The organism is uncultured Aquimarina sp. (genome assembly GCF_947500065.1).
Lineage (GTDB): Bacteria > Bacteroidota > Bacteroidia > Flavobacteriales > Flavobacteriaceae > Aquimarina.
In genome coordinates this window covers 1-57,671 of the sequence record NZ_CANMQT010000018.1, presented here as the reverse complement: position 1 = coordinate 57,671, position 57,671 = coordinate 1, and the positions used below count along the sequence as shown (strand labels likewise).

Here is a 57,671-nt window from a genome sequence, read left to right as displayed (position 1 = left end):
TTTTTAAGTAAATATTTGCAAGATTTAATTCTAGTATACGTTTATAATATATATTTAAATCTTCAGAGTTTTCATAAATATGTTTTATTCTCTTAAGTGCTCTTGCAGGTTTATTAAATCCTTCTAAATATACTAGGGCAATATTGTTATTTACATCTATAGCTAATTCTGGATACCCTTGTAATTCTTTAATAAATAAGTCAGCAATTTTGTAATTTTTAAGAGCTTCTTTGTAATCTTTAGTAGAAAAATAAATTTTCCCCAGAAGATTATAGGATACCCCTTTTAAATAGTACTCTTGCTGTTGAGAACTAAATTTTTCGGAAACATCAATGATGGTTTCAAGTATCATAACACCATTTGCTCTTCCTATAGAGTTTAAATGGTTTTCAGTATGATTAATTGCGCTCTCCAATTCTGAAAATGACATTTCTTCATATTGATTAGCGTAGAGGGAAGAATAGAATAAGTTAAGGCATAGGAAACATATAAAATACTTCGTGATTTTAGTACTTTTCATTATTCAATACAGATTTGGGGTAATCAAATATAATAAAAAAAAAGCAATTAATGGTTTAAATGTATTTGATATACGGTTAAAGTGTATTTTTTGTTATTTTTAATATTTAATAAGTAGTATTAATCTTACTTTTTGTTGTTTGATATGTTACTTTAGTAATGTAATTGATGATGCTCTGTATTTATTAATTTCGAATTGCTAACAATAGTTTTTCGAAGTATAGGTACTTTTGTTAATTATGAAAATACAAACACCGATTGAAGAAAGATGGAATTGGTTAACTCATGGATTTGGTTTCTTACTTTCCGTTTCTGGCTTGTTTTTTTTGTTATTTAATGACACACATAAAACTTCTTACAGCACTTTTTCAATAATAGTGTATGCTGCTTCATTAATAGTACTGTATTTTGCTTCTTCAGCGTACCATTATACAAATAATAGCACTCTTAAGAAACGATATAGGGTTATGGATCATATTAGTATTTATATACTAATAGCTGGAACATATACGCCAGTTACTTTAATTTGTTTGTTGGATAGTAAAGGATGGCTTCTTTTTATTCTGGTTTGGTCTTTTGCAGCCTTTGGATTCATCCTCAAATTGTTTTTTACAGGAAGATTCGAAATTCTTTCAGTGATTTTATACTTAGTAATGGGATGGTTAATTATGTTAGATATTACTGCATTAACTGATGCAGTAGGTTCTGGTGGAATAATGTATCTTATGTTAGGCGGATTGGCCTATACTTTTGGAATAATATTCTATGCTTTTAATAAGTTGAATTTTAATCATGTAATCTGGCATCTATTTGTGTTAGCAGGTAGTGTGTTTCATTTTATTTTTGTGCTAAAGTATATTGTATGACCTAAAGTATTACCCCAATTTTAACTATCAATAAAATCTTTGTATTCTAAAAAGAATTCCTCGAGTTTAGACATCTTCTCTTGTAAGAATTGCATAGTGTCTTCCCAGGTGTTATTATTATGTACGCTTACATTTGGAAGTTCTACATAAAGACGAGAAATAACTTTGCCGTTTTCTAATTCATAAAATTCATTAAAAATAATGTCATTTAAGTATTCCGTACTAATTATATTTTTTAAGCTTAAGAACTTATCGTAGTAATAGGCTCGTATTATTTCGTCAGAAGGTTCTATATCGATAGATACCTGTGCAAGTTTTGTAGTAAAAGTAAACTTTAATGTTACGTCTTTGATTTTTGTATTATATAAAAGCCATTTACGAGGGTAAACCGAACCAAATGTTGTCCAGAATTCTTGTCTTATTTTTTTTGACTCTTCTTTACTAAACATATCATATAAAATATGCACTAGCTGTTGCAGCTAGAATAACCATTAATTTGGTGATATTAAATTTATGACCTTCATTACTTTCAAATAGGATAGTGGTAGAAACATGAAGAAATATACCAATAACAAGTGCTGTGATTTCTTTGTGATATTCTTGGACAGCTTCAAAATGTTCAGAGATAAATGTTCCCAAAGGAGTCATTAAAGCAAAAAGAATAAGAAATAATATGATGATGGGCTTTTTTATTTCTGTTTTAAATAAAAAGGTAGTTAATATCATTGCTACCGGAATTTTATGAATAATGATCCCACTAAGAATACCTTCTGTATTATGAATAGGAAAACCTTCCAAGATAGCATGAATTCCTAAGCTTATGAAAAGTAATTTTGGAACCTGGGTGGTTTCTTTATGAATGTGTATATGACCATGTTCTGCTCCTTTCGAAAAATATTCTAATACTTTTTGGAGTAAAATTCCAATCATAATCCAAACACCTGTTTGCTTAGCATATTGATGATCTTCAAACACTTCTGGTAACAGATTAAAAATAGTAATAGCTAATAGAAAAGCACCACTAAAAGCCAAAAGTAGTTTTAAGTTTTTTTGATTATTAGGTTTGAATATATATACTATTAACGAACCTATAAAAACGGCGGATATGGATAAGATATAGTTATACACTATTTAAAAATAAGAATAAGTCTTGGAGAAACTGTTTTATGGAATTTTTTAAGTTGGTAGTCACCAAAGATATCTAGTAAATCGACTTCGGCTTCTTCAAAATAATTTTGAAAATCTTTTAATGTTAAAGCTTTTACCCTTTCTGTAAACAAAAAGTCTTCATTATTATCTTTGAATTTTATTTCTTTATAGATATAACCTTTTTCAACGTATCTCTTTATATGAAAAGTGATTCCTGAAACTTCTTTTATTTCTTCAGGAACTAGATTATCTATAACATAATCTACATTCATAAAGTCAATAACACCGAAACCTTTTTCGTTCAAATCAGATTTTATGGCTTTTATTGTGCTTAAGTTGCATTCTTCTTTTTCGAAATAACCAAAGCTCGTAAAAAGATTAAAAACAGCAGAGAATTTCTCCATATATGGTTTAGACATATCATGTACTCGAAATCTCAACGTTTCATTCTCGAATTGCGAAGCATGTTCAATACTGTTTTTGGAAAGATCAACTCCCGTAACATCAAAACCTAATTGATTTAGATAAACGCTGTGTCTTCCTTTTCCGCAAGCAAGGTCTAGTATTTTTTCTTTTGGTTCTAAACTTAAATAATTACTTAAGTTGTCCATGAACTGTTGTGCCTCTTCGTGACCTCTATCTTTATATAATATATGATAATATGGTGTATCAAACCATGATGCATACCACATTGTAGAATCTTTTAGCATAGGGCGCAAAATTAATGTATTTTTGCGGTTTAATAATAGCGAATAAGAAGATAGTGAGTAATTCATTTAAAATGGTGGCCAAAACCTTTTTTGGTTTTGAAGAAATATTAGCAAAAGAACTTAGAAACCTAGGGGCTCAAAAGGTTCAGATAGGTAATCGAATGGTTAGTTTTTATGGTGATATAGGTTTTATGTATAAAGCAAACCTTTGCTTAAGAACAGCTTTAAAAATATTGAAGCCTATTTCTTCTAAAAAAATACGTAATGAAAAGGATTTATATGGTTTTATTCAATCTATTCGTTGGGATGAATATCTAAATACTGAGGATACTTTTGCGATATACGCAACAGTAAATTCTACGATATTCACACACTCTCAATTTATTTCTTTAAAATCTAAAGATGCTATTGTAGATAAGTTCAGAAATGAAACAGGAAAAAGACCTAATGTTGATACGGATTATCCGGATTTGACTATTAATATTCATATCCAAGAAGATCTTTGTACAGTATCTTTGGATAGTTCAGGAGGATCATTACATCATAGAGGATATCGTAGCGCAACAAATATTGCTCCAATAAATGAAGTCTTAGCTGCTGGTCTATTATTATTATCTGGATGGGATGGACAATGTGATTTTCTGGATCCGATGTGTGGTAGTGGAACTTTTGCTATCGAAGCGGCCATGATTGCATGTAATATTCCGGCTAATCTAAACCGAAAAGAATTTGCTTTTGAAAAGTGGTTGGATTGGGATATGGATTTATTTGAAAAAATTGAAGAAGCTAGTTTGAAGAAAACGCGTGATTTTCATCTTTCAATTATTGGTTTTGATAAGGCTCCATCTGCAGTTAGAAAGGCAAAACAAAATGTAGAAAATGCAAATCTCACAGATTTTGTTACAATCAAAGATGATAATTTCTTTGAAAGCGTTAAAGACGATGATAAAAAACTTCATATGGTTTTTAATCCTCCATATGGAGAACGTTTAGAGTTAGATGAAGAAAAGTTTTATGCGCAAATTGGAGATACGCTTAAACAGAGTTATCCAAATACAAATGCTTGGTTTATCACTTCTAATCTCGAAGCTTTAAAATTTGTTGGCTTAAGACCCTCTCGTAAAATAAAAGTTTTTAACGGGAAACTAGAATGTCGTTTAGCTAAATACGAAATGTATGCTGGTAGTAAAAAGGCTAAGTTTCAGGATAAATCTTAATATAAAATATTTAAAACAACGGATTACCTCTTCCTTTTTATAAAAGGAATCAGATAACTGATCGTATAGGTGTATCCAACACCAAACTGGCTAAAATCGTTTGTTCTTCCGTATCCTGGAATAAATAAGTTTTCAAATCCGTCAAATCCGTCGTCAAATCCTCCAGGGTCTTTTTCATTAACAATCCCTCTTAAAGATACACTGGCTCCCAAATAAAGATTGTTTAGTATTTCTACTTTGATTCCTAGAGTAAACTCTACCCAACCGGCAGTTAAATCTTTAGCCTCTCTTTTTTCAGTAATGGGTTCATTAGGAAAAAAATCTGTACCTGTAAAGATTCTATAGCTATTTAATGTTTGGTCAAAAGTAGAGAAACCATATCTAAGACCAGCATAGATGTTGTTTTGCATTCCATACCAGTTTTTATAAGTGTTGTAATCAAAACCAATTCGAATATAGCTTCCAGATCCTTCGACTTCAATATTTTCTTCATCTCGTAAGAGAGATTCATTCCCTATTTCTGCGGCTAGATAGTAGTTTTTGTAAACTCTATAGTCTCCATTAATCTCAAAACCAGAATAGTCGTCATTTACGGCAGTTCTAACTAATCGAGCAATATCTAGACCAACCCTTAATCCATATTTTTCGGCTGGAGGTAAAGTGTCTCTGGCTGAAATATTGGTTTCTTGCCCTAAAATAGTACCTGAAATCAGGAGGCTAATGAAAAATAAGTACGTGTGCAGCTGTTTCATCGGTTACGTTATCTTCTTCTATAGTTATTCTTTTAATCCAATTCCCATCATCTTCTTCTTGAGTAAGTGTGCTAGTCAATCCATTGTAAATAACTTTGAAACCACATGCGCTACTTACGTATTCTTCAACAGGAGTGTACTGAAAACTTACTGTATCTCTATTTACTACACTAGGATCTTCATTTGTTGCATTAATAATGAATTCAAAATCTGTAATCTGAGAACCTGTCCTTAAAGGAATCATTATCGAATCTTTTGAAACAACATCAGGTACAAAATCGGTTATTAATGGATCTGTAGATCGCACTTCGAGATCTACAGGTTGTTTAATGTCAGATACGGTAACATCGTCAATAAATTTAATAATCAAGAATGGTGTTGTTGGAGTATCTTCTGCACAGATATCATCTCGTTCACAACTGGAACCTAGATATACCGCTATGGAGCAACAAAACAGAAGAGTTAAAGCTTTAAATAACTTCATGTATTATCTTTTTTCTAATAAAACCACGTTTTCTACGTGATGTGTTTGTGGGAACATATCTACGGGTTGTACTTTGGTAACCTTATATATACTATCTAATAACGACAAATCCCTAGCTTGTGTTGCACTATTGCAACTTACATATACAATCTTGTCTGGAGAGATATTTAATAATTGGCCTACAACATCTTTATGCATTCCGTCTCTAGGAGGATCGGTAATCACAACTTCTGGCTGTCCATGTTTAGTGATAAAATCCGTTGTAAATACTTTTTTCATATCACCAACATAGAATTCTACATTATCAATGTTGTTGTGTTTCGCATTTGCTTTGGCATCTTCTATGGCTTCAGGCACAGCTTCTACACCGATTACTTTTTTAGCTTTCTTTGCAACGAATTGAGCTATTGTTCCCGTACCTGTATATAAATCATATACAAGTTCATTGCCAGTAAGTCCAGCAAAGTCTCTGGTTATCTTATATAGTTCATAGGCTTGCTTAGAATTAGTTTGGTAAAAAGATTTTGCGTTAATCTTAAAACGCAATCCTTCCATTTCTTCTTCTATATGATCTTTTCCGTGATAACATACTACTTCTTGGTCATAAATAGTATCGTTTCCTTTAGTGTTTATTACATATTGTAATGAAGTGATTTCAGGAAATTCTGATGCTATATAATCCAACAATAAAGTTCTTTTTTCTACATCTTCATGAAAAAACTGAACCAGTACCATAATTTCGCCCGTAGAGACTATTCTTAACATTAAAGTTCGGAGAAAACCATTTTGATTTCTGGCATTATAGAAGGATAAGTTGTTTTCTGTAGCGAATGTTTTTACTTTATTTCTAATAGCATTACTAGGATCTTCCTGTAAATGGCACTTGTCAATATCTAATATTTTATCCCACATACCAGGAATATGAAATCCTAATGCATTACGGTTTTCAATCTGAGTATCACTCTGAATCTCTTGTAATGTAAGCCATCTACTATCGCTAAAGGAAAACTCCATCTTGTTTCTGTAGAAAAATTGATCTTCAGAACCCAGAATTGGAGTAACCGTTGGTAATTCAATTTTACCTAAACGTGTTAAGTTATTTACTATTTCTTGTTCTTTATATCCTAGTTGATGCTCATACCCCATAAATTGCCACTTACATCCACCGCAAGTGCCAAAATGTTTACAAGCTGGATCTACTCGTTTGTCTGATTTTTTATGAAAAGTTGTAGCAGAACCCTCATAAAAAGCTTTTCGTTTCTTAGTCGTTTGTATATCAACTACATCTCCGGGAACTGCATTATTGACAAATATAATTTTTCCGTCAGGTGCCTTAGCAATACTTTTTCCTTTCGCACCAGCATCTACTATTTCAATATTCTCAAAAATCTGCTTTTTATTCTTTCTAGCCATAGCGCAAAAATAAGAATAGAAAGCATATACTTATTAATTATTCAAAATATCTTGTGAAAAGAAATAAAAAAATGAACCTAATTTTAATTTCTACGTCTATATTATAAAGGTCGTTATGATAAACACCAATAAAACATTTGATTCTTTGTTGGTAATGCAATACCAATCCGGAAGCAAGAAAGCTGCAGCAATTCTTGTGAAACGATGGCATGCTAAATTATGTAAACATGCCTATTGGTATACTGGTGATAGAGAAATTTCTAAAGATATAGTTCAAGATAGTTGGAGTACCATATTAGGAAAGATATCTGAGTTGAAGGATACCAATAGTTTTGGAAGTTGGGCATTGACTATTGTAACCAGAAATGCTATTAATTATTTAAGGAAGCAAAAAAAAGAATTGGAACATCTTAATAGCTATAAAATAAGCGCTACCACTTCTGATAAAGAAAGTAATTATGAGAATCCAGATGCCATACTGTTGTTGAAAAAAACAATAAAAAAGTTGCCTTATAATCAACAACTGGTGCTTAACCTTTTTTATATAGAAGAGTATAGTATTAAAGAAATAAGTGAAATTATACAGATTTCTGCGGGAACTGTTAAGTCTCGGCTATTTAATGCTAGAGAGAAATTAAAATTAATTCTAAAAAATAGAAATTATGAAAAATGATATGAATGATATTGATAAATTAATTAAAGAAACATTAACTCAAGAAGAAGCTAAGTTTTATGACGACTTGGATGAACAAAACCTATTGGAAATGGTAGGAGGGCTTTTCAAAACTAGAAATAGTTGGGTTATTATTATGATGTTTGTTGTAAACCTATTAGTATTTGGACTTTTTATATATTGTCTAATTCAGTTTTTAAGTACTGATGATACTAATGAGTTAATAAAATGGAGTGCTGCTGGATTTTTCTGTATTATGATAACAGGAATGCTAAAGCTGTTCTCCTGGATGCAAATGGATAAGAATGCACTGCTAAGAGAAATTAAAAGATTAGAATTACAAATTTCATCATTAGCAGGAAAAGTAGGATAAACAATTGTAGCATTTGCACTTTCCGAATTATTGAAATTTAATAAAAGGGCCCTATTATTTTGAATAATTAAAAATAGAATGTATTCTAGACTCTAAAATTAAATAATCAATAAAGATTTAGTAATTTTGCAATTCTCTTAGGGATGATTTCTCTCCCACGCTGAATTTTCGAGTCTTTTCGAAAGGATAAAGGTACAGAAGGAATGGTTATTTTATCAATTTAAATTATTAAAAATGGCTGTTTTAGAAAAATTAACTTCTCAACAAGCAATCGATTTAGAGAACAAGTATGGAGCTCATAACTATCACCCTTTACCAGTAGTTCTGAATAAAGGAGAAGGTGTATATGTATGGGATGTAGAAGGAAAGAAATATTATGATTTCCTAAGTGCATATTCTGCGGTTAATCAAGGACATTGTCATCCTAAAATTGTAGGTGCAATGATGGAGCAAGCACAGACATTAACGCTTACTTCTCGTGCATTTTATAATGATAAGTTAGGAGCATATGAAAAATTTGCTTCGGAGTATTTTGGTTTTGACAAGTTACTACCAATGAATACTGGTGCAGAAGCTGTAGAAACTGCATTGAAGCTTTGTAGAAAATGGGCATATGAGAAAAAAGGTACGCCAGAAAATGAAGCACAGATTATAGTGTGTGAAAATAATTTTCACGGGAGAACGACTACTATTATTTCTTTTTCCAATGATCCTGTAGCTCGTAAGAATTTTGGACCATACACCGCTGGATTTATAAAAATCGAATACGATAATCTAAAAGCATTAGAAGAGGCTTTAGAAAATAATAAGAATGTAGCAGGGTTTTTAGTAGAACCAATACAAGGTGAAGCTGGAGTATATGTGCCTGCTGGAGATTATTTGTCAAAAGCTAAGGCATTATGTGAAAAACACGGAGTATTATTCATTGCTGATGAAGTTCAAACCGGAATCGCAAGAACGGGTAGGTTACTGGCTACGTGTGGTAATTGTTCTTGTAGTGACAAGAATTGTTCTGGTACACCAGATGTTAAACCAGATGTATTGATTTTAGGTAAAGCCTTAAGTGGAGGAGCTTATCCTGTTTCTGGTGTATTAGCAGATGATCATATCATGGAAGTTATTAAACCAGGTAACCACGGAAGTACTTTTGGAGGAAATCCAGTTGCGGCAGCTGTGGCAGTGGCAGCTTTAGAGGTTGTAAGAGATGAGAAACTAGCAGAAAATGCAGATGAACTAGGGCAATTATTTAGATCAGAACTTGATAAATATATTAAGACATCTAACATTGTTAATTTGGTTCGTGGTAAAGGATTGCTAAATGCAATTGTAATCAATGATGATGAAGATAGTGAAACCGCCTGGAATATATGTGTTGCACTAAAAGAAAATGGATTATTAGCGAAACCAACACATGGTAATATCATTCGTTTTGCACCACCATTAGTAATGACCAGAGAACAATTATTAGAGTGTGTTTCGATTATAACTAAGACTCTTAAGGAATTTGAAGTGTAATTTTCTATTCCTTTTTAAATAGTAAATGTCATTGATGAAATATTTTGTCAATGACATTTTTTTTATTCTTATGGAGCTAAATAGCAAAAAGGAGTGCTATTTATATTACGTAAAATCCAATATGAAATTATTATAATTAGAATAGCATAAGTTAGATACTTGTTGTATGTCCAATCTTTTACGTTTTTATTAAAGATTTTTTTTGCGATATAGTAGTAGCTTTTTAATCCTAAAACTATAGCAAGTATTACAAGTAATATATTATGCTGTAATGCCTGAAATATGTGACCATTTAATAAATCATGGATAGCTCGTTGACTCCCACAGCCAGGACAATGATATCCTGTAAGCGAATGAAAAATACAACTAGGAAAAAATCCTCCACCTGTATTTAATTCTGGATCATTAAGATAATAGTATCGTAACAAAAAAAATACGGGTACAATTGCTAGAAAATACCCATATTTTAAATATGTATATTTTGTTTTTTTAGAAATTTCCATTAGCATTAAATATGCTAAATAAGGCTACTCCCCATATTAAGAAAACAACTACCCAAACGGCAATTCCTCCAATAATTCCTATAAGTCCCCATAATTTGGCATTTTTCGATGCTGTAACAGCTCCTTCATAATCTCCGGCATCGTATTTTGTGTTTACCTGAGTTGAGTAGATAATGCTTACGATCCCAGTAACTATACAGCATAAAATTGTAGAAATAATAGCTAAAGCTAAGTAGTTGTTGGGTTTTGGTTGATTAACTTCCATATGTTTAAAATGGTTTTATTAAAATAAATACATACTACCTTTTAGGAAAAAGGTAGTATGTAAAAGTTAAATTTTTATTGAATTTAGTATTGACCCATTTGTTCCTGAATCATTTCCATATAACCATCATAGCCTATAGTTGCGAACATGATTACAACAAATATCAGATAAATGGCACTAAGAATTACACCAATTAATGCTAGTATTTTTCCGGTTTTCACATTATTATACCCGTCATATAGTTCAGGGCTTTCTGTGTATAATGCTGCAGCCTTTTTGGCAAGAACCAAGGCCACTATACCGAAGATAAGACCTAGTACTCCATAACAGCAACATCCTAGAATAGATAAAATACCAAATACTAAAATTAGGGTGGAGTTAGGTAACGTTTGTTTTTCCATAAAATAGTTGATTAGTTAAAAATGAATTTCATTTTGATTAGATAGCTTACAACTATTGTAAGCACAGTTATGATTGTTAAACTCACTTTGATAAGTGAATCATATTTAAATTTAATAAAAAAATTAAACCCCAAGAAAAAAAGAAGGGTAAGCAAAGGATATATTGCTGGATACATTTGGAAAGCTGCTACAAATTCTCCTTTAAGTAGGAGTGCAATTGATCTTTGTAAACCACATCCTAAACAATCTACACCAAATAGCTTTTTATTTAGACAGGGAAACATGTACTTTTCCAAACGTTTTTTTTTAATTACGCCCCACAATATACGGAAATTGCTTATTCCAAAAATTAATGTGTAGAAAAAATCTATAATTTGATACTTTTGCATAATGAATAAAACAAAGTTGAAAAAAATAATTAGTTTTCTTTTGATTGCTACAGGAGCTATTTTATTAATTTCCGAAATAGGATCCGCTACAAAGAATTATTATATGCAGAGTGGTGGGATAGTTCTTTTGATGACCGGATTATTTTTGGTAAATACTTCGTTGTCATCTAGATTTACAGAAAGTAATGAAGATACTCATGAAAATTATCAGGAAGAAGAATAGAGGAATATGATTAAAATAGGAGATATAGTTTCTGTGTTAGACGAACCAATTACGGGTAATGTTATTTCTATTAAAGGAAATGAGGTCACTATAGAATCTAATGATGGATTTGATATAACATTTTTAGCTCATGAATTGGTTAAAGAAGAATCTGATAGTTTAATTGTTCCATCCTATGAAGAAGTGGAACAAAATCTTCAGGAAAAAGAAGTTTTTAAAAAGAAACCTAAAAGACCGACGCCAAAGCCTAAAGAGAGGAGTATACCTCCGATGGAAGTGGATCTTCATATCCATAAATTAATAAAATCCACGAAAGGAATGTCAAACCATGAAATAGTTACTTTCCAATTGGATACAGCAAAAAGACAATTAGATTTTGCGATTAATAAACGGATTCCTAGTGTAGTGTTTATTCATGGAGTAGGGCAAGGTGTTCTTAAGGAAGAACTACGTTACCTGTTTGGTAGATACGATAATGTTCGTGTCTCTGATGCAGATTATAAAAAATATGGTCTTGGAGCTATGGAAATTTATATTATCCAAAACCCTAAAAACTGATTCTTTAATTAGGGATCGTAATATTATCCGAACCTAGTCGTAGTGACTCTTTTCTTAGCGCAATACCATTTCCTTCTAAGGTGATGTCTTTTAGGATAATAGTTCTAGAGTAAATAGTCGCTGTTGGATCAGAGTCATCAGTTACAGCATAGCTGATTTCTGCAGTCCCATTAGAACTAACTAATTCTTGGGTAACACTGACATTACTGACAGGAATACTGTTACAAAAATATTCATCTCCATTAATTACAGTATTGAATTCTCTATAAAGAAACTGATTATTGGAAGTGTTTAAGGTGATTACTGTAGGTTCGTCCAGAGAGATATCGGCAACCACCACTGGGTTAATTTCAAAATTGTTATCAGTGAAATTAACAGATAATGATCTATTAATGTCTTGATCAATTACAAAAAAGACAAAAGTATTATCGTTTTCGTTAGCACAGTTTTGGAGATCTCCATTAAAATTATCTACATCAATCTCTATAACATCACCTTCACTACAACTCATTATGGATAGAATGAGGAATAAAAAACCGAGTTTATGTATTTTTATCATATTAATCTTCATTTTTTTCAGTAGTTATAGAAATAGTTTCATCTCTAAAGCCAAAAGAAAATTGATTACTATCAAATTGATCATTCTCTTCGTTTAGAACAAGATTATCAATTGTTAATGTCGTTCTAAAAACAGTAATTACAGTGTTGTCTAATATAGAAGGGTTTTCCATATTTATGTTAGCGGCATCATCTGCCTCGTCAGTGTCTAGGTAATTAGGGATGCCATCACCATCCTCGTCATCATCTAAGGGGTTATTATTGTTATTGGTGTCTTCTTCTTTGGTTAGAATTCCATCTCCATCGTCATCGTCATCCAGATAATTTGGGATACCATCATTATCAGAATCATCATCTCTAGGACTTCCATTTCCATCAACATCTTCATCTAAAGTAGCAATATTATCTCCATCATCATCAGGATCAATATAATTAGGAGTACCATCTTCATCGGTGTCTAAAAAACTATCATCATTTGGATCATCATTTGGTAACTCTACGCTAGTTAAAACATTGTCGTTATCATCATCCTGATCTTTAAAACTTGGGATAAAATCATCATCATGATTGTATCCATCTTCGATTCCTGGATCATCTCCAACTGCATCTGTATTTCCAATAGCAGGGTTAGCCATATCATCATCCAGATAATTTGGAACTCCATCACCATCAGGGTCTGCCTCTGGGTCAATTGCGTTTGGAGATTCTTCAGTAGATTCTAGTCCGTCATTATCATCCTCACTAACTATTTGATTTATGATAGTAGCCTGACCACTTACGCTTAAAAGTTCATCTGTTACTGTGATATTGGCATCAGGAATATTACTACAGTAGTAATCGGCAGTAATAGAATTGTTAAATTGTCTATAGATTAAGCTATTATCAGAATCTTCTAGGTCAATAATTATATCACTTTCTGTAGGAGTTGTAGAAGAATATCTGGCATCAATAAAGTTATAAGAAATGGCTTCATTTACGGATGTATTTATTTTAAAGAAAACAAACTCATTAGTATTTGCTCCTTCACATAATTGAAGATCAACATCTTCAAATTCAAAACTAGTAACGATAATATCACCATCATCACAAGAAGCTACCACCAAAAAAATAAAAATATATAAAAGCTTTTTCACTGTCTGTATTTTGAAAATTAATAAAAATCATAGTTCTTCCATAAGAAACTGTAAATAGTTATTTTCATAACGTTTAAAAGAGTTCCTTATTAATAAGGACGAATGAAATTGATACATGTTCATCCTAATATGATTTTTTTGTACGTTTCGACAAAAATAAAGGAATTGAAAGATTATAACGTGTGGTGAGGAAAATAATTTTATTTGAATTAGATTTGTGAATGTAAAATGGAGATATGACAAAAAGCATAGTTCATTTTTGAATTAATTATAATTTCTCACTGATCAATAACTAATTTTTTACACTTAATGCAAAAGGTTTATTTCGATAGCGCGGCAACTACACAATTGCGACCAGAAGTGATTGATAAAATGACTACTGTATTAAAAGAGGATTATGGAAATCCTTCTTCTTCTCACGGATTTGGTAGATCTGCAAAAAATCATATCGAGCAGGCTCGAAAAAATATAGCAAAGTATCTTGGGGTAAAAGCTTCAGAGATTATTTTCACATCTGGTGGAACTGAAGCTGATAATTTGGCATTAAATAGTGCCGTGAGAGATTTGGGAGTACAGCACATAATTACTTCTAAGATTGAACATCACGCTGTTTTACATACGATACAGGAAATACAATCACATACTAATATATCTGTTAGTTATGTAGATATTACTGCAGATGGTTCTATTGATTATAACCAATTAGAAACCTTGTTAACTAGTACCTCGGTAAAAACATTAGTAAGTTTAATGCACGTTAATAATGAGGTAGGAACTATTTTGGATATAAATAAAGTGGGAGCTATGTGCGGTGAACACAAGGCTCTTTTTCATAGTGATATGGTTCAGTCTATAGGGCATCTTGATGTAAATTTGAACGATATACAAGTAGATTTTACAGCAGTTAGTGCTCATAAATTTCATGGACCCAAAGGAATCGGTTTTGCATATATTAAGAAGAATTCTGGATTAAAACCATTAATTTATGGTGGAGAGCAGGAGAGAGGATATCGCGGCGGAACTGAAGGAGTTCATAATATTGCAGGAATGGATGAAGCATTGCGTTTGGCATATGAGCATATGGATGAAGAAAAAGCATATATATCTAATCTCAAACAATATTTCGTAGATCAATTAAAAGAACATATTAATGGAGTTAAGTTTAATGCTAACTGTTGTGAGTTAAATCATAGTACGTATACTTTAATCAATGTATGTCTTCCGATTTCACAAGAAAAATCGGGTATTTTATTATTTCAATTAGATATCAAAGGCATAGCCTGCTCTAAAGGAAGTGCTTGCCAAAGTGGAAGTGGCAAAGGTTCTCATGTGCTCACTGAGATACTTTCTGAAGAAGATATGCAAAAACCTTCTGTTAGATTTTCTTTCTCTAAGTATAATACCAAAGAAGAAGTAGATTATGTGATTGGTGTTTTAAAAGAGTTTATTGAAGATTAATTAATATAACATTACAATTTGTACAATGTTATAGTTAATTTCCTTTTCGGACTATAATTTCTGTTCCATCTTTAAGTTTTACTGTTCTAGGTTGATGTATTTTTTCTTTTAGTACTAAAAAGTTTTCTCTAGTTATCGCATTTTTTAAATTGGGTCTATAGATAGGAAGGTTTTGGTCTAATCGAGTGACGTGAGTAGTGAAAATAAGTACTTTGTCGTCTATCTCTATTTGAACTATAAGTCCTGGTAAACCCCAATATTCTCTGGGTCCTGCTTTGATAGGAACTTCATCTGTGTACCAAACTAAGACTTCTCTTCCAGATTTATTTATAGTACTTGCTGATTTACAGGTGTACCCGAAGATGTTTTCAGTCTTTTCTGATAATTTCCAATCATAATTATATAAAGTGTCATTGATGGCGATATCCTTTCCGTATAAAGGATTCATGTAATTTATATATTCTGATAGTAGTTCTTTTGTTTTGTGATTTTTATATTTTTTTGAAACTTTTTCTATTTTATTTTTGTTATTCTTGGCAGTAGTATTTAGCGTGTCATAAAGAGGTAAGTCTTCTGTTTTTATATAAATAGACTCTCCATCTCTGTAACGCAAAATGAAATCTGGAGTAATCTTTTCTGTACTGTTATTAATTTCTTCTCTTACAATATCTAACCCATATCCAGCCAAAGAATAATATTCCTTATAACCAACTTCAATTGTTTGGGCAATTGTATAATTATGAAATGTAAACAGCAGTACGATTAAAAGTAGGTTTTTGTTCATATTTATAATAAAAATTTTAAAAGACTGATTTAATAATAACCTTGTATCCTAAAACTTCATTCCTAATCGAACATTAAAAACTCGCTGAGTTAAAAAGTTTGGAATTGCGAATTGACGTTGCGAGGCTGCATCTCTAACAAAAGTATTGGTTATGGAGTTAAGATTATCAAAAAGATTGAAAATCTCAAGCCCTACGTTTAATTCCCTAAATTTGTTAAAAAAGCTACCTTCTTTACGTCTTATTTTTTGATCAACAATGATATAGGAAATTCCTAAATCTGCTCTTCGATAGTCACGTAATCTAGTTTGGAAATTATAAGGATCTGCATTCGTCGGAGATCCGCCAGGTACACCGGTTTGGTATACAAGATTAAGATATGCTTTTAAACTAGGAATTGTAGGAACATAATCCTGAAACAATGCGGCAGCTTTGATTCTTTGGTCTGTTGGTCTATCTATATATCCTCTATTATCTAAATTCTCTTCGGTTTTAAGAAGTCCAAGACTAAACCAGCTTTCTGTTCCGGGTACAAACTCTCCATTGATTCTGAGGTCAAACCCTGCAGCGTATGCTTCGGCATTATTATTGGCACGATATCGAATTCTTACATTTTCTATAGAGTATGAATTAACATCTGTAAGTTTTTTGTAATATAATTCTGTGGTAAGCTTAAAAGGTCGATCCCACATAGTAAAACTATAGTCATTACCTGCAACTAAATGGATAGATTGTTGGGCTTTTACATTTGGCTGAACAGTTCCTTGAAGATCCCTAAGTTCTCTATAAAAAGGAGGCTGATGATACCATCCTCCAGAAATACGAAATATCATATCGGATTTCCAATCGGGTTTAATAGCAACTTGTGCTCTTGGACTAAATACAGTTTGCGAACTGCTGCTAATCCCATCTCCAGAAACGTTCCAGTTATGAGCTCTAACTCCAATGTTTGCCCAAATTTCATGTTCTTTTATATTTGTTCGTAAGCTATATTGAGCGAATCCAGAAAACCTATCAATATTCACCATATTGGTAGCTCTTACACTAGAAAAAGGAACAATTGGGCTTGCATTAGGATTATAAGGTTGGTCATTCACAAAAGTACCAGGTGGACGAATGGAAAATCCAGCAGAATCAATAACTTCATACTCCTGGATTCTATCTCTAATATCTTCAGCAGTATATTTTATTCCCCAATCAATTTGGTGTTCATTTGAAATATAGGTTCCCTTGTGTTCAAGATTAAATATTAGCGCATCAAGATTATTTCTCGCATGCGTTAGTTGAGAACCAACACCTTCACTAAATTCAGCTTCTCCTAAATCTTCACCACCTATATCTGTATTTACGGATCCTAAAAAGTAAGCTGCAAAGATATCAAAGTGTTCTTGTTCCTGAGTGTGATATGCAGAACCAATTAACTTTAGGGTTAAATTCTCGTTTGCCTGGTAGGTTCCTTTTAGTGCGCCAAAATAGGTGTCATAACGATCTTCTTCTTGACCGTCATAGAAAACGGTTAATGCTATAGGGTCTGTTATAGATCCAAAATTAGTTTGGCGAGTTAAAGGCTCATAGTCATATTTGTTAATGGCGATATTACCTAAAAAACCTAATTCGAATTTATTAGAAAAGTTATAAGATAAATATGTTTGTACATCAGCAAATCGAGGTCTAAAATTTGTTTCAGTTTGTCTAGCATCTACTAATAAACTATTATCTCTATAGCGTACACCTACTACTCCTGCAAATTTCTTGTCTTTTGTTATTCCTCCTGCAGAGATACTACCACCAAGTAAGCTTAGATTCGCTGATACATCAAATCGTGTAGGTCTGCGATACGTTATGTCTAATACAGAAGATAGTTTGTCACCATATTTAGCCTGAAAACCTCCTGCAGAAAAATCCACATTTCTTACTAAATCGGTATTCACAAAACTTAAACCTTCCTGTTGTCCAGAACGAATCAGGAATGGTCGATACACTTCGATTTCATTTACATAAACTAGATTTTCATCAAAATTCCCTCCTCTTACCGCATATTGCGTACTTAATTCATTGTTAGAACTTACTCCGGGTAATGTTTTTAATAAACCTTCTACACCTGCATTAGCAGATGGAGTAATACGAATTGTTTCCGGATCTAAAGTGGTAATTCCTTCTACTACTTTTCGTTCTCGCCCTGTAATGATTACCTCGCTGATTTGCTCAACATCAGTTTTTAGAACAGGATTTAGTTCATATTGCTGATTTTCTTTTAAATTAATAGTAAAGGTTATATCCTTTAATCCGACATGGCTAATTTTAATTTTTATCGGTTTATTTGAAGGGATGTTAAGAATATAGACACCATTTTTATCGGTACGTGTTCCAGAATTTTCGTAGGATACATTAGCCCCAACTATTGGTTTATTAGATTCGTCCAGGACGATACCTTTTACGACTGCATCTTGGGCTAATATGTTGTGACTTATAGAGGCTAGAAAAAAAACAAAAAGAAAGTGAAGATTTTTCAAAGAGTATATCTATTTATGGTTTTCTAAAGAATATTGTTTCAAATGTAGTATTATTTCCTACTTTATCTAACACAATAAGTTTAAATTTATTTTCTGTGTCTGTTATTATTTTGTCATCAAAATTATAAACGAGCATTCCTGTTTTGTAATCATACTCCATCAAAATAAACTTTCCGTTTATTGTAGCTCGATAACTTTTGATACCTGAATCAGCATCGTCAATTTTAATTTTCAAGAATTGAGCCTTAGACATCCATTTTTTATCAGATACATTTATGGGCACTATGGTAGGTTTATCCAAATCTGTAAATAAAGAGTAGCTTCCTAAGGTTCGGGTTCTTGTAGAAAAACGATTGTTTTTTTTATTAGTTTTTACGTGATAATGTTTGTCATTATACCCTAATCTTCCAATATATAGTTTTTTCTTATCGGCTTCACTGTAGTTAGAAACATCAAAGACGATCGTCATGTTTTTATGTAACGGAACTTCATCTTTATGAATCTTAATAGTATCACCACTAGCTTCAATGTCTAAGTATGACTTTTCATACAAGCTACCTTTTGGGATGTATAAATCAAAAATACCGGAATTGAATGTGAAATTTTCCGTTGGTTGTGCTAAATAAGGAGTTTTAGTGATTTCTTTTTTAGAAATCTCGGTCATGTGTTTTCCTTGGATAGGTATGCTAATTATCGTGGTGTTGTCTTTAAAGTCTTTGACAAAAACCTTCACAGTATAGGATAAGCTATCTTCTACTGTAAAAATACCTTTGTCAATCGTATTTTTATAAATAGTAAGTGGATTGTTTTTCTGAATAAAAAGTTTTGTAATCCTACTGCGTTTCTTTTTATAGTAAGAATAATCAATTAATCTATTAATGTAGCGGGTTTCAGAAAATGAAAAGCGTTTCATTTCCATAGAAAAGTTTTGCTGGCCATTTAACTCTGTTGAGATTTTGTAAATCCCATTTTTATTAGCTGCTAAATTTTGTTGATCTATGGTAGAAACACCAATACCTATTTTTCCTAAAGCGTGAACACCTTCTGCTTTAAAATTACCACTGTCTATTGGTATTAACCTTAGTTTAGTTGGTTCTTGCTTTCCATCAGTATGTGAGTTTTCATCTAGACTATATAGCCAAACACCTTTGATGGTAGGTTTTTTAGTGTCCTTAACATCAATTCCAAAACACATGGGATTCATAGGTCTTGCTTTTGCATCTCTTATTTCAAAATGCAAATGTGGGCCACCGCTACCTCCAGTATTTCCACTATAGGCAATAATATCTCCTTTAGTGACTGATAAAACACCGCCTTTTGGAAAAAGTTCTATTTCATATGATTCTTTTGCATATTGTCTTTTTTTGATATAAGCCTCTATTTCCGGAGAAAATTTTTGTAGATGTGCATATACGGTGGTATATCCATTAGGGTGAGAGATATACATTGCTTTTCCGTATCCAAAATGCGAAATTTTTATTCTACTTATAGTACCTGTTGCAGATGCATATACTTTTAAGCCTTCTTGTCCTTCAGTTTTTAAATCTAAACCAGAATGAAAGTGGTTAGATCTCAATTCTCCATATGTTCCAGAAACTGCAAGAGGAATATCTAAGGGGTTCATGAAATAATCTGTGGGAATATCTTTTTGGCAATACCCAATTGTAAAACTGAAAATTAAAAATAGTGTAATTACTCGCATAGAGGGTAAATGTAAATATTTAGGGATTAAAATTAAAGTGATGTTTAATTAAAAACTAAAAGGCTATAAACTAATCACTTGATTGATGAGATATTGCGGCTATAAAATTAGTTTAAAAACTATTGGGTTTTTTCAATTGGTATGTTAACTTTGTGTGACGAAGTATTGCGTGAAATTATAATGAGTGATTTGATTGAAATTGTTGATTCTCTTGAGAATAGGATAAGTAAGTTGCTTCATAAGTATGACTTGCTTAACCAACAAAATGTTGATCTCAAGAATAAAATAAAAGATTTGGAGGCTAATTCAGACCTTCAAGTTGATCAATTAAAACAATGGGAAGAAAAATTCAGTGCACTCAAAAATGCAAATGCAATGCTAGGCAGTGACAAGTACAAAAGGGAAACCAAGCTCAAAATAAATGCCTTAATAAAGGAGATAGATGTTTGTATAGCACAACTTTCTGAGTAATTAAAAATATGGCAGACAAATTAAAAATCAAATTATCAGTTGCGGATCGTGTGTATCCATTAACCATTAATCCTGATCAAGAAGAGGGGTTGAGGAAAGCAGCTAAGAAGATTGAAGCCATGATTAAGCAGTTTGAACAAAGTTATGCAGTGAGAGATAAGCAAGATGTATTAGCAATGTGTGCTTTACAGTTTGCGGCACAAGTAGAGCAAAAGGTTATAGATAAAGATAGTGATGAGATACAAGCAATGGGTAGATTAAATGCCCTCAATAACTTGTTGCAAGATCATCTATCTTAAACGTTCATTAAAATAAATAAGGTTACTGCCTGCACTAGTTATTATTTTTTGATAAACTCAACAAGAATTATTTTAAAAAGGGTGAGTTTAAGTTGTAAAAGCAAGCCATGCTGATGTATATCAGTTACATGGATCCTTGAGCAATTTGTTAGCCCTAAACCTGTTTTTACAGAGTTTATACAAAACCCATGCTAGTGCAGGCTTTTTTTATATATAAACACTAACTAGGATTATGGATAACATTATATTTTTGATTATTGCGGCAGTAGTGGGTTTAGTGATAGGTTTTATTATCGCTAAAGTGCTGGAGCGCAGTAGAGCTTCAGAAATTATCAAAAGCGCCAAAAAAACGTCTCAAAGTATTATTAGAGAGGCTAAAAGTGAGGGAGAGGCTATTAAAAAAGATAAAATACTTCAGGCTAAAGAAAAGTTTATTGAATTAAAGTCAGAGCATGAAAAAGTGATTTTATCTCGCGATAAAAAAATGGCTGAAGCGGAAAAGAGAACCAGAGATAAAGAATCTCAGATTTCCAATGAGCTTTCTAAAAGTAAGAAGCTAAACACAGAATTAGAGCAAAAGACAAAGGATTACAATCATCGTAACGAGTATCTGGAGAAGAAACAGAGTGAGCTGACAAAGCTGCATAAAAGCCAGGTTCAGCAATTAGAGGTGATATCAGGATTATCTGCAGAAGAAGCAAAAGAACAACTTGTAGAGTCATTAAAAGAACAAGCTAAGACTGATTCGATGGCATTAATACAAGGTACTATAGAAGAAGCTAAGCTAACTGCTCAGCAAGAAGCTAAAAAAGTTATCATAAATACAATTCAGAGAATAGGAACAGAAGAAGCTGTAGAGAATTGTGTATCTGTGTTTAATATTGAAAGTGACGATGTAAAAGGACGTATTATAGGACGTGAAGGAAGAAATATTAGAGCAATAGAAGCGGCTACTGGAGTTGAGATTATTGTGGACGATACTCCGGAGGCGATTATTCTTTCGTGTTTCGACTCAGTAAGAAGAGAAGTGGCACGTTTGTCTTTACATAAATTGGTAACGGATGGTAGAATACATCCTGCACGTATTGAAGAAATAGTAAAGAAAACCAGAAAGCAAATTGATGAGGAGATTATCGAAGTAGGTAAAAGAACCGTTATTGATTTAGGTATACATGGGTTGCATCCTGAGTTGATTAAAACGGTTGGTAGAATGAAATACCGCTCTTCATACGGACAGAATTTATTGCAGCACTCTAGAGAAGTCGCTAAACTTTGTGGGGTTATGGCATCAGAATTAGGTCTTAATCCTAAATTAGCTAAAAGAGCTGGATTGTTACATGATATTGGTAAAGTGCCAGATACGGAAACAGAGGTGCCGCATGCCATACTCGGAATGCAGTGGGCAGAGAAATATGGAGAAAAACCAGATGTGTGCAATGCGATTGGAGCTCACCACGATGAAATAGAAATGACGGCGCTTATTTCGCCAATAGTTCAGGTTTGTGATGCAATTAGTGGAGCAAGACCTGGAGCTCGTCGCCAGGTTCTAGATTCTTATATACAAAGATTGAAGGATTTAGAGGATATAGCATTTGGGTTTAATGGAGTTAAAAAGGCGTATGCTATCCAGGCTGGTAGAGAACTTCGTGTTATTGTAGAAAGTGAAAAAGTGAACGATGAAAGGGCAGCTAGCTTATCGTTTGAGATTTCTCAGAAAATACAAACAGATATGACGTATCCTGGTCAGGTTAAGATTACAGTTATTAGAGAAACAAGAGCGGTTAATATCGCTAAATAATAATAGTATTCACATAAACAAAAAAAGAGAATCAAGTGATTCTCTTTTTTTGTTTATGTGAATAAACCCCTTTATGGGGGTGCTTTTTTATCATTTCATCTTTCCAGACTAAAGCAGATTCCATATCATCAAATCTTTTAAAATCTTTTTTGAAGAAAGATTTTTCGTATTTAGTAAGTGTTTTTTGTATAGGGTTCTTAGATACCACTGCAAACCCCACAAGATTGGAGATGCTCGCTGTCTTTATGTATACAATCGGATCAACCGAGTATGAATGGATTCGATGTGTAATGTATACAAAAGGTTTGTTTTTGAAATGTTCTTCTGCAATTTTAATTAGAATTGAGTTATTCTCTATAGAAACAACAATGCCTTCATGCATAATAGCAATCATGTGATCATGATGTATTTCTAATTTACAAAATTCTAAGTTGTATAATCTAATCATTGGGGGTTTTTAGATAGTATTTTTAAAAAAAATAACAAGAACGGAAGATACTTTTTTATATGTAAAACGAAAAAATACTTTTTGTTAAAGTTCAATACAATTTTTCAGTGTTTTGTCTTTCTATTCTAGTGCTTCTTTAATAGTTGTAAAATATTTCAATTTATTTGTTTTCTAATTCGGTTAGCTTTCTTTTTTATTAGCATTTTGACGCCACTTCAATATCTGCGAGATTGCAGAGTTTTGTAACTTAATGGTATATTTTGGGGTTTATAGAATATGTAATAATGTTATTAGAAGTATACACAAATGGTTTATTATTGAAGTGTTTTGCTGCAAGCTCCAATAATAGTTTGTTGCGACTTGGTATTTGCACAAAGCCTTCTTTAATTGTGCTTTTGAAATAATCCTCTAGGATTTCTACTTCAGCGAAACCTAAATCATAGTATTTTGTCATTTGTATTTACAAAACTATTATCTAAGTATGGTTAATTTTGCAATAAGTTACAATAAAACTATTACTTATAAAAATTACTATTTATTAAGGAATGAAGTTAAGGGGAAAATTTAGAAGATTGATTTATGGTGTTTTTTTAGTAATTCATCTTTCCATAACAAAGCGGACTCTATGTTGTCAAACTGTCTTAGTTCTTTGCTAAAAAAAGCGCTTTCTAACTTGGTTTGATTTTTTTGTCTAGGGTCATTCGATACAACTGCAAACCCAACTAAGTTCTGAATTTTTGCTGTTTCTAAATATATAGTAGGATTCACAGCATAAGAATTAATACGGTGTGTTAGATATACAAAAGCTTTGTTTTTATAATGTTTCTCTACCATTTCCAATAAAACATCATTGTGTTCAGGAGAAACGGTTACTCCTTCGTTTATGGTGACTTTTATATAGTCATCATAGATTTCCAGAAAGCCAAAATCTAATAGGTAAGACGTGATCATTAGGGGTAATTTTTAGGTTGTACAAATATATATATTCAGCAACATAAAAAGTAAATGTTTTGAATTTTTTTGGGATTTTTTCCCTTTGACACAAACGTTTTTTGAATTTTTATTTTATTTAGAGATTGGATATTAAAAAAAAAGCTCCCTTTTTGAAAAGGGAGCTTTTAAGTGCAATAATTATTTGTTTTTAAGACTCCGTTGATTCTTCGGCTTTCTTAATCTTTATAGTTAATTCATTTGAATCATTATCCAAATCCATATAGATGCTGTCACCTTCTTGTAACTGAGAATTAATGATTTCCTCTGCTAGTGCGTCTTCAATATATTTCTGAATTGCCCTTTTAAGAGGTCTAGCTCCGTATTGTCTATCGAACCCTTTTTCTGTGATATAGTCTTTTGCTTTTTCACTTAATGACAAATCATATCCTAGGCCTCTGATTCTTCCGTATAATTTATCTAATTCAATGTCAATAATCTTGTGGATGTCCTCACGCTCTAGAGCATTAAACACGATTACATCGTCTACTCTGTTTAGGAACTCTGGTGCAAATGCTTTTTTCAGAGCATTTTCAATAACACCTTTTGCATAGCTATCGGACTGAGTCTTTTTTGCACTTGTTCCAAAACCAACACCTTGTCCAAAATCTTTAAGCTTACGTGCTCCAATATTCGATGTCATTATGATGATAGCATTTCTGAAATCAATTTTACGACCAAGACTATCTGTAAGATATCCGTCATCTAATACTTGTAGCATCATGTTAAATACATCCGGATGTGCTTTTTCGATTTCATCCAATAGAATTACTGCGTATGGTTTTCTTCTTACTTTTTCGGTAAGTTGCCCACCTTCTTCATATCCTACATATCCAGGAGGCGCTCCAATAAGTCTCGATACCGCAAATTTCTCCATGTATTCACTCATGTCAATACGAATAAGAGTATCCTCGCTATCAAAAAGTTCTCTGGCAAGAACTTTAGCTAACTGGGTTTTACCTACACCAGTTTGTCCAAGAAATATAAAAGATCCAATCGGTTTATTAGGGTCTTTAAGACCTGCACGATTACGTTGTATTGCCTTTACTACCTTTGTAACTGCCTCATCTTGTCCAATCACCTTACCTTTAATAAGATTTGGTAATTCTGCAAGTTTATTGCTTTCTGTCTGCGCAATACGATTAACAGGAATACCTGTCATCATAGATACGACATCAGCTACACTTTCTTCATCAACAATTTCTTTGTGTAGTTTAGAATCTTTCTCCCATTGCTCTTGAGCTTGGGCTAGTTCTTTTTCAAGATTTTTTTCGTCATCTCTTAATTTAGCAGCTTCTTCATATTTCTGCTTTTTTACTACGCTGTTTTTAAGCTCACGAACTTCTTCTAGCTTTTTCTCTAAGTCTAGAATTTTTTTAGGAACATCAATATTTGTGATATGAACTCTAGATCCGGCTTCATCCAAAGCATCAATAGCTTTGTCTGGTAAGAAGCGATCTGTCATATATCTATTCGTAAGTTTTACACAAGCTTTAATAGCTTCGTCTGTATAGCTTACGTTATGGTGTTCTTCATATTTTTCCTTAATATTTTCAAGGATCTCTATGGTTTCTTCGATGTTAGTAGGTTCTACTATTACTTTTTGGAAACGCCTTTCTAGTGCACCATCTTTTTCGATATATTGTCTATATTCATCTAAGGTGGTTGCTCCAATACATTGAATTTCACCTCTTGCTAAGGCTGGTTTAAACATGTTAGATGCGTCCAGACTTCCGGTAGCACCACCAGCTCCAACAATTGTATGAATCTCATCTATAAAAAGAATAATATCATCATTCTTTTCTAATTCATTCATTACAGCCTTCATGCGTTCTTCGAACTGACCTCTGTATTTTGTACCTGCAACCAAACTAGCTAAATCCAGTGTGACTACACGTTTGTCAAACAGAATTCGAGATACCTTTCTTTTAATAATCCGCAGCGCTAAACCTTCAGCAATAGCCGATTTCCCAACTCCAGGTTCTCCTATAAGCAGAGGATTGTTTTTCTTTCGTCTACTCAAAATTTGAGAAACACGTTCTATTTCCTTGGTTCGTCCTACTACAGGGTCCAGTTTCCCTTCTTCTGCCATGGCCGTTAAATCTCTGCCGAAATTATCTAATACCGGAGTTTTTGATTTTTTGCTGGCTTTAGTTCCACCTGTTGGTGAGTTAAAAGGATTTTCTTTTGACGAATCTCCAGTCATGTCATCATCTTCAGAAAATGACTCTGCCTTTGGGCTTTCTATATATTCTTCTTCGTTAGCAATCATAAATTTAAATTGATCTTTAACATTATCATAATCTACCTTAAGCTTATTTAAAAGCTTGGTAGTCGGATCGTTTTCGTTTCTTAAAATACACAATAATAGATGTGCAGTATTAATGGAAGAGCTTTGGAATAACTTTGCTTCTAAAAAAGTAGTTTTTAGAGCTCTTTCTGCTTGTCTTGTTAGGTGTAAATTCTTTTTTTCATTAGTAGCTACTGCCACATTAGGGTTTGCAGGGCTAAGAATTTCAACTTTTCTTCTCAAATTTGTTAAATCAATATCCAACGCATCAAGTATACTAATTGCTTTCCCACTTCCATCACGTAATAGTCCTAACATAAGATGTTCTGTTCCGATAAAATCATGCCCTAATCTAAGAGCTTCTTCTTTACTGTATGCAATTACATCTTTGACTCTTGGTGAAAAATTATCATCCATATAATTAGTTTCTTTCTTTTTCTGTTTTTTTCTTTAATACTAAATATAGTAATTTTTAAAATGATATTGGCAAAAACTATTCCTTTTAATCATGATTCATAAATAAGATGACATAATAACTTTTTATGTCATATTCTCAGTTGATTTAAATAGTTTTATTTGTATTTAAATAAAAGCCAAATTTAAAGATTATTACGTTTTCTGAGTAAATAGACAAAAAAAGGTTTAATAATCAAAATCTATGTTTGCAGACTTATTAACCATATGGGTCGTCCAAGTTGTTAATAAATTACGTATATTAGAGAGTCTATTAGCTGTTAAAACCGTCTTAATTTACTTAAATTAGCGCGTTTAATAATTCAATTTTAGAATAAAATAATTTTTATGGCAGAAGGAGAAAAGCTAATACCTATCAATATAGAAGATGAGATGAAGTCTGCGTACATCGATTATTCGATGTCAGTGATTGTATCACGTGCACTTCCTGATGTTAGAGATGGTCTAAAACCAGTACACAGAAGAGTTTTATATGGTATGTATGAGTTAGGCGTTAAAGCTAGTAGTGCTCATAAGAAATCTGCAAGAATTGTGGGTGAGGTTCTTGGTAAATACCACCCTCACGGAGATACTTCGGTGTATGATACCATGGTTCGTATGGCTCAGGAATGGAGTTTACGTTATATGTTGGTAGATGGTCAAGGTAACTTTGGATCTGTAGATGGAGATAGTCCGGCAGCAATGCGTTATACGGAAGCAAGAATGCGAAAAATATCGGAAGATATGCTTGCAGATATTGAAAAAGATACTGTTGATCATACATTTAATTTTGATGATACATTGCAAGAGCCTACAGTGCTACCAAGTAGAGTTCCGGGGTTATTGATTAATGGAGCTTCTGGTATCGCAGTTGGTATGGCTACCAATATGCCTCCACATAATTTGACCGAGGTTGTAGATGGAACTATTGAATATATCAATAATAATGATATTGAAATAGATGAATTAATACAACACATTAAAGCACCTGACTTCCCAACAGGAGGTACTATTTATGGTTATGATGGAGTAAGAGAAGCTTTTAAAACAGGAAGAGGTAGGATCGTAATACGTGCCAAAGCTAGTTTTGAAGAAGTAAATGGTAGAGAATGTATTATTGTATCTGAAATTCCTTATCAAGTGAACAAGGCAGATATGATTAAGAAAACTGCTGATCTTGTAAATGATAAGAAGATAGATGGTATCTCGACCATTAGAGATGAATCCGATAGAAAGGGAATGCGTATTGTATATATCTTAAAAAGAGATGCAATACCTAATATAGTACTTAACCTTTTATATAAGTATACCGCATTACAATCCTCTTTTAGTGTTAATAATATAGCATTGGTTAAGGGAAGACCGCAGTTATTGAATGTAAAAGAAATGATTCATCATTTTGTAGAGCATAGACACGAAGTGGTTGTGCGAAGAACAAGGTATGAATTAAGAAAAGCAGAGGAAAGAGCCCATATTCTTGAAGGTTTAATTATTGCTTCAGATAATATAGATGAAGTAATTAAATTGATCAGAGCTTCTTCTAATGCCGAAGAAGCAAGAGAAAAGCTTATCAAGCGATTTAAGCTTACAGAAATTCAGGCAAAAGCCATTGTTGAGATGCGTTTGCGTCAGTTAACGGGTCTGGAGCAAGACAAGTTACGTGCAGAGTATGACGAATTAATGAAAACTATTGAAGACCTTAAAGATATTCTTGAGAAGAAAGAACGTCGAATGGATATTATTAAGGAAGAGCTTCTTGAGGTGAAAGAAAAGTATGGAGATGCTCGTCGCTCTCAAATAGAATATGCAGGTGGAGATTTAAGCATTGAAGATATGATCCCAAATGAGAAAGTAGTGATTACTATTTCTCATGCAGGTTATATCAAAAGAACTTCTCTAACTGAGTATAAGAAACAAAATAGAGGAGGAGTAGGTCAGAAAGGAAGTACTACTCGTAATGAAGATTTCTTAGAACATTTGTTTGTTGGTACAAACCATCAATACATGTTATTCTTTACTCAGAAAGGAAAATGTTTCTGGATGCGAGTTTACGAAATTCCTGAAGGAAGTAAAACTTCTAAAGGAAGAGCAATACAGAACTTGATAAACATAGAAAATGATGATAAAGTAAAAGCATTTATATGTACGCAAGACCTGAAGGATGAGGAGTATATTAATTCTCATTATGTTATAATGGCAACGAAAAAGGGTCAGGTTAAAAAGACATCTTTAGAACAATACTCTAGACCAAGAACTAATGGTATCAATGCTATTACTATTAAAGATAATGATGAATTATTAGAAGCTAAACTTACTGATGGTAAAAGTCAGGTAATGTTGGCTGTTAAATCTGGAAAGGCGATACGTTTTGAAGAGGAAAAAACTAGGCCAATGGGACGTGGTGCCTCTGGAGTACGAGGAATCCGACTTGCTGACGATAAAGATGAAGTGATAGGAATGGTAGCTGTTAATGATATGGAAAGTAATATCCTCGTTGTTTCTGAAAATGGATACGGAAAACGTTCGAAATTAGAAGATTACAGAATCACTAATAGAGGAGGAAAAGGAGTTAAAACCATATCTGTAACTGACAAGACAGGACAATTAGTTGCTATTAAGAACGTTACTGATTCTGATGATCTTATGATTATTAATAAATCTGGTATTGCTATTAGATTAGCTATAGAGAATTTAAGAGTAATGGGGCGTGCTACACAAGGAGTACGTTTGATTAATTTGAAAGGTAAAGATTCTATCGCTGCGGTTGCCAAAGTAATGCATGAAGAAGATGATGTAGAAGATATTGATGGTGATATTGAAGAAAATAATATATCTTTGCAAAATGACGATGGTGATGCCACTGATGGCACGACTATTGATGAAACAACAAACGAATAAAAAGAATCCCATAAAAAAAACACAAGTAATGAGAACTAAATTTATTATAGCATTTTTTCTAACTATAAGTGCTATTGGATTTTCACAAAAAAAAGGACTTAAGGCAGCGGATAGAGCATTAAAGTCTGGTAATCTGGAAGTAGCGAATGATGCATTAAAGGCCGTTGAAGGACAATTAGACGTTGCAGATGATAAAATGAAAGCGCAATTCTATTTTCTAAAAGGACAACTTGGAGCTGCATCGACAGATAAGTCATTAGAAGTAATAGAAAATGCAGCAATGGCTTATGCTAAAGTTTTAGAGATAGAAGAAACATCTGGTAATAAAAAATATTCAGGTAAAGCAGATACAGGAATACAGACACTTCGTCAGTCTTTGGTTGAGCAAGCGGTAGCAGATCAGAAAGAAGGAAGAAATAAAGAAGCTGCAGATAAACTTTATTTAGGATATAAAACAAAGAAGTCGGATACATCTTATTTGTATTTTGCAGCATCTAATGCCGTAAATGGAAAAGATTATGATACAGCATTAAAGTATTATAATGAATTAGTTGATCTTGGATATAATGGAAGTGAAGAGCGTTTTGTAGCTACAAATAAAGAAACTGGAGAGGTGGAACCATTTGATTCTAAAGATTTGAGAGATTTTTCTGTTAAAGCAGGAACTCATATCAAGCCAGAAACTACTTCAACAGGTTCTAGAAGATCTGAAATCACGAAAAACATTGCTCTTATCTATATTAGTCAAGGTAAGGATGAAGAAGCAATTAAAGCAATGGAAGCTGCTAAAAAGGATAACCCTAATGACCCTGCATTAATGCAAGAGGAGGCTAATATGTTTTATAAGCTAGGTAACCTTACTAAGTATCAGGAATTAATGCGAAAAATTGTTGAGAATGATCCTGAGAATCCTAACCTTTTATATAATTTAGGTGTAAGTGCAGCACGTTTGGGCGATAATGACCAAGCGGTAGAGTATTACAAAAAAGCCCTTGAGATCAAGCCAGATTATACTTCTGCTCAAATCAATATAGCAGCTATTATTTTAAGTGGAGAAGCTGCTCTTAATGAGGAAATGAATAGCCTTGGAACATCTAATGCTGATTATAAAAGATTTGATATTCTTAAGAAGCAAAAACAAGATTTATATAGAGAAGCTGTTCCTTATTTAGAAGGTGCTATAGAGTCTAAACCTGACAATGCAGAAGCGGTTCGAACGTTAATGCAGATTTTCTATCAGTTAGATGATCCTAAAGCAGAGGATATGAAAAATAAACTTAAAGCTTTAGAAGGAGGTAACTAATTCTTAAGTTATATATAATACAAAATAAAAAAAGTGCGGATCATTTGATCCGCACTTTTTTTTAGGTAATACTAATATGTTGTTAATGGTCGCTCTAATAGTTGAATGTTACTTTGTAGACGTTCTCTAACAATGTTCATCATTCTTTTGTTTAATGCAGAAGAGTTTTCGATATATATTAGATATTCATCTACTGTATACTGTCCTATAATCATTCCTTTAAGACTATTTCTGAATTTCATATCCTTTTGGATAGCATTATCAATATATAGAATACGCTTTTCTAAAGATAATTCATAAAAAGTGTTTTTTCTTTTTTTAATATAATTTCGAAACACTTCAATTAACAATTCGTTTTGCAATTTGATAATTGGTCTAATTGTTTTGTTCTGAAACTGCTCATCGTTAGACATGTTTTCAGAAACTTTTGCATTTAAAATTTGCGGGCGTATTGCCAACAAATTAGATTCCCTGTTTTCCATAATAAAGAGTGTTTACTAAAAATACAGAATTGTTTCATGCAAAATTAAGCGAGGGTAGTAGAGTTTTAAACCAGTTATAAACATTTTTAAATATATAATCTAAATTTGATACTGTTTAAAAACAAATAAGGCTTCCATAAAGGAAGCCTTATTTATGCTGTTTTATTTTTTAAGGAACTCTGTTTTGGATTTTATATCTATAGGAGTAATTTCATTTTTCTCCAGATATTTTACAAGCTTAGAGACTTTCTTATCTTTTATTTTTTGAAAATCTATTTTAGCTTTTTCTAATTTTTCATTCAGTACCTTTTGATTATTTAGTTGACCAGCTGATGGTTTTTCAAAATTGTTAGTTACCGAATTATATAAATTAGAAATCTTTTCTCTTAGTTCAGGCTCTGCTTCTTGAACATAATTATCTCCAGTAGTTATAACAAGAGATTCTTTTAATGAAGTTAGTTCTTTAATAACAGGTGTAGCTATTTTTGGAGATTTTTCTTCAATTGAGTTTGCTTTTTTCACGGTTTGATCAATCTGATGCACTAAATATGCTAAATCTTCTATAGCGGTATATAGTTCCTGAGAAGTCTTACGTTGTAGTTTTCTTTCTTCATTAGTTACTTCAGAATTTTCATCTTGCTTAACTTCTATGCTATGCTCATAAGTGTCTTTTCCTTTTGTAAGTACTACTTTATATTTACCTGCGGCAACTCTCGGTGCCGAACCTATTGAAAAAGTCTTTCCTGAGGCTGATTTAGGAGCAATGCTTCTGTAATTCCAGCGAACAATATTAATCCCTTTAGCTTTTCCAGGAGATAAATCAGTGATTTTATTTCCGTTTAAGTCTTGGATTTCCATCTTCATTTTTCCAAAAGTATGCCTCTTTTTAAGGTAGTACATCATTTTTAGATTAGTGCTAGGGTTTTGTCCTACAAACTGAGTTTCTGTACTTCCACCTCCGAAACCACTATTTTCTTTGATAATACCTGGTTTTGTTGTGAAGAAATGTACGTTTTTGGATAATACATCTTGATTAATTTGACGTAAAGAAGAAATATCATCTAATATGATTATTCCTCTTCCGTGTGTACCTAATACAAGATCATTGGTTTGTTTCTGTAAATCTATAAAATGTACTGCCGTTGCTGGCATATTATTAGTAAATCTGGACCAATTTTTACCACCATTGATAGTGACGAATAGCCCAAATTCTGTTCCTAGAAATAGTAAATCTTCTTGCTCGTAATCTTCTTGTATATTTCTTGCAAAACCTACTATATCATCTGTTGTGATGGATTTCCAAGTTTTTCCATAATCAGATGTCTTATATACATAGGTATTCATGTCTCCAGATGTATGTCCGTCAAAAACAGCGTAAGCGGTACCTGCATTGTGAACACTTGCTTCTATGTGATATACCCAGGTATTGGTAGGTAGATCAGGAATGTTACCAACTGTATTTATCCAATTTTTTCCTCCATCTTTAGTGACTTGTACATTTCCGTCATCAGTACCCACCCAAATAACGTTTTCATTTACAGGAGATTCTGCGATGGTGAAAATAGTTGTATGTGTTTCTGCACCGGATTTATCTTTAGAAAGGCCTCCTGATTCTTTATCTTGTTTACTAGGGTCATTAGTTGTTAAGTCAGGAGATATTTTTATCCAATTATCACCCATATCTTCAGATTTATGAAGGTATTGACTTCCCATGTAAAATCGATCAGGTTTGTGAGAGCTAATAGCCATTGGAGCATTCCAGTTAAAACGAAGTTCTTCATCGCCATCTGGTATAGGCTCTACGTTTTTAGTAGTGTTTTTTTCTGTATTTATACGCCATACATTTTGAGCCCCTTGCATTTCAGAATATATTATAGGTTTTGTAGGGTGTTTTAGTACTCTAAACCCATCTCCATAACCAATTCTTTTCCAATCTCTAGCTTCTATTCCTCCTGGAGAAGAAGATGGTCCATACCAGGAACCGTTATCTTGTAGTCCTCCATAAATGTTATAAGGTTCTTCGTTGTCTACACTAATTTGATAGAATTGAGATACTGGAAGATTCTCTACTATTTCCATGGTAGCACCACCATCCCAACTTCGGTATACTCCTCCATCTGTTCCTGCATACATTCGATCACTATCATTGATGTCAAAAAGAATATCATGGATGTCGGCGTGCATATTCCCTAAGTTTTTGAAAGTTTTTCCACCATCTTTGGAAATGGCTCCAAGAAATCCTCCTTTTACGATAGTTTCGGGGTTTTTAGGATCAACGACCAATCTAGAAAAGTAGAATGGTCTTACTACTAATTCGAAATCATTATTTAATTGTTCCCAATTTTTCCCTGCATCATCTGATCTATACAATCCTTTGCTTTTATCATCTTCACTTTCGATAGCTGCATATAAAATTTTAGAGTTTGATGGAGCAATAGCAATCCCAATTCTTCCTAAATTTCCTTCAGGGAAACCGGAATGAATTTTATTCCAATTCTTACCGCCATCTGTAGATTTATAGAGAGCACTATTCGCACCACCAGAATTGAAAGACCACCCCGTTCTTCTAAACTCCCACATGGAAGCATATAGTGTATTAGTGTCGTTTGGATCCATTAGGAGGTCAGAAATACCTGTAGACGTATTGGTATAGAGTATTTTTTTCCAGGTATCACCTCCATCGATAGTTTTGTATACACCACGCACATCACTATCACCCCATAATGCACCTAATACCCCAACATATACTTCTTTAGAGTTTTTTGGATTTATAACAATGCTACTAATCCGTTCAGATTTTTCAAAACCTATTTTCTTCCAACTATCACCTCCATTAGAGGTTTTATATAGGCCATCTCCTATAGAAACACTGTTTCTTGTCCATATTTCACCAGTTCCCACCCATATTGTTTTGTCTGGATCATTAGGGTCTACCGCCACCGCACCAATTGATTGTGCATGTTCATCAAAAATTGGAGCAAATGTAGCTCCACCATTTGAGGTTCTCCAAACTCCACCACCAGCTGTTCCAGCATAGATTACTCTATCGTTAGTAGGGTGTGCTTCTAAGTCAATGATTCTTCCACTCATCAAAGCGGGGCCTATATGACGTGCTTTGATGTCACCAAAAAGTTCTTTTCCGTTTAATGATATTTCTTGTGCCTGAATACCCATTTGTATGCATAGCAGGCAGCATAATATTTTAAAATATTGTTGCATGATTAGTTGTTTGTGTGATTAAAAAAGCCTCAAACTTTAGTGAGGCTTTTTTTGTGAAATTATATTTTTATTTTTCTTCAGGAAAAGCAAATAAGCTAGCTTCTATTTCTGGATTTAATACGATTTCTTTTATTTCAATAGGTTGAGGACCTTGAGACATTGCAAATGGAAAGTAAAGACCATCTACTTCTTGGTAATCACTCATGGTAATTGTCGTTTTATTCTCACCTTGAGTTGTTTCTATCATAATAGGTACATAATTCTCAGTTTCGAAGTAATAGTAGCTAATACTAGGTGATTCAACTCCATTTAATGATACAGGCTCCATGGTTAACTGTACTTTAAAAGTTTCCGCACCTTCTTTAGTTTCTTTTCCTAAGTATTCCACAGTGTATCCTTTTTCTTTGTAATCTATAAAAGGATTAGGAAAATCATTAGTGGATAGTTTCATGTTATCCGTGGTTTCTTTATCACTTTTTTCTGCTTTCATTGTCATGAAGTTCGTAGACCACATTGTTTCCCCGTCAAAAGCAAATTGAGTTATTACTTTTCCTTGTAAATCAATAATTACTGCCTGCTCACCTTTGTTTCCAGAATATATTGTGACAGGGATTACCATTCCTCCTTGATTTACCTGAGCTACCATTTTAGTACCGGTAAGTTTTTTCCAGTTCTCTTTACCTCCAGTGTTTTCTAAATAAGTATCAATAATTTCATCCGCTGTTTGTGCTTGGGTTGGAGCTACAATTGCTATAATTAAAGCTACGATTAACGATTTTAAAGTGTTCATTGTCAAATTTTTTATTGTTGTTACTGTAAAGTTAGTCATTCGAATCATATTTTTGTTACACTATTTATGGTAATCTTTTTAAATAAAAACTATGAAATTTGGTAAAGTTGAACATCCTGAAAGTGTAAATTTTGTGTTACCTGAAGATCATAATGATACTTCTAGAGTTTTAAAAAAAGAAAGTAAGAAAGATTTGTCCGTCTATGTAGGATGTGCTAAATGGAATAAGCAAGATTTAAAGGGGTTTTACCCAAGAGGGACTAAGGATGAGCTGCATTATTATTCTAGACAGTTCAATTCTATAGAACTAAATGCTACTTTTTATAGAATTTTTTCTGAAGATCAATTCAAGAAATGGTATGATAAAACACCAGATGGTTTTAAGTTTTTCCCTAAGCTTGTTCAGAATATATCACATCTTAAAAGATTAAATGACGATGTACAACCATATGTAGATCAATACCTAACAAGTGCTATACATCTAAAGGAAAAATTAGGAACCATTTTTTTGCAGATGCATAGTAATTTTGCACCTAAGTATTTTGAAAGAGTAGAGAGTTTTGTGGCAAAATGGCCTAAAGAATTACGTTTGGCAATAGAGTTTAGACATACAGATTGGTTCAATGATACAGTGGTTGCTAATGAGTTGTATGATTTATTAGAAAAAAATAATATAGCTAATATTATTACAGATTCTGCAGGAAGAAGAGATCTGTTACATATGAGGCTTACTAATAAAGAAGCTTTTGTAAGGTATGTTGGTGCTAATCACGAAACAGATTATACTAGATTAGGTGATTGGGTGAGTAGATTAAAATCCTGGAAAGATCAAGGTATAGAAGATGTTCATTTTTTTGTTCATCAGAACATAGAAAAAGAATCTCCATTATTATCCAAGTATTTTATAGAATTATTAAATAAGGAGTTAGGAATAAAGCTTAGTTTGCCTAATCATTCAACGGATGGAACAACCTTATTTTAGTTGAGTTTTTCTAAAAATAGGGCTTAACCTTTCTCATTATATAAGTAATCAGTAAATAATAGTGTTAAAGTTTTAAAATAACTTGCACTTAATCTTGTTTATGTGTATTTTGCCGATGTTTTTAAAATATACTGTTCAGATTCCCGAAGATTAATTTAAAAACTGGCTTACTTTGAATTTGTATTAACAAGCCAAAATAAATACATATGATTAAACAACTACACTTCGCTTTATTATTTGTTTTTACATTGCTAATCTCTTCATTACAAGCTCAAGGAGAGGTTGTTAGAGAGGAGATTACTCCGTTTAGTCATGATGTAATGTTTTTAGAGTTATCAACAGAATTCGAAACTAAAGATTTTAAAGAAAAGAGCGTTTTTTCTTACATTTCAAATTTAGAAGTAGATTCTCACGATCATTCTGAACATAATGAGCAACATTCTCACGTACATTCTGAAAGCATTTCACTTATAGATATCATTTCTTCAGATGAAGGAGCAGACTTTAACTGTTCAGGAGGTTTTTGTATGGATAAATCTCATTTTCATAAAAGAGGTTTGACTCTTAAAAAGCAGTTGTTTGATTATTTCATGAAAATTTCCTGCTAGTATTCTGATAATTTCTGTTATGTATTGGCCTAATTAGTTGGGCAATGAATATATTCATCTATTTTTGTACTCTAAAACAAAATAAGGATGACATTTTCAGAATTAGGTGTTCCTAAAGATCTAAATAAAGGTCTTAAAGAAATGGGAATTACTATTCCTACCAAAATTCAAGAACAAACACTACCTGTTCTTATCAATAATCAAGTAGACTTTATCGGTAAAGCTCAAACAGGCACCGGTAAAACAGCGGCTTTTGGTATTCCTTTATTAACGGCTATTGATCCTAGTAAAAAAGAGGTACAAGCATTAATTTTAGCACCTACAAGAGAGCTTGGGCAACAAATAGCAAAACAGCTTTTCAAGTTTACTAAATATACAGATAAGATTTTTACGGAGTCTGTTTATGGGGGAGAAAAGATTGAAATACAGCTTTCCAGATTAAAAAGGCCTACTCATATCATTGTTGCAACTCCCGGAAGACTTATTGATTTGATGGAAAGAAAAGCAGTGGATATTTCCAAAATTAAAACTGTAGTAATGGATGAGGCGGATGAGATGTTAAGTATGGGGTTCAAAAAAGACCTTACCACTATACTAAGTAAAACTAAAGGACATAGAAATGTATGGCTTTTTTCTGCTACGATACCTTCCGCTCTTAATGAAATTATTAATTCTTATGTAAGCAAAAATGCAGTAAGAGTGTCTGTAGATAAAAATGATACCGTTAATAAGGGTATTGAACATCATTTTGTTGTTGGAGAAGAAGTAAATAAGCTAGATACACTTACTCATTTCCTGAAATCTCAAAAAAAACAAAGAGGTATTATTTTTACTAAAACTAAAGTAGCAGCACGCAAGTTGTCTAAACAACTTATTGCTAAAAACTACGAAGTAGGTTTGCTAGAAGGTGATATGACGCAAAAGGATAGAGATAAGGTAATGCGTGCTTTTAAGAAGGGCACTATGGAATTATTAGTGTCTACGGATGTAGCAGCTAGAGGAATCGATGTGGCTAATCTGGCATTTGTGGTTCACTACCAGTTACCTGATCAAATTGAGTATTATACACATAGAAGTGGTAGAACTGCTAGAGCAGGAAAAACAGGGGTTTCTTTAGCACTTATAGTTAAGCAGGAATTAAAAGTAATTAGAGATCTAGAAAAACAGCTTGGAATACGATTTACGCAAATTAGATAATCTAAACGAGTTAATTTTTTTTCTTTAATTATTCTAGTTCAATTCTAGATGCTATTAAGTATTCCGATCAAGTAGTATAATAGAATCAGATACTACCTGAAAACAGGGGGTGCATTTTACCTAAAAACGAGGTAAACAAACTTGTAATTTTATAATATCTTTGATTCAAATAAAGTATTGTAATCTAATTTTTACTCGAAATATTAATAATATTTGGGAAATATTGAATTTTATTCTGAGCTAATGGATAATTTTTTGCTAATTATTAGGTTATTTATTTACTTTACGGAAAACCAACTTCATGCAAATATTAGACTTCACATTATCACCAAAGGTGGATAATGCAATTCATATAGCACAATCAATTGCTAAAGAGTATCATAATGATGAGTATAATGCTGCTCATTTACTAAAAGCTCTTTTGCATAAGGATGTAGGGCTAAAGGGATTTTTTGACCAAATTGATGGCGATATTTATTATTATGAAGAATGGTCAGAAGTTAGGATTGAAGCTTTACCAAGAGTTGTTAATATTCCTGATACGGTTAGTGGAGATAAATCCATTGAAGCAGTATTTAATGAAGCAGATACAATTAAACTTAAGTTGGGTCAGGATGAAATCACTCCACATGCTGTTTTAATTGCTTTATGCACACCAGGTGTTGGGTTTTCTTATGAACAATTAAAAACATTACCTCTTAAAGCAGATGAGGTGTTAATTGCCGCAACACAAGGGAAATCCAGTTCAGGAAAGGCTACTACCAAAAGTGGAGAGAAAAGTATCACAGGACAAAAAAGTGATTCTGGAATTTTAGAAGAATACTGTTTCGATAAAACTTTTGCAGCCAAAAATAAACAGTTAGATGATGTTTTTGGTAGAGATGCAGAAGTAAAAATGATTACAGAAATATTAGGTAGACATTCTAAACCTAATGTTTTAATTACAGGAGAACCAGGTGTAGGAAAAACAGTTCTTCTAGATGGTTTTTCTGAGGCTGTAATAAATGGTAATGTGCCAGAGTCCTTGAAAAATGCCCAGATATACGAATTGGATTTTGTGAATCTAGTTTCTGGAGCAAGTTATAAAAGTGAAGTAGAAGATCGTTTTAAAAAGATTCTAACTGCTCTAAAAGAATTTGAAAAACCTATTTTATTGATAGATGAAATCAATAATCTTACCGATAAAAACAGTGGTAATCAAGGCTTGGTCAATATTTTGAAATCAGAGCTGGCTAAAGGTGAAGTTACTTTTATAGCTACAGCAACAAACGATGCATATAGAAAACATGTAGAAACAGACGAAGGACTTATAAGAAGATTTGAAATAGTTGCCTTGGATGAACCATCAGAAGAGGATACGCTTACTATGATTTCTAATACCATTGATAAATATAAAGAACACCATAGTTTAGATATTATTGACGAAACAATTGCAGAAGCAATAAGACTTTCTAAACGTTTTAATAAGGATAGAAGTCTTCCGGATGCGGCTATAGATCTTATAGATAGAACAATGTCTGCTTCTAGATATATGATAGAAACTACCGCTAATAATGTTGAAGCATTATTAAAAGATTTAAAAGAAATTGGAGAAAAAGAATCAGAAGAATCTGAAAAATTTACTTCAGTAAGTTGGATGTATAACAATCTTAAAAGTAAGTTCAGCTATCTTTTGTTTACTGAATTAGGTGAAGATGAAATGGTTTTAGGAGAAGAAACTTTTGATAATTATAAAACAAAAATTGTAACAATTCTAGATCATTTTTTTAAGAAAGCTTCTGAAGAAAAAACCTTTATTGATAAAAATGATGTTTCTGCTACAATTGCCAATAAGACGGGTATTCCGGTAGGAAAGCTTCAAGCGGATGAAAAAGAAAGATTATTGAATATGGAAGATCACCTTAAGAAGAGGGTGATTGGTCAAGATCATGCAATTAAGACGATTTCAGAAGCCGTATTAGAATCTAGATCTGGACTTAGTAAACCAGGTTTACCAACAGGGTCATTCTTTTTTACTGGACCTACAGGTACTGGAAAAACTGAATTAGCAAAATCTTTAGCAGAGTTCTTGTTCCAGACAGAAGATGCAATTATTAGATTCGATATGTCAGAATTTAAAGAAGAACATTCTGCTGCGCTCTTGTATGGAGCACCTCCGGGATATGTTGGATATGAAGAAGGTGGATTGTTGGTTAATAAAATAAGACAAAAACCATATTCGATTGTACTTTTTGATGAAATTGAAAAAGCGCACCCATCAGTATTTGATATATTTCTTCAGATTTTAGATGAAGGAAAATTAAATGATAGACTAGGGAAAACTGGGGACTTCTCTAATGCAGTTGTTTTGTTTACTTCCAATATCGGAAGTGAGCATGTTGTAAAGTCATTTACAGATGGTGAGATTCCAAAATCTTCAGATCTATTAGAGCTTATGTCTAGGAATTTTAGACCAGAGTTTTTAGGAAGATTAACAGAAATAGTTCCGTTTGCTCCAATAACAAAGGAGAATGTCGTTAAGATTTTTAATATTCAATTAAAGGACTTACATAAAGCTTTAAATAAGCAAGAAGTAACTTTAGAGTTGACTGAAGCTGCTCAGGAGTACCTTGCTTATAAGGGATTTACCCCCAAATATGGAGCAAGACCATTACGAGGAGTAATTAGAACGGATCTTAGAGGTCCTTTGTCTAAAATGTTGATTACTGGAAAGATAGGTAAAGGAAGTAAGGTGAGTCTAGACATAAAAGATGAAAAAATGGAGTGGTCATATGAATAAAGGCCATATCCTGCGATAAAATTAGTATATTTATAATTCACAATCATTATTAAGAGAAGAAAGTATGAGCAACAACACATATGGATTAGGAGGAACAGAAGTTAAAACCGATGCTAGTGAGGCTATATTGGAAATCGGACAGAACAAAACACTTCTTGTTCAGAAATTAACTCAAGATCAGCCGATTAAGCCACAAATAGTTAATGGTTTGACTTCTATTGATCATGTATTTGAAAATTATAAACCCGAAGTGGAAGTGGAATTTGAGGATGCGGATGGAGTAGAGAGCAAAGAAACTTTGAAATTTAGCCATCTAGGTAATTTTGGAAAAAAAGGGATTATAAATCAAAGTAAGTTTTTAAATGATTTAGATACTGAGAAAGATCAGTACCTAAAAGTTGTAAAACAACTTAAATCCAATAAGATCTTAAAAACTGCTTTAGCAGATCCGGATGCTAAAGAAGCATTAATAAGATCTATTCAATCATTATTAGCAGAATTACAACAAGGTTAAAAGATAAAGATACAGAATACATGGCAGCAGGAAAACAAGCTCAAGAGAGTATTAAAATAGAAAATCCAGCAAAGGAATTAAAAATAAACGAAGAAAAATTAGCCAAATATGGTGGTTTTGATCTTTTAGAAGCGTGTATAGATGACGTTCAGAATATGAATCCTGATCGTAAAGCACGTAAAAAGATTTTTCTTACGGAATCAACTAAAAAATTAGAAAGAGCTAAACTCCAGAAGACATTAGAAATTTGGAGTGATGTTTTGTCATCTTCTGATGATCTTTCTGAAATGGTAGATGAATCTGAGAAACGTTCTGCAATTGCAGGTAAATCTTTAGAAAAAAACTTAGGAGCCGCACTGGAACAAACCAGAGAATTAGAGCAATCCTATAGATCAGTAGCGTTATTCTTTAAGAATACAGAATCACAAAAGGTTAAGAATATTAATATCATGAATGCTGAACTTGAGCAGTTAAAGGATTTGGATAATACCAGATTTATTGATGCAGTTCAAGAAGAGTTAGTACAAGGATATGATCGTCTGGATTTAAGAGATAATTATGGTATTTTAGTGATACCTGGATATCTTGGTTCTAACAAAGTAGTGGAGAAGTGGGCTAAAATAGCTCACGAAAATAAAGTAATGATGATTACGGATTTCGAACATCTTGATGAACCAGATGATGTTATGGAAATGTTTGAAGCTGCTAATCTTACAGGAGGTGATAAATACAGATCCAATGTAATGATGGCTTGTAACTGGTTAGTTGGAAGAGGGAAGCATGATGAAGTTGGAGAAGAAGATGATCTTTTTGTGCCGCCATCTAGTGCATTAGCAGGACAAGTATATAGAACATTAATGTCTCAGGTTGCTGCTGGTAAGAAACATGGTGGAATTAATGAAGTTGATGGAGTTCGTTTTGATTTAAAGAAAAGTGAAATTGCACAGCTAGAAAAGCTTGGATTGGTACCTATGGTTAATGAGTATGGAAAAGTAATGGCTTTCTCTGCAAAAACTCTATTTAATGGAGATAATCTAGGTTTACAGACATATTCTGTAGTTAGAGTATTTGATTATGTAACTAAAGTACTGATGGACTTCTTAAACAGAAGAGCCTTCGAAAACTTTAATGCTAGAACTCGTAAAGAGTTAATGGGGCAAATAGTTAAATTTCTAGATGAAATAACTGGACCAGATCAATTAATTGAAGATTTTTCGATCAAACGTTTTGAGCAAGATCCGAATCAAAAAGATAGAGTATACCTTGATATACATATGAAACCTTATTTTCCAGCTAAGAATTTTATGATTAAAATGGATGGTCAGAAAGGCGATGATGGAACGGAATGGGATTCTGATTATGAGCAGCAGTAGATAAATTAGAATTAAATAATAGTTATATATTATAAATAAAGCGGGTGTTATTTTTTAACACTCGTTTTATTATTTAATCCTTTCCTCACCTTAGAAATAGCGGTTAACAGTTTATCAAAATTAACAGGTTTAGAAAAATATTTATCAAAACCAATCTTAATGAATTTCTGAGCATCACCAGGCATTGCATAAGCGGTTACAGCGTATATAGGAATAGTTTTTAACCTATCTAGTTGTTTAAAGCGCTTAAGTAGTTCACACCCATCCATTTGGTTTAAACCAAGATTTATATCTACCAATATTAAATCAAGAGTCGATTCTTTTACCATTTTTAAGGCAACAGGTCCATTTTCCGCAATCATGATATTAGATGAATTTTTAGATAACATCTTATTCATGACCATGGCATTTATCTTATTATCTTCTACGTAAAGTATATTCATATATTCTTGGGGATTGTAATGATAAATTTGGTTCCTTGATTCAATTTACTAATAACTTCTATTTTTCCACCAAGGATTTCAATATATCTTTTGGATAAACTTAAACCGATTCCAGTACCTTCATATTTACGACTAAGTCCTATACTTTCTTGTATAAAAGGATCAAATATTTTCTTAAGATTATCCTTTCCGATTCCAATTCCTGAATCTTTTATTAAAATTTGGATGTTGTGTTTTTTAGCTTTAACCTTAATAATTACTTTTCCTTTGTTTGTGTATTTAATTGAATTGTGGATAATATTATTTATGGCTGTATGAAAAATGTCTTCATCAATCTTAGCAGAAGGACAGCTTTCATCCAATTTCAAAATATACTTTAAATTTTTAGAATTTGCAAAATGACGATATTCTCGATAAGAAGTTTCTACAGTGTAGTTAATATCTGCTTCAACATAATTAAGGTTTTTTTGAATGGTCTCGATTTCACTATAATGTGATAAGTTATTGATAGTAGCAAGGAGCCGTTCTTTGCTTTCATTTAAGTATTCAGCTAATTTTTCACGATCATTGGGGTTCTCTTCTCCTAGTAATAATAGGTTGCTGATAGTAATAATGCCATTTAGAGGAGTTCTAATCTCGTGACTGAAATTGGATAAGATATTAGATTTTAGATTGCTTAATTCTTGTTCTTTTAGATGGGCTTCTTTTATAGCTAGTTCGGCGGTTTTTTGTTCTGTGATATCATGAAAACTTACTAATACAGAATTGATTTTGTTTTCTTCATCCTTAATTGGAGTGTATTTTGATTCTAACCATTGTACAGAACCTTTATATGTAATCCTTTCGATTTCTTTTTTTACCGTATTTCCTTTTAACGCTTCATTGAATTCATGAGCAAAATTATTTCTAAAATTTACAGGCATTACATCTATAAAAAGAGTAGATGTTATAGAAGGATCTACATTAAAATCTCTTTTTATAATTTTTAAAGAGTTCTCATCGGCCATTAAGATTTCTCCAGCGGTGTTTAATAAAACGGTATAAGCAAAACCATTATTAATCATAGCTAATAACCTATTGTGACTTTCTGCTATAATATGCTCGTTTAATTTTCTTTGGTTTACATCAATGAGATTACCAATCATTCTGGTAGTCCGGTTGTTTTTATCTTTTCTACGATATCCGTGGATTTCGTAATATCGGTAAACACCTTCTTTGTTTTTTAATCTATAATGATTGAAGTAGTGATTGCCATCTTTTTTAAGCCCTTCTATATGTCGCTTAAGGGCAGGTTCTGTATCTTCTGGATGGACTAATTCTTTTATTAAATTTGTTGATATAAAATCTTTATCCAAAGGTAGTCCGAGCATTTTTTTAAAATCAGCACTATAGTATGTGGCATCTATATCAAAATGATGATCAAATAATCCAGAACGAATCCCTTTGAGCGCTAGGTGTTTGGTTTCTTCGTTGTATTTTAATTTTTCTAGATAATTATGCCGTTCCGTAATATCAGCAAAACTTCCATTAATAAAAATCACTTTATCATTATGAATAATAGGTTCTCCTAAAACTCTAATCCATTTTTCAGTACCTTTTTCTGTGATTATTTTTTCCGTATAATCAGTAGATTTTTTATTGATTAAATCTTCAAGAAGCTTCCATATTTTTGGTCTTGATTCTGGACGATAATAGCTTATCGCTTTTTCCATGGTCATCGGAGTACCTGGTTCTAACTCATGAAGATTATAACATTCTTTAGAAAAAAACATTTCTTCACTAATAGGGTTGTAATACCAGGCTCCTGTTTTGGTAAGTTTAGATAATGCAATTAAAGAATGATGTTCTTTATTTTCTTCGGTAATGTCAATTCCCGAAGCATAAATGAGATCATTAGACAGTATGAAATCAAATTTTAGGGTAAGTATTCCGGTGTTAGGCGCTGGTGAAAACCGAAAAGTGTAATTTTGCGGAGATTGAAGAGAACAGCATTTAGATAAAATTTCTTCAAATTCATTTTCTTCTTTATCAATAATAAAATCGAGAATAGATTTCCCAATTATTTGATCATTAGGTAATTGAAATAAGGTTTCACTTCGTTTATTAGCATAATGTACTTTTCCTTCTTTATCCAAAACAATAAGATAAAGCATGGTTTTTTCTGTTAAAGTGACAAACTCTTGCCCTGTATATGCCATATAAGTTAGGTGATTAGCTTTTTAAAGTTACAAAAATGATTGATATAAAGAAATATTGGTTTTATAATTTGTAATAGTGCTATGCCTTTTAACAATTGTTAGACTCGTTACTATTAGGAAACAGAATTATTAATTCGTCTTTTTTTTAATCTAAAAATCAAAATAATTATTCCTAAAGCAATAAAAATATATAAGCCATATGATTGTAAAAAAGAAGAGCTTTTGGTAGTGAGTAGGATAGGGGTTTCCTTGTTATACAATATTTTGATGTGATCCCCTTCTTTATCAATAGCTCCGATAAAAGGTATGTGGATTAATTGTATAGTGCTAGTAAGGCTATCTCCTTCTAATGTTTTATAATCTACCGTAGCAGTGACAGAAGATCTACGTCTTCTAATCTTAAAATTGATTTCTTTTATAACTGCTTCAGTTTCTATGTATACATCGGGAACATCCTGAGCGATTAGAGAAAAAGAAAAGTAAAATAAAAATAAGGGTATGCTATAGATCTTAGGGTTCCTCATTGTTGGTTAATTAGAACCTCAATATACCAAATCATTAGAAATTTCTGAATTTTAACTTTTTAATCTTCGTTAATCCCAATCGTAACAACCTAAATAATTTAATCCATTATATTTTTTTGAAGAGTCATTTATTTCCAACCTTGTATCTGTATAATAAAACATAGCATTTGCTTTTTCAATATTACTTTTTAAACAGAGTTTAATTAATTTTTCAACTAATTCGGGATCAGGTAATTCATCCAAAGCTAGTTCTAAAGAATCATCGTCTTCATCAAAATAAATACCTATAAAATCCTCATTATATATTTCTTTGTTAATATCCTTTGCAAATCCACATATTTCAAAATCTTCTCCTTCTTTACTTTCTTGAAAACCAGTTACATCAAAATATTTGTAAAAATCGTCTTCTTTTATATTTGTAAGCCCTATCCAAACATGTATTTTAGACATTCTATCCATAATATTTGATCATTTTTTTCTTCTTGCATACTAACCTGCAGAACATCGTTTTAGAAAATCAGTAAAGTTATCAGCTAATAGCCATAGATTTTGGAATTTAGCTTCTTCAGGCATTTCTTGACCTGTGTCATCTAAGTAATCATCTTCATCCCATTCTGATTCATGATCCCAAAAATAAATTTTACCGTAGTTCTCTTTATCAAGCAGTATACCAATAAGATTACCCAAACCATCAGTTAAAATTGGTAAAAATAAATTAGGACTTCTATCTAGGTAAGTATTAAAATTATCTAAAATATCATAAATTCTTTTTTCATGAATACCAAAAAACACACTTATACTAGAAGCATAGAATTTAAAATTAGGGATGCCTGTTTTTTCGGGGTGAATATATTCGGAATCTTCTTTTATTGGTTTGAACCCTATATTATTTTCAAAACTTCCCATCCCAAAATTTAATAGAAAATCAGTATAATCATTTGGTAATTTAGCCCCAATGGTAACTCCTATATTATCTATTTCTATTTTCGTTAAGTTTCCAGTTGGGTTATCATTGATTGGAATAAACTTTCCTAACCTTTTAATTTCTTCTTTATATGACATATTTATCTAAAAAAAACTTTATACACTGAATGTTTTATATAGTCAATGAAACTGGTTTGTAATTTTTATAATGCTTTTTTTGGATTTCATTTGAATTTTAACTCATAACTTTTATATCAACTTACATTGATATTTATAAAGAAACATTTTCCCATTTCTCTTTATATGAAGAATATCTTTTTTTAGAATCGATTAGCCATTTATCACTTTTTTTGACAACTACATATTTATGTTTTTTTTCCATTGGTTTAGTTCTTGTGGTTGAAACAATCACCCTATTATTTTTCTCTTCTTCTATGTTTATTATTTCTTCATCTTCAAAGTCATAAACATAAGAACCTTCTTCTCCATATGTTACTGTATTAGGACTTCCATTTTTACGATCTTTATCTGTGCAATAATTTTGAAAAAGTTCAATAAGTTTCTGTTTCTGTTTTATAGCTTCTTCATTAAAAGGAATTGATTCATCCTCTTCTAACTCTAAACAATATTTTTCCCAATCATTCATATCTCGAATGAAATCGATGATTAATTTATCTATTATATTTTTATCTTCTAAAGTCATAATTAATGATGATTATTAAATCTTTGTGTTAATCTTGTACCGTCAGGGGCAGTTGCGGTATACCTAACTCTTGTAGGACGTGTTCCTCCATTTCCATAACTGAACTGAATATCAATATCTGCACTGCCGTGAGTTCTGACCAAATCCGTAACTTCTCCCTCAAATTGAGCAAAAGCACCTCTATTAACGTGGAAATCTTGAGGAAATACATTTTTCTTCCCTCCGGATCCTCCAAGTTGCTTACCAATCATATGACCAGCATCATCGTCTACATTACCTAAACTTCTGGCATATCTTCTAGAGGAGGCATTGGTATTAGTTCCGGTTCCTAAATCAGCTTGAGTAACAGTTGCATTAGCAGTTAAGACTTCTCCGTTAGGTCCAACAGTTTTAGCAGGGATTATAGCTAATCCTAATATATCAACAAAAGAATTAGAATCATGAACATAACTATACATCTTACTACCCCCCTCTAAACCAATCGGATCTTGACTTATATAAGTTCCACTATTCGCAGAATAATACCTAAATCTATTATAATACAGTCCAGTTTCAGCATCTTCATACTGTCCTTGATATCTAAAAGGTATGAACGTTTTATCTCCTTCAATACTACGAACATTTCCGTAAATATCCAACTCACAATCCCATACTTTTTTACCTTGTTCATCATAGGCTTGCACAGGTGTTCCTAAATAATCACAAGCAATACTGTAGCGTTTATTTCCTACTAGTTTAGCTGCAGGCACAAAACTATTAGATTCAAACAGCCAGGTAGTTAATGCGCTCTCGATTTCGCTTGAGGTAGTATTATTAGCTTGAATTGTTGGTGTGGGTTCTGTTTCATCACTTTTTACTTCACCAAAAGCATCTACATAGAGAGCGGGTCGATCTTTTAGGTCGTATGTCCATTCGTGTAAGGGGACATTTCCATCCCAGATGAATCGAGTAACTAATCCCCTCTGTCCGCCTGAAGCGGATATCTCCCCTTTGGAAGGGGAGAAGCGGTTATTGCTTTCAACAATTTTTGCTGTTCTGCGACCTAAAGCATCATATTCAAAAGTAATCTGCTTCTTTTTGGGTGTAGTTACCTTTTTTAGCATTCCGTTACCGAACCATTCGTAGGTCCATTCACCAATATCTTTTGGGCTATCTGCTACAGATACAAACTTGGTGATTAGATTTCCTTCTGCATCATAGGTATATGCTGCTTTATCATCTTTTTTTAATTTACCACCAGTATCATAAGTTCTATCTTTTCTGCTTTTAGTTTTAAAAAGGTTACCCACAGCATCTGGCATTTTATAGAGGGTCTCCCAACCGTTATTATAGGTAGCGGACTGTAGATTACCAGTTTCATCATAGGTGAATCCTGTTTTTTTACCTTTTACCTCATCTACTTTACTAATTAGTTCATCATTTTTACCCCATCGATACGACATTTTTCTGCCTTCGATATTTTTGGATTGTATGTGATGTTGGGTAACTCGCCCAAATTGATCTCGTTTGGTGGTCATATCAATACCACCGCTAACCATACGACGGATTTCTAATCCCATCGCATCACGCTCAAAATTGGCTTCCCAACCATCGGTAGCTGTGCGAATCAGATCCCCTGATTTGGTAAAATCATGAGTAATGTCTGCTCCTAGAGAACTCTGTATCTGTGTACGATTACCACTTCGATCATAGATGCTCTCTACAGTATAATCATTCTGCATTTCTTCGGTTACTCGGCCTTTATCATAGGATAGTTTTACGGTATTAAAAGCGTTTGTCGCTTCTATCAATTTACCATCACCATCATAAGTAAAGTATTCTCCTGTACCATCATAGTGATCTGCTGTTAGGATGTTGCCATTCCCATTATACATATAACGTGTCCATCGCTCATCAGGGCGTAATACTTTAACCACTCTACCAGCTCGATCTCTGATATAACGTCGTTGTAATCCATCAAATCCCCACTCACCAATGATTTGCCCCATAGGATCTAGCGTAAACCGATAGACCTCATTCTCTTCATTAATAATAGATTGTAGTTGTTCTTCTGTATTATATTGGAATTCAATCGTTTTTCCGTTTTCTGTTCGAGATTTTAAATTCCCTAATCCCCAATATGTAAAGTTTACCTGTCTTTTATTGTCTTTAGCTTCAATTACATTGCCAGATGCATCATACTTAAAATGATGTACATTACCATCGGGTTCTACGAGTTTGGTAACATTACCCATAGGATCATATTGATATGTGGTGGTGCTTCCTTTGATACCAATATGTTTGGTAACCTGTCCTAGTTCATCATACATCCATTGTACTGAACGACCATCATGCAATGATATTCGTTCTAAAGTTTCTTGTATGCCCCAATCCATTGTAGTGATAAGTCCTTCCTGATCTTTGATACTTTTTAATCGTTTCCCTTCATAGATATATGCTGCAGTCGTGCCATCTGTATAACGACGACGAATCAATTTACCTTCTTCATCATATTTCCACTCTGCTGTAGCTCCTCCAGGACTTCGATAGGATTTGATTTTATTGTCTTCGGTATATTCTAGTAAAGTTGTATCTCCGTTAGGATTAAGGATCGATATTAGATTTCCCGAGCGATCATATTCATATTTGGTAGTATATCCCAGAGGATCTGTTACCATCATCAAATCCTGAAAATCATTATATTCTTGATAGGTTTCCCCTTGTTTAGCATCTGTGATTCTATAGATCAGATTTTTTTCATCATAATAATAGGTGGTAGCGTGACCTAGTGAATTGGTGGATATGGTTTTTCCTTTTTCATATTGTGTCCAATATTCCAAAATTCCATCATCTCCCCATGTATGAATACATTTTGCTTTATCCGCTTTACCTTCATATTCCCAATAGAAATTAAGACCACTCTGATTGGTAAGTCTTACTAATAAATGACCTTCATAATAAAAATGCTTAGATACATCATTGGCATCTGTTACTTTGATTAAATTGTCATTATGGTCTACTTCATATCGAATTAAGTAGTTTTTTTTGTTTTTATTTCCTGTCCATACTCCTGTAATTCTTTGTTGATCATTACTTTCTACAGTAATAATACGACCAACACTGTCTATGATTTGCTTCAAAACACCTGTATTGGTATACTGAAACTGTATCTGATATCCTAGATCATTGGTTATTTTTTCTATGGGATGAAATCTATCTCCATTACCAAAAGTGGCAAAATGATAGGTGAGTCCATCTGCATCACGATATGCATATCCTTCTTCATTCCGGATCCATGTTATTTTTTCACGTCTGTGATAAAAACGATCTCCTGGTTGGAGTGGAGGTACTACAATTTCTCTACTATCGGGTAAGAGAATGGTTATAAAATCATTGTCCATTTCCCAATACCCAATGTAATAACTATGATGCCAATTACTACCGATAGGACTTTCTACCTCGCCATCACTATGATAGATACGATTCCATTCAATAGGAATAGGTCCTGGAAGTGAAAAATCCGTATTCTCTGCAAATACGCGACCGGTTGCTGCATCTACAGGTTCTCCAAACATTTTACATTTAAAAGGTTGTAAACGAGCAGCTTTGGATGGGTTTTTTGGAGCTAAATCATCGATGTATTTCTGGAATTTATCACCTCCTTTTTTCCAAAGTTTCCCTAACCCTTTTAATCCTAAATTAATAGCGAGCGCGAACAAATCTATAGTTGGTGGACCTCCTACTAATACTGGTTTTCCTCCAGGAATGACGGTCAGTAAACTAGATGTTGGTGCCATCAAACTTACTTTTGGCTTTGCTTTTTTAGGTCGGAAAGGTGCTGGTATTCCTACTAAATTACAAGATAAAGCTGGTAAAAACTGAGCAGAGAATGGTGAACCATCTGCTAATACTGTGGCACTTCCCATAAACATCTCTGAGGATGCCATAGGACTTACAGAAGGTAATGCGTGTAATATAATTCCTGGTAAGTGTTGTATACTGATTCCGGCATTGGCTATAAATTTATTATTGACCAATACACTGGGTTTTAATGCTTGTACGATTGCTACGGCAACAGAGCTTACACTTACAGGTTGTGGTATAGGTTCTCCGGCGTCATCTACTTGTGGTTCTGGAGGTGGTGGAACTACTGTGCTAATAGCCGCAAAAAGAGCTCCTAGAATATCAAAAACCATCCCTACATGTGGCACCGCCATCACAGGAGATGGAGGAAACATAGTAGGGTGCATATCGATACCAATAGCGATATCTTGAAATTTTCCTGCTGGTTGCCCTGGAATTGATGGTAATACACTTGCTAAGCTAGCTTGAAAATTATCTAATTTTGATTTTCCTTCACCAAGCATTCCTAGGAACCCACCGGATTCACTAGCTTCTTTACCACCTCTACTTGCTGTATTTGCTGTATTTCCTACGCCCATTCTAACAATTTATTGAAGTTTAACCAGTTTCTTTTATTCATATATTTCATATCGATTGTCTCCGTACCTTTTAATAAGTCTCTCCAATCGTCTCCTATTTGTTCCTCGAATCGCTGCTCTAAGGATAGGATAATTTCTTCTTTGCTATCATTATCATTGGCTATCTGATAAGCTATCGCGGCACTATATAAAAAGGTAGATCCACGTCTTACCTCTAATGGTAAATTAGTTCCTGCCTGAAGCGAATAGATCGCTGCCTCCCACGCGGGATCTAGATTTTTACTTTGAAAATAAATAAAGGCTTTCATCCTGTAGCCTTCCATAGCATAGAATGCATCTCCTTGTGTTACTGCTTTATCAGCTACATCTTGATAACAAGATAAAGCAATGTCTTTTTTCTTTTTAGCCAATACTAATGCGGCTTTTAGTAAAGTGGAGGATCGCCAGATAGGATATGCTTCTTTTTCTTCTTCGGTTTCTGCTTCTGTCATGTCTATCGCTTGATTCACATGATCTAACGCTTCTTCATCTTCCTTTTGGCTAAAAAATGCAATAGCGGATACCAGATGCGCAGTTGCTTTACTGGTAAGCATATCGAGTTGGTATCCTAGCTTTATCAGAATTTCAGTCTCATCCTGTACAGATAATTCTTTGTCTATCGTAGCTTCCATTACGGTACGTACTTGTTTCTGAAAACGTACACTAGGTGTATGAGGACGACTCTCATCACTATCTTGATTCATAGCATTTTTCATAGCAGCAGCCATGTTGAGATCTACTGATAGTTCCTGAACGATGGCAGTTTTATGATGTGCTAGTTTATCAAATTGACGTTTTCCTGTAGGATCAATAGTTGCGAATCGAATATCAGATGGTAATTCTTTCTGTAATTGTTCACTAAACCACTGCTGGAATCCAGGTTCATGAAGTCCAGGAGGAAAGTACAGGATAAAATTTTCTTCTTTATAAGGTAAAATATTTTTTAATCGTTGCAATTCTATAAGTACACTATTAAAAGTAGGAGGTAAGCTGGTGTCTACCGCATAGGAATCATCCAGGTATCCGTCTTTTTTCAAGGCACCTATCAAATCATATTCACTTTGTTCTGGAATTGTAAACCAGCCAAGGAATTCTTCCCAAACTTCTTTTTCGAAGGTTTCCTCGTTAGAAAATAAGGTTTGGATTCTAAAAAATATTGAATCAAAGATTCCGATAGGGGAAGCTTCTATTTCCATAAATTTATCCAAAATATCAATATCCAGATAGTCGGCAACCCATATCATCATATTCCATTTACGATGTTCAATGGTTCCCCAACTATTTCGAATCTTATAGAATTCGTGCGCTATGGATATATCTTCAGCCATTATAAAATATTATGAGTTAAGTTTAACAATTGCACCATTAATCAATGTATTGGCTTTAGAATTTGTAGTTAGTGATGTAGCATTAATTTTAGTTTCCTTTCCATTAATACTCACCTCAGCAGAATCACTTACTATAGAGTCTGGTAACACAGCCATATTAGAATCTCCTGTTTGCGCAACAAAAACTTCTTCTGATATCGCTTTTGTGTTTTTAGAATGAAATTCGATATCATCTCCTACCAGTGCAATGTATTTAGAGCTCAATATTATTTTTTCTTCACTACTTAGCGTAATTGTTTTCTCTGCAGTATTGTAGTGTAAGCTATTACCAGCTGCATCGGTAATTGTAATCGTTTCTTCTCCTACTTTATCATTAAGTACGATGCTATGTCCACTTCTACTTTGGATTGCTTTGATATCGTTTTTGTCACTTTTCCAATTTCCGGCATTACTTCCTCCTGTATAAAATGCGCCCATTACATAAGGTCGTTCTGCATTTCCTCCTTCAAAACCTACGATGACTTCTTCATCTTTTTCTGGGGTAAATTGAAGTCCTTTTCCACCTCCTGCATGCGGAGTTAATACACGTAACCAAGGTGTCATTTCTCCACTAGCTTTTTGCCAAGGGAATTGAACTTTTATTCTACTGATACCTTCAGGATCCGCATTATCCATTACAGTTGCTACCTGTGATTCACTTTTAGGGAAAGCCATCATATTAGTGTTAGGATACACATCTAAATCGGCTGTAACTCCAACAAAACGATTTTGATATTTTCCATTTTCTGTAGATGTATGCGAAACACTTATTATTCTAAAACTTCCGTAATCTGTGTTTTCTCCTTTTATTTTCACTACTTGTCCCAAGTTTACTCCTGGATTATCGCTTACCCCATGAATCTGAACTTGCCTTATTTCTGTAGCTTTTTTTTGTTGCTCAACGTGTTTGTCTAGTCTCTTTTTTAATTGAGGATCATAATAAGAGTTTACGTAGACGCTAGTTTCTTTAGCAAATATAGTTTCGCTTTTCTGGCTAGTAAATCCATTAAAACCATTAACACCAGAATTTACCTCAGCCGTTGTCATCTCATGTTGTTCATCTGTTAGATAATCATTGGTGAAATACTTAAAGTTATTAGGAGTAGGGTTAAGGTTTAAAGAAAACTCTTGTAAATCATGGCCATAATTTAATTCTGTAGTTTCTTTATCTTCTGGTTTCCCAAATACAAGTTTACTTCCATCATAGAAGAACCATTCGCTATATTGTGCGGCCAATCTACTGGCATATTCAAAAGCACTTTCATTGTGTTGTACACTATAATGAAGACTTTCTGAATTCTGCGGACTAAAATTGGTTTCGAGTTTGGACTGATCATATCCTTGAAAGGTTTTATCTAATATCTCTGATAATCCTACATCATTGTGTGAGTCATAATGAGGACCATCATCAGTAATGATAGTACAGCTATGTGCTTTTATGGAAACCATATCACCACTTTGTTGATGAAACCCTTTCGTATTATTAACGGAAGTTACGATACTTTTAAACTCTAGTTCTTTGTAACCATTAGTTGCATCTAGAGAAGATACTTTTACGGTGAGAATCTCGCCTAAGTAGTTTTTGCTTTCTGATGCAATTTCTCCGGATGTATTTTCTAATACATCCATTCTGCATACCAATTCAAGTACGTGATGAGCATCGATTTCCTGATGAAGCATTAATCTTTTATAGGCTGTTATTGGAGATCCTCCTATAAATATTTGTGTGTTTGATTGCAGAGCCATGATTTCGTGTGTTTTCAGTTTTTATAGAATACGTACTAATGAAATTCTATATGTAATCGTATTTTTATGTAACTATATCTTAGTGTACTATTAGAAAGCATAGTTAACTTTCTAAACAATTCGAACGATTTGGGGGAGAGTTCTGATATATAAATTGTTTATAAAATAACAAAAATAGTACCGAATTAATGTCTACATAAAAATACTCAATTTTTTAAAGTCGTTATAGTTAACATAGTTTTTTTTACCGTTTCCTACATAAAAAAGGGTTGATTTCCCCCTCAATTAATGTGTTATCAAACTTATATACAGAAACTGATATAATTGTTACCTAAATATTAAAAAAAGTTTTGCATCGGTACGGTAACAATTTGTATTTGGTAGGTATAATTTTGTATTGAACATCTGGTAAGTTGTATGGATATTCTTGGATCCATATGTTTTTCAAACTCTTTGTTGTAGTCTATTTTTTTTTAACGTGTAGTAAGCTTCGTTAAAAAAAATATAAGCTTATCGCTTCCTATAGATCATTCTATAATTTTTGTGATTGTTTTATCTTTTTTTTGTTGAGAATAAAGAATATAATAAAAAAGAAAATATATTTCATAGTAATTACTTAAGAAAACCATTTACAAATAAAAGGATTAAACCAATTAGTAAGAGCATAAAAATTAAACCGTATTTACTTATTTTGTTTGGTAAATCACTTTTAGATAATTTATCAACCAATGTATCGCTAATTACAAATTCGTTATCACTTTTTTTAATAATCAATTCATTCTTTTTGTTGTATTTAGCCGTGCCAACTAACACATATTCTCGATCATCTTGCAGTAATAAGTTTTCTGTGTGCATAGAGCCTGATATCTTTTTATCAGCCTGATTCACATTTAGAAGAAATATTGAAATGCCTTTAGCTTTTACTTTAATCCTATCTGTGTGATCTTCTATATAAAAATCATTACAAGCCGTATCAGAAGATATTGTCTCCCATTTTATATGCCTATCACGCTCTTTTGATTCTGATATTCCTCTATCTATAGAACTGACACTTTTTTTTCTTGAAGAATTAAAACGCATAATAGAATAGCTGTATCCTATGCATTCTGATCTCGTCATCGGAGAAGTCATTGTATTGATTTGTTTTAGTTTTCCTTTTATTTCAACAAATCCAGTTGATATATCTTTGATATCTGAGATTATTGGCTTTATTCTGTTTTTCCTTTTTTTCCGCTTTTGAGATTCTCCTATAATTATTATGATTGCGAGAAATAAGAAAAATAATATTGCAAGAAAGTCCACTTATTATAATTTAAAAAATTTAATATTTATCCATCAGTTTACGAAAATCTGGAAACCATTTAGGTAACTTAAGGTCAAATGCATAATATATTCCATAGATTACAAAATAAAAAGGAATTAAACCTAATACTATCAATAGTACATTTAAATGGGTGGAATCATTGGATACTGTTTTTGAGGTTCTCTCATTATAGCGAATTTCATAGGGTTGCTCTGTGTCTGGAGGTGTCCTAGAAGTTATACTTAGTTTTTTTGTAATAAAATCTGCGGATGTTTTAGGTTTAAACTTTACGGTTATTTGTTGTATTGTTAAAGGTGATTTACCGCTTCTTCGCTTCTGTTCATAACTATCCACTTCTACAATGGTAGCCTGATACTTATCCATGGTCATTTTTTGGTACAAACCTTCTACGGATGGACCAAAAAGAAAAACGCATAAATAGCATAGAACGGTATAGCTACTATATATAATACCAAAAAGAAAGCATCCTGATTTTTTTGATTTGCCTCCTTCATTACCTTGTAAGCGTTTTTTTATGTGGTAAGAAATCCAAAAGGTGATTCCAAGAACAATGAGATTGTGATATGGTTGCATTTTATCTGTTTTGGACAATTTTGTAAATCTTTGATATGACTAACAAAAAAATATTTAACTAGTTAAATCACCTCTAGTTTAGCATCTGGTTTTGGGCGGTGTAAAAGAAAAGGGTAAAAAGTCATGGAATAAAAATCCTTACCTTCTTTTATATATCTAGACCATAAAACTGATTCTCCTTGATATTTAGGACCTATTTGCTCCAAGGCAACCATTTTTCCATTGCCATAAAAAACTAATCTAAAAATTTCTATTGGCATCATTTTAAAGTCTTTATGTTTATAGTCTTCAATGTAATAATCCCAATTTTCTTTGCTGTCAGCCTCTAAATGATAAAATTGCTGTGCAACTCTTTTTTC

Annotated in this window: 53 protein-coding genes, 1 other RNA gene and 1 pseudogene (1 of these 55 running past the window's edge); 20 read left to right on the top strand and 35 right to left on the bottom strand. The window is 32.7% G+C overall.

Annotated features, from left to right (window positions below):
• A protein-coding gene (locus Q0975_RS26985) for an ATP-binding protein (RefSeq protein ID WP_299443608.1) crosses the window boundary here: on the bottom strand, positions 1 to 430 show its start. The gene continues 1,697 nt to the left of window position 1, outside the view; the window shows 430 of its 2,127 coding nt (coding positions 1–430); its start codon is at positions 428 to 430; the stop codon falls past the left edge of the window.
• Positions 431 to 758: 328 nt separating this feature from the next.
• Between Q0975_RS26985 and Q0975_RS26980 the strand changes: the two genes are divergently transcribed.
• Entirely contained in the window at positions 759 to 1,385 is a 627-nt protein-coding gene (locus Q0975_RS26980) for a hemolysin III family protein (RefSeq protein WP_299443605.1), read from the top strand.
• 20 nt (positions 1,386 to 1,405) lie between these two features.
• Here Q0975_RS26980 and Q0975_RS26975 read toward each other — a convergent pair whose 3' ends face one another.
• The 3 genes from Q0975_RS26975 to Q0975_RS26965 are packed head-to-tail and all read right to left on the bottom strand — an operon-like array spanning position 1,406 to position 3,244.
• Complete coding sequence (locus Q0975_RS26975; RefSeq protein WP_366889693.1) at positions 1,406 to 1,852, bottom strand: DUF4268 domain-containing protein; 447 nt, start codon at positions 1,850 to 1,852, stop codon at positions 1,406 to 1,408.
• Entirely contained in the window at positions 1,836 to 2,513 is a 678-nt protein-coding gene (locus Q0975_RS26970) for a ZIP family metal transporter (protein ID WP_299443602.1), read from the bottom strand. The genes Q0975_RS26975 and Q0975_RS26970 overlap by 17 nt, the downstream gene beginning before the upstream one ends.
• Complete coding sequence (locus Q0975_RS26965) at positions 2,513 to 3,244, bottom strand: class I SAM-dependent methyltransferase (protein ID WP_299443599.1); 732 nt, start codon at positions 3,242 to 3,244, stop codon at positions 2,513 to 2,515. Before Q0975_RS26965 ends, Q0975_RS26970 begins: the two co-directional genes overlap by 1 nt.
• A gap of 53 nt (positions 3,245 to 3,297) precedes the next feature.
• Between Q0975_RS26965 and Q0975_RS26960 the strand changes: the two genes are divergently transcribed.
• Complete coding sequence (locus tag Q0975_RS26960) at positions 3,298 to 4,461, top strand: class I SAM-dependent RNA methyltransferase (RefSeq protein WP_299443596.1); 1,164 nt, start codon at positions 3,298 to 3,300, stop codon at positions 4,459 to 4,461.
• Positions 4,462 to 4,484: 23 nt separating this feature from the next.
• Here the strand turns inward: Q0975_RS26960 and Q0975_RS26955 are convergent, their stop codons facing one another.
• From Q0975_RS26955 to rlmD, 3 genes are read right to left on the bottom strand one after another with little or no spacing between them, the layout of a single operon-like run.
• Positions 4,485 to 5,213 (bottom strand): DUF6048 family protein, encoded by a 729-nt coding sequence (locus Q0975_RS26955; RefSeq protein WP_299443593.1) that lies wholly within the window; start codon positions 5,211 to 5,213, stop codon positions 4,485 to 4,487.
• Positions 5,179 to 5,697: a DUF6452 family protein gene (locus Q0975_RS26950; RefSeq protein WP_299443590.1), complete on the bottom strand. Its 519-nt coding sequence runs from the start codon at positions 5,695 to 5,697 to the stop codon at positions 5,179 to 5,181. The genes Q0975_RS26955 and Q0975_RS26950 overlap by 35 nt, the downstream gene beginning before the upstream one ends.
• 3 nt (positions 5,698 to 5,700) lie before the next feature.
• Positions 5,701 to 7,110, bottom strand: coding sequence for a 23S rRNA (uracil(1939)-C(5))-methyltransferase RlmD (gene rlmD / locus Q0975_RS26945; RefSeq protein ID WP_299443587.1), 1,410 nt, complete (start codon positions 7,108 to 7,110; stop codon positions 5,701 to 5,703).
• 115 nt (positions 7,111 to 7,225) lie between these two features.
• On the opposite strand from rlmD, the gene Q0975_RS26940 reads away from it, so the two are divergent.
• The 3 genes from Q0975_RS26940 (at position 7,226) to rocD (ending at position 9,671) form a co-directional block, all read left to right on the top strand.
• Positions 7,226 to 7,783 (top strand): RNA polymerase sigma factor, encoded by a 558-nt coding sequence (locus Q0975_RS26940; protein WP_299443584.1) that lies wholly within the window; start codon positions 7,226 to 7,228, stop codon positions 7,781 to 7,783.
• Entirely contained in the window at positions 7,773 to 8,156 is a 384-nt protein-coding gene (locus Q0975_RS26935; RefSeq protein WP_299443581.1) for a DUF6768 family protein, read from the top strand. Before Q0975_RS26940 ends, Q0975_RS26935 begins: the two co-directional genes overlap by 11 nt.
• Positions 8,157 to 8,390: 234 nt before the next feature.
• Positions 8,391 to 9,671, top strand: a complete 1,281-nt coding sequence (rocD, locus tag Q0975_RS26930; protein ID WP_299443578.1) for an ornithine--oxo-acid transaminase — start codon at positions 8,391 to 8,393, stop codon at positions 9,669 to 9,671.
• Between the two features lie 68 nt (positions 9,672 to 9,739).
• On the opposite strand, the gene Q0975_RS26925 is transcribed toward rocD, so the two are convergent.
• The 4 genes from Q0975_RS26925 to Q0975_RS26910 all read right to left on the bottom strand — a co-directional run bounded on the left by Q0975_RS26925 (position 9,740) and on the right by Q0975_RS26910 (position 11,124).
• Positions 9,740 to 10,174 carry a DUF2752 domain-containing protein gene (locus Q0975_RS26925; RefSeq protein ID WP_299443575.1) on the bottom strand — a complete coding sequence of 145 codons (435 nt, stop codon included), beginning with the start codon at positions 10,172 to 10,174 and terminating at the stop codon, positions 9,740 to 9,742.
• Positions 10,161 to 10,439 (bottom strand): CD225/dispanin family protein, encoded by a 279-nt coding sequence (locus tag Q0975_RS26920; protein WP_299443573.1) that lies wholly within the window; start codon positions 10,437 to 10,439, stop codon positions 10,161 to 10,163. The genes Q0975_RS26925 and Q0975_RS26920 overlap by 14 nt, the downstream gene beginning before the upstream one ends.
• Before the next feature lie 83 nt (positions 10,440 to 10,522).
• Positions 10,523 to 10,840 carry a CCC motif membrane protein gene (locus Q0975_RS26915; RefSeq protein ID WP_299443570.1) on the bottom strand — a complete coding sequence of 106 codons (318 nt, stop codon included), beginning with the start codon at positions 10,838 to 10,840 and terminating at the stop codon, positions 10,523 to 10,525.
• A gap of 11 nt (positions 10,841 to 10,851) precedes the next feature.
• Positions 10,852 to 11,124 carry a DUF2752 domain-containing protein gene (locus Q0975_RS26910; protein WP_366889696.1) on the bottom strand — a complete coding sequence of 91 codons (273 nt, stop codon included), beginning with the start codon at positions 11,122 to 11,124 and terminating at the stop codon, positions 10,852 to 10,854.
• 121 nt (positions 11,125 to 11,245) lie between these two features.
• Between Q0975_RS26910 and Q0975_RS26905 the strand changes: the two genes are divergently transcribed.
• Both Q0975_RS26905 and Q0975_RS26900 read left to right on the top strand, forming a co-directional pair.
• Positions 11,246 to 11,452 carry a hypothetical protein gene (locus tag Q0975_RS26905; protein WP_299443567.1) on the top strand — a complete coding sequence of 69 codons (207 nt, stop codon included), beginning with the start codon at positions 11,246 to 11,248 and terminating at the stop codon, positions 11,450 to 11,452.
• 6 nt (positions 11,453 to 11,458) lie between these two features.
• Positions 11,459 to 12,010, top strand: coding sequence for a DNA mismatch repair protein MutS (locus tag Q0975_RS26900; RefSeq protein WP_299443564.1), 552 nt, complete (start codon positions 11,459 to 11,461; stop codon positions 12,008 to 12,010).
• Between the two features lie 4 nt (positions 12,011 to 12,014).
• Here the strand turns inward: Q0975_RS26900 and Q0975_RS26895 are convergent, their stop codons facing one another.
• Positions 12,015 to 12,569: a hypothetical protein gene (locus Q0975_RS26895; RefSeq protein WP_299443561.1), complete on the bottom strand. Its 555-nt coding sequence runs from the start codon at positions 12,567 to 12,569 to the stop codon at positions 12,015 to 12,017.
• A 1-nt stretch (position 12,570) separates the two neighbouring features.
• Positions 12,571 to 13,701, bottom strand: a complete 1,131-nt coding sequence (locus Q0975_RS26890; protein WP_299443558.1) for a hypothetical protein — start codon at positions 13,699 to 13,701, stop codon at positions 12,571 to 12,573.
• A gap of 309 nt (positions 13,702 to 14,010) precedes the next feature.
• On the opposite strand from Q0975_RS26890, the gene Q0975_RS26885 reads away from it, so the two are divergent.
• Entirely contained in the window at positions 14,011 to 15,159 is a 1,149-nt protein-coding gene (locus Q0975_RS26885; RefSeq protein ID WP_299443555.1) for a cysteine desulfurase family protein, read from the top strand.
• Between the two features lie 34 nt (positions 15,160 to 15,193).
• Here the strand turns inward: Q0975_RS26885 and Q0975_RS26880 are convergent, their stop codons facing one another.
• From Q0975_RS26880 to Q0975_RS26870, 3 genes are read right to left on the bottom strand one after another with little or no spacing between them, the layout of a single operon-like run.
• A complete protein-coding gene (locus Q0975_RS26880) occupies positions 15,194 to 15,943 on the bottom strand; it encodes a GLPGLI family protein (protein WP_299443552.1) in 750 nt (249 codons plus the stop codon).
• A 48-nt stretch (positions 15,944 to 15,991) separates the two neighbouring features.
• Positions 15,992 to 18,454, bottom strand: coding sequence for a TonB-dependent receptor (locus tag Q0975_RS26875; RefSeq protein ID WP_299443549.1), 2,463 nt, complete (start codon positions 18,452 to 18,454; stop codon positions 15,992 to 15,994).
• Between the two features lie 13 nt (positions 18,455 to 18,467).
• Positions 18,468 to 20,156, bottom strand: a complete 1,689-nt coding sequence (locus tag Q0975_RS26870) for a M23 family metallopeptidase (RefSeq protein WP_299443546.1) — start codon at positions 20,154 to 20,156, stop codon at positions 18,468 to 18,470.
• Between the two features lie 150 nt (positions 20,157 to 20,306).
• Between Q0975_RS26870 and Q0975_RS26865 the strand changes: the two genes are divergently transcribed.
• The 4 genes from Q0975_RS26865 to rny all read left to right on the top strand — a co-directional run bounded on the left by Q0975_RS26865 (position 20,307) and on the right by rny (position 22,724).
• Complete coding sequence (locus tag Q0975_RS26865) at positions 20,307 to 20,627, top strand: hypothetical protein (RefSeq protein WP_366889684.1); 321 nt, start codon at positions 20,307 to 20,309, stop codon at positions 20,625 to 20,627.
• 8 nt (positions 20,628 to 20,635) lie between these two features.
• The gene (locus tag Q0975_RS26860; protein WP_299443543.1) at positions 20,636 to 20,926 is read left to right on the top strand and encodes a cell division protein ZapA; all 291 of its coding nucleotides are present in this window, start codon (positions 20,636 to 20,638) and stop codon (positions 20,924 to 20,926) included.
• A 55-nt stretch (positions 20,927 to 20,981) separates the two neighbouring features.
• Positions 20,982 to 21,103, top strand: a non-coding RNA gene (ssrS, locus tag Q0975_RS26855) — 6S RNA.
• Positions 21,104 to 21,158: 55 nt separating this feature from the next.
• Positions 21,159 to 22,724: a ribonuclease Y gene (rny, locus tag Q0975_RS26850; RefSeq protein ID WP_299443540.1), complete on the top strand. Its 1,566-nt coding sequence runs from the start codon at positions 21,159 to 21,161 to the stop codon at positions 22,722 to 22,724.
• A gap of 31 nt (positions 22,725 to 22,755) precedes the next feature.
• Here the strand turns inward: rny and Q0975_RS26845 are convergent, their stop codons facing one another.
• From Q0975_RS26845 to Q0975_RS26830, 4 genes are all read right to left on the bottom strand, one after another.
• Positions 22,756 to 23,172, bottom strand: a complete 417-nt coding sequence (locus tag Q0975_RS26845) for a hypothetical protein (RefSeq protein ID WP_299443537.1) — start codon at positions 23,170 to 23,172, stop codon at positions 22,756 to 22,758.
• Positions 23,173 to 23,419: 247 nt separating this feature from the next.
• Positions 23,420 to 23,626, bottom strand: coding sequence for a hypothetical protein (locus Q0975_RS26840; RefSeq protein WP_299443534.1), 207 nt, complete (start codon positions 23,624 to 23,626; stop codon positions 23,420 to 23,422).
• Positions 23,627 to 23,736: 110 nt separating this feature from the next.
• Positions 23,737 to 24,123 (bottom strand): hypothetical protein, encoded by a 387-nt coding sequence (locus tag Q0975_RS26835; RefSeq protein WP_299443531.1) that lies wholly within the window; start codon positions 24,121 to 24,123, stop codon positions 23,737 to 23,739.
• Positions 24,124 to 24,313: 190 nt separating this feature from the next.
• Positions 24,314 to 26,869, bottom strand: coding sequence for an ATP-dependent Clp protease ATP-binding subunit (locus Q0975_RS26830; protein WP_299443528.1), 2,556 nt, complete (start codon positions 26,867 to 26,869; stop codon positions 24,314 to 24,316).
• Between the two features lie 384 nt (positions 26,870 to 27,253).
• Here Q0975_RS26830 and gyrA point away from each other — a divergent pair, with 384 nt between their 5' ends.
• Positions 27,254 to 29,803, top strand: coding sequence for a DNA gyrase subunit A (gene gyrA / locus Q0975_RS26825; protein WP_299443525.1), 2,550 nt, complete (start codon positions 27,254 to 27,256; stop codon positions 29,801 to 29,803).
• Positions 29,804 to 29,831: 28 nt separating this feature from the next.
• The gene (locus Q0975_RS26820) at positions 29,832 to 31,106 is read left to right on the top strand and encodes a tetratricopeptide repeat protein (protein ID WP_299443522.1); all 1,275 of its coding nucleotides are present in this window, start codon (positions 29,832 to 29,834) and stop codon (positions 31,104 to 31,106) included.
• A 71-nt stretch (positions 31,107 to 31,177) separates the two neighbouring features.
• Here the strand turns inward: Q0975_RS26820 and Q0975_RS26815 are convergent, their stop codons facing one another.
• The 3 genes from Q0975_RS26815 to Q0975_RS26805 all read right to left on the bottom strand — a co-directional run bounded on the left by Q0975_RS26815 (position 31,178) and on the right by Q0975_RS26805 (position 35,597).
• Positions 31,178 to 31,588, bottom strand: a complete 411-nt coding sequence (locus Q0975_RS26815) for a glyoxalase (protein ID WP_299443520.1) — start codon at positions 31,586 to 31,588, stop codon at positions 31,178 to 31,180.
• A 162-nt stretch (positions 31,589 to 31,750) separates the two neighbouring features.
• Positions 31,751 to 34,807, bottom strand: a complete 3,057-nt coding sequence (locus Q0975_RS26810) for a hypothetical protein (protein WP_299443517.1) — start codon at positions 34,805 to 34,807, stop codon at positions 31,751 to 31,753.
• A 67-nt stretch (positions 34,808 to 34,874) separates the two neighbouring features.
• Positions 34,875 to 35,597, bottom strand: coding sequence for an outer membrane lipoprotein-sorting protein (locus tag Q0975_RS26805; RefSeq protein ID WP_299443514.1), 723 nt, complete (start codon positions 35,595 to 35,597; stop codon positions 34,875 to 34,877).
• A 91-nt stretch (positions 35,598 to 35,688) separates the two neighbouring features.
• Here Q0975_RS26805 and Q0975_RS26800 point away from each other — a divergent pair, with 91 nt between their 5' ends.
• The 6 genes from Q0975_RS26800 to Q0975_RS26775 all read left to right on the top strand — a co-directional run bounded on the left by Q0975_RS26800 (position 35,689) and on the right by Q0975_RS26775 (position 43,050).
• On the top strand, positions 35,689 to 36,579 hold the full coding sequence (locus Q0975_RS26800) for a DUF72 domain-containing protein (RefSeq protein WP_299443510.1): 891 nt from the start codon (positions 35,689 to 35,691) through the stop codon (positions 36,577 to 36,579).
• Positions 36,580 to 36,785: 206 nt separating this feature from the next.
• Entirely contained in the window at positions 36,786 to 37,187 is a 402-nt protein-coding gene (locus Q0975_RS26795) for a hypothetical protein (protein ID WP_299443507.1), read from the top strand.
• An 87-nt stretch (positions 37,188 to 37,274) separates the two neighbouring features.
• On the top strand, positions 37,275 to 38,384 hold the full coding sequence (locus Q0975_RS26790; protein ID WP_299443504.1) for a DEAD/DEAH box helicase: 1,110 nt from the start codon (positions 37,275 to 37,277) through the stop codon (positions 38,382 to 38,384).
• A 301-nt stretch (positions 38,385 to 38,685) separates the two neighbouring features.
• Positions 38,686 to 41,163 carry an ATP-dependent Clp protease ATP-binding subunit gene (locus Q0975_RS26785; RefSeq protein ID WP_299443502.1) on the top strand — a complete coding sequence of 826 codons (2,478 nt, stop codon included), beginning with the start codon at positions 38,686 to 38,688 and terminating at the stop codon, positions 41,161 to 41,163.
• Positions 41,164 to 41,227: 64 nt separating this feature from the next.
• The gene (locus Q0975_RS26780) at positions 41,228 to 41,677 is read left to right on the top strand and encodes a hypothetical protein (protein ID WP_299443499.1); all 450 of its coding nucleotides are present in this window, start codon (positions 41,228 to 41,230) and stop codon (positions 41,675 to 41,677) included.
• 20 nt (positions 41,678 to 41,697) lie between these two features.
• Entirely contained in the window at positions 41,698 to 43,050 is a 1,353-nt protein-coding gene (locus tag Q0975_RS26775; protein ID WP_299443496.1) for a DUF5458 family protein, read from the top strand.
• A gap of 47 nt (positions 43,051 to 43,097) precedes the next feature.
• Here the strand turns inward: Q0975_RS26775 and Q0975_RS26770 are convergent, their stop codons facing one another.
• From Q0975_RS26770 to Q0975_RS26715, 12 genes and pseudogenes are all read right to left on the bottom strand, one after another.
• Complete coding sequence (locus Q0975_RS26770) at positions 43,098 to 43,493, bottom strand: response regulator (RefSeq protein ID WP_299443493.1); 396 nt, start codon at positions 43,491 to 43,493, stop codon at positions 43,098 to 43,100.
• Positions 43,490 to 45,691 (bottom strand): PAS domain S-box protein, encoded by a 2,202-nt coding sequence (locus Q0975_RS26765; protein WP_299443490.1) that lies wholly within the window; start codon positions 45,689 to 45,691, stop codon positions 43,490 to 43,492. The genes Q0975_RS26770 and Q0975_RS26765 overlap by 4 nt, the downstream gene beginning before the upstream one ends.
• Before the next feature lie 113 nt (positions 45,692 to 45,804).
• Positions 45,805 to 46,215: a hypothetical protein gene (locus Q0975_RS26760; RefSeq protein WP_299443487.1), complete on the bottom strand. Its 411-nt coding sequence runs from the start codon at positions 46,213 to 46,215 to the stop codon at positions 45,805 to 45,807.
• A 69-nt stretch (positions 46,216 to 46,284) separates the two neighbouring features.
• On the bottom strand, positions 46,285 to 46,665 hold the full coding sequence (locus Q0975_RS26755) for an immunity 22 family protein (protein WP_299443484.1): 381 nt from the start codon (positions 46,663 to 46,665) through the stop codon (positions 46,285 to 46,287).
• A 39-nt stretch (positions 46,666 to 46,704) separates the two neighbouring features.
• Entirely contained in the window at positions 46,705 to 47,277 is a 573-nt protein-coding gene (locus Q0975_RS26750; protein WP_299443481.1) for an SMI1/KNR4 family protein, read from the bottom strand.
• 133 nt (positions 47,278 to 47,410) lie between these two features.
• Positions 47,411 to 47,842: an NTF2 fold immunity protein gene (locus Q0975_RS26745; protein ID WP_299443478.1), complete on the bottom strand. Its 432-nt coding sequence runs from the start codon at positions 47,840 to 47,842 to the stop codon at positions 47,411 to 47,413.
• A gap of 2 nt (positions 47,843 to 47,844) precedes the next feature.
• On the bottom strand, positions 47,845 to 52,263 hold the full coding sequence (locus Q0975_RS26740; protein WP_299443475.1) for an RHS repeat-associated core domain-containing protein: 4,419 nt from the start codon (positions 52,261 to 52,263) through the stop codon (positions 47,845 to 47,847).
• The gene (locus Q0975_RS26735; protein WP_299443472.1) at positions 52,254 to 53,630 is read right to left on the bottom strand and encodes a hypothetical protein; all 1,377 of its coding nucleotides are present in this window, start codon (positions 53,628 to 53,630) and stop codon (positions 52,254 to 52,256) included. Before Q0975_RS26735 ends, Q0975_RS26740 begins: the two co-directional genes overlap by 10 nt.
• A gap of 9 nt (positions 53,631 to 53,639) precedes the next feature.
• Entirely contained in the window at positions 53,640 to 55,415 is a 1,776-nt protein-coding gene (locus Q0975_RS26730; RefSeq protein ID WP_299443469.1) for a phage baseplate assembly protein V, read from the bottom strand.
• A gap of 612 nt (positions 55,416 to 56,027) precedes the next feature.
• On the bottom strand, positions 56,028 to 56,717 hold the full coding sequence (locus tag Q0975_RS26725; protein WP_299443466.1) for a GIDE domain-containing protein: 690 nt from the start codon (positions 56,715 to 56,717) through the stop codon (positions 56,028 to 56,030).
• A gap of 19 nt (positions 56,718 to 56,736) precedes the next feature.
• Positions 56,737 to 57,312, bottom strand: coding sequence for a hypothetical protein (locus tag Q0975_RS26720; RefSeq protein ID WP_299443463.1), 576 nt, complete (start codon positions 57,310 to 57,312; stop codon positions 56,737 to 56,739).
• A gap of 62 nt (positions 57,313 to 57,374) precedes the next feature.
• Positions 57,375 to 57,671 (bottom strand): annotated as a pseudogene (locus Q0975_RS26715) (hypothetical protein); the annotation flags it as partial.

Excerpts from the sequence above, each read along its gene's own strand:
- Q0975_RS26980 (WP_299443605.1), top strand. The coding sequence starts at position 759 with ATGAAAATACAAACACCGATTGAAGAAAGATGGAATTGGTTAACTCAT.
- Q0975_RS26965 (WP_299443599.1), bottom strand. The coding sequence starts at position 3,244 with ATGCTAAAAGATTCTACAATGTGGTATGCATCATGGTTTGATACACCA.
- Q0975_RS26955 (WP_299443593.1), bottom strand. The coding sequence starts at position 5,213 with ATGAAACAGCTGCACACGTACTTATTTTTCATTAGCCTCCTGATTTCA.
- Q0975_RS26950 (WP_299443590.1), bottom strand. The coding sequence starts at position 5,697 with ATGAAGTTATTTAAAGCTTTAACTCTTCTGTTTTGTTGCTCCATAGCG.
- rlmD (WP_299443587.1), bottom strand. The coding sequence starts at position 7,110 with ATGGCTAGAAAGAATAAAAAGCAGATTTTTGAGAATATTGAAATAGTA.
- Q0975_RS26940 (WP_299443584.1), top strand. The coding sequence starts at position 7,226 with ATGATAAACACCAATAAAACATTTGATTCTTTGTTGGTAATGCAATAC.
- Q0975_RS26935 (WP_299443581.1), top strand. The coding sequence starts at position 7,773 with ATGAAAAATGATATGAATGATATTGATAAATTAATTAAAGAAACATTA.
- rocD (WP_299443578.1), top strand. The coding sequence starts at position 8,391 with ATGGCTGTTTTAGAAAAATTAACTTCTCAACAAGCAATCGATTTAGAG.
- Q0975_RS26925 (WP_299443575.1), bottom strand. The coding sequence starts at position 10,174 with ATGGAAATTTCTAAAAAAACAAAATATACATATTTAAAATATGGGTAT.
- Q0975_RS26920 (WP_299443573.1), bottom strand. The coding sequence starts at position 10,439 with ATGGAAGTTAATCAACCAAAACCCAACAACTACTTAGCTTTAGCTATT.
- Q0975_RS26915 (WP_299443570.1), bottom strand. The coding sequence starts at position 10,840 with ATGGAAAAACAAACGTTACCTAACTCCACCCTAATTTTAGTATTTGGT.
- Q0975_RS26910 (WP_366889696.1), bottom strand. The coding sequence starts at position 11,124 with ATGTTTCCCTGTCTAAATAAAAAGCTATTTGGTGTAGATTGTTTAGGA.
- Q0975_RS26900 (WP_299443564.1), top strand. The coding sequence starts at position 11,459 with ATGATTAAAATAGGAGATATAGTTTCTGTGTTAGACGAACCAATTACG.
- Q0975_RS26895 (WP_299443561.1), bottom strand. The coding sequence starts at position 12,569 with ATGATAAAAATACATAAACTCGGTTTTTTATTCCTCATTCTATCCATA.
- Q0975_RS26885 (WP_299443555.1), top strand. The coding sequence starts at position 14,011 with ATGCAAAAGGTTTATTTCGATAGCGCGGCAACTACACAATTGCGACCA.
- Q0975_RS26880 (WP_299443552.1), bottom strand. The coding sequence starts at position 15,943 with ATGAACAAAAACCTACTTTTAATCGTACTGCTGTTTACATTTCATAAT.
- Q0975_RS26870 (WP_299443546.1), bottom strand. The coding sequence starts at position 20,156 with ATGCGAGTAATTACACTATTTTTAATTTTCAGTTTTACAATTGGGTAT.
- Q0975_RS26860 (WP_299443543.1), top strand. The coding sequence starts at position 20,636 with ATGGCAGACAAATTAAAAATCAAATTATCAGTTGCGGATCGTGTGTAT.
- rny (WP_299443540.1), top strand. The coding sequence starts at position 21,159 with ATGGATAACATTATATTTTTGATTATTGCGGCAGTAGTGGGTTTAGTG.
- Q0975_RS26845 (WP_299443537.1), bottom strand. The coding sequence starts at position 23,172 with ATGATTAGATTATACAACTTAGAATTTTGTAAATTAGAAATACATCAT.
- Q0975_RS26840 (WP_299443534.1), bottom strand. The coding sequence starts at position 23,626 with ATGACAAAATACTATGATTTAGGTTTCGCTGAAGTAGAAATCCTAGAG.
- Q0975_RS26835 (WP_299443531.1), bottom strand. The coding sequence starts at position 24,123 with ATGATCACGTCTTACCTATTAGATTTTGGCTTTCTGGAAATCTATGAT.
- Q0975_RS26830 (WP_299443528.1), bottom strand. The coding sequence starts at position 26,869 with ATGGATGATAATTTTTCACCAAGAGTCAAAGATGTAATTGCATACAGT.
- gyrA (WP_299443525.1), top strand. The coding sequence starts at position 27,254 with ATGGCAGAAGGAGAAAAGCTAATACCTATCAATATAGAAGATGAGATG.
- Q0975_RS26820 (WP_299443522.1), top strand. The coding sequence starts at position 29,832 with ATGAGAACTAAATTTATTATAGCATTTTTTCTAACTATAAGTGCTATT.
- Q0975_RS26815 (WP_299443520.1), bottom strand. The coding sequence starts at position 31,588 with ATGGAAAACAGGGAATCTAATTTGTTGGCAATACGCCCGCAAATTTTA.
- Q0975_RS26810 (WP_299443517.1), bottom strand. The coding sequence starts at position 34,807 with ATGCAACAATATTTTAAAATATTATGCTGCCTGCTATGCATACAAATG.
- Q0975_RS26805 (WP_299443514.1), bottom strand. The coding sequence starts at position 35,597 with ATGAACACTTTAAAATCGTTAATCGTAGCTTTAATTATAGCAATTGTA.
- Q0975_RS26800 (WP_299443510.1), top strand. The coding sequence starts at position 35,689 with ATGAAATTTGGTAAAGTTGAACATCCTGAAAGTGTAAATTTTGTGTTA.
- Q0975_RS26795 (WP_299443507.1), top strand. The coding sequence starts at position 36,786 with ATGATTAAACAACTACACTTCGCTTTATTATTTGTTTTTACATTGCTA.
- Q0975_RS26790 (WP_299443504.1), top strand. The coding sequence starts at position 37,275 with ATGACATTTTCAGAATTAGGTGTTCCTAAAGATCTAAATAAAGGTCTT.
- Q0975_RS26785 (WP_299443502.1), top strand. The coding sequence starts at position 38,686 with ATGCAAATATTAGACTTCACATTATCACCAAAGGTGGATAATGCAATT.
- Q0975_RS26780 (WP_299443499.1), top strand. The coding sequence starts at position 41,228 with ATGAGCAACAACACATATGGATTAGGAGGAACAGAAGTTAAAACCGAT.
- Q0975_RS26775 (WP_299443496.1), top strand. The coding sequence starts at position 41,698 with ATGGCAGCAGGAAAACAAGCTCAAGAGAGTATTAAAATAGAAAATCCA.
- Q0975_RS26770 (WP_299443493.1), bottom strand. The coding sequence starts at position 43,493 with ATGAATATACTTTACGTAGAAGATAATAAGATAAATGCCATGGTCATG.
- Q0975_RS26765 (WP_299443490.1), bottom strand. The coding sequence starts at position 45,691 with ATGGCATATACAGGGCAAGAGTTTGTCACTTTAACAGAAAAAACCATG.
- Q0975_RS26760 (WP_299443487.1), bottom strand. The coding sequence starts at position 46,215 with ATGAGGAACCCTAAGATCTATAGCATACCCTTATTTTTATTTTACTTT.
- Q0975_RS26755 (WP_299443484.1), bottom strand. The coding sequence starts at position 46,665 with ATGTCTAAAATACATGTTTGGATAGGGCTTACAAATATAAAAGAAGAC.
- Q0975_RS26750 (WP_299443481.1), bottom strand. The coding sequence starts at position 47,277 with ATGTCATATAAAGAAGAAATTAAAAGGTTAGGAAAGTTTATTCCAATC.
- Q0975_RS26745 (WP_299443478.1), bottom strand. The coding sequence starts at position 47,842 with ATGACTTTAGAAGATAAAAATATAATAGATAAATTAATCATCGATTTC.
- Q0975_RS26740 (WP_299443475.1), bottom strand. The coding sequence starts at position 52,263 with ATGGGCGTAGGAAATACAGCAAATACAGCAAGTAGAGGTGGTAAAGAA.
- Q0975_RS26735 (WP_299443472.1), bottom strand. The coding sequence starts at position 53,630 with ATGGCTGAAGATATATCCATAGCGCACGAATTCTATAAGATTCGAAAT.
- Q0975_RS26730 (WP_299443469.1), bottom strand. The coding sequence starts at position 55,415 with ATGGCTCTGCAATCAAACACACAAATATTTATAGGAGGATCTCCAATA.
- Q0975_RS26720 (WP_299443463.1), bottom strand. The coding sequence starts at position 57,312 with ATGCAACCATATCACAATCTCATTGTTCTTGGAATCACCTTTTGGATT.